A 57671-nucleotide genomic window follows, 5' to 3' on the forward strand; every position below is an offset into this window, starting at 1 on the left:
GCGCAGCGGCGCGATCTTCGCGTAGCCGGCCGCGTCGGTGACGAGCGCAGCCGCCTCGCTGTTCGCGAGCCGGTATTCGAGCGCATCGATGCCGAACAACGTGAACAGCGGCACCGCGATCGCGCCGAGCTTGTACGCGGCGAGGTGCGCGATGGCCGTTTCGGGGCCCTGCGCGAGAAAGATGCCGATGCGATCGCCTCGCCCCAGGCCTGCGCGCACAAAGCTATTCGCGAGCCGGTTAGAGGCGTTCCTCAGGTCGTCGAACGTGAGGCGAAAAACGTCGCCTTGCGCCGTTTCGTGGATCAGTGCGAGGCGTCCGCTGCCGTCTGCCCATTTGTCGCAGACGTCCACGCCAATGTTGTAGTGCGCGGGAATCTCCCACGCGAAGCGGGAGAGCAGGTCGTCATAGCAGTCGGCGGCGGGCAGCATCGAGGTGTCTCCTAGAGGCGAACGTGGTGTCGAGCGAACGGCTTACATCAGGATTTCACGCAGACGAATCCACAATGGCATCTGAAGGTAGGGAATCTTCGTACTCGTCCAATAGCCTCGGCTCAGTGCACGATTCCACAATGACGCATAAGATCACTAAAAAATCAGTGTGTGACCATGGATTTGCTTCTGATAGCTGCGGGGTTCAGCCTGATCGGAATCGGCGTACTGGTAGCGTTTGCTCGCCACGTCGATCCGTTGTCCGGCCGTTTCACCGGACGTCTGCGCAAGCGCTGACATCACCTTTTCCGATTCTCACGCCGACGGCACGCGATGCGCGCCGGCATCGCGTGTCGCCCATCGGGCGCTCAACGTGCCGGCAGGTAGCGTGACGGGTCGATCGATCGGCCGCCGTAGCGCAACTCGAAATGTAACGCGACGCGATCGCTGTCGCTGTTGCCCATCTCGGCGATCGACTGCCCCTGCGTGACCGACTGGCCTTCCTTCACCAGCAGCGCGCGGTTGTGCGCGTAGGCGGTCAGGTAGTCGGCGTTATGCTTGAGGATGATCAGGTTGCCGTAGCCGCGCAACCCGTTACCGGCATAGACCACCACGCCCGGCGCGGCCGCGACCACTGGCGTGCCCGGCGAGTTGGCGATGTCGATGCCCTTCGATTTCGAGCCGTCGAACGTGCGGACTACGTTGCCGGCTGCCGGCCAGACCAGCGCGATGCTCGTGGCCGGCTTGACGGCCGATTCAACCGGTGCGGAAGGCGCAGGGCGGGCACGGCCGGCACTCCCGGTGCCGATGGTCGACGGCGTCGACGCGGTGGTCGTGCCGGGCGGCGGCGCGACGCGCAGCACCTGGCCGACTTCGATCGCATCGGGGTTCGTCATCTGGTTCCAGCGCACGATGTTCGATACCGACGTGCGGTTGTCGCGCGCGATCTTGTAGAGCGTATCGCCGCGCTCGACGCGATAGAACCCGGGGCCGACAGGCGCGGAGCCGCACGCGACGAGCAGGGCGGCGCAGGCGGCTGCGAAGAGTCGCTTCGTTGTTGTTCCGAACATTGAACCTCGCAAAACCCTGCCGCTCGTGACGCGGCAGGTAACACAAAACATCCGATTTTAACGGGTTCGACCCGCGTACCGCAGTTTGGGCCGTCGCCGGGGCTGTCGCGTGCCGGCTTGGCACGCTGTGAATTGATGTCCCAGCCGTCGAATCAGCCGGCGAGCGGGAGGACACGAATCCGCAGGGTGGCCGTTTCGGTCGCGCCCGGCGCGAGCATGCGCAGCCCGAGGCCGTTGTGGATCGCATCCGGGAGGCCGAGCCACGGTTCGACGCAATAGAAGTCCGAATCCGGCTTCTCGGTCCAGGTCGTGACCGCGAACCACGGGATCGAACCCGGCACGTCGAGCGCGATCTCGATCGTGCGGCGGCGGCCCGGCATCACGATGCGCACCGGCGTGGACGGCACGCCGTCGAGGCAGTGGAAGCGGTCGAGGATGTCCGGGTTGTCGAGCTGATAACGGGCTTCGCCCGGTTCGGGCGTGCTGATCGAACCGTCCGCCTGCTGCATGCAACGATGCGTCGGCGGCAGTTCGAGCGTGGTTTCGGCGCGTTCGCCGTGCGGCAGCGCGAAATAGAAATGATGGCCGGCGTAGTAGGGCAGCGGCGTGTCGCCGCGATTGATCGTCGTCAGCGCGACTTCGAGCGTATGGGAGTCGGCCAGCCGGTAGGTCGTTTCGAACCGGAAGTCGAACGGGTAACTGGCACGCAGCGCGTCGGTCGCGTCGAGCGTCATCGACAGCGCGGCGCCGTCGGCCGACGGCTGAGCGGCGAACGGCAGGTCGCGCGCGAAGCCGTGCATCGGCAGGTCGCGCACCACGCCGGCGGCGTCGCGCCAGCGGCCGAGCTCGCCGTCGACGCGGTGACGGCCGAGGAACGGGAACAGCAGCGGGTTGCCGCCGCGCACGCGTGCGAGGTTGCTCCAGTCGGCCGTTTCCGGCCAGAAGATCACCGGTTCGCCGTCGACGTGCCATGACAGCAGGCGGCCGCCGAATTGCGGAGCGACCCGGATGAGCGACGGGCCGGCGTGAAGTTCGTGAATGTCGTGTTGCTGGAAAGTCGGCATGGCGAATCGGCTTGGGCGGGTGGACGGGAACGGCGCGCTCCATTATCGGGCCGTGGCGGCTCGGGGAAAACCCTTCTCGGGAAATCGCGAGTTTTTAAGACTGTCAACGGTCGGGATAATGCCTCTAAACCGGTGACGTTGCCGGGTCATGACACTTCGTGGAGGGGGCCATGGATCTGGCAATGGCAATGGGACTCGCACTGTTCGGCATGTTCACCGGCAGCACGGTATTATTTTTCTATCAGCTCGGCCGCTGACGGCAATTCCTGCCGAAGTCGAAAGGCCCGCCATGCGAATGGCGGGCTTTTTGCTTTCCGAGTGCTTACAAATTGCAAGCGTTTGTGTGCATTGCCGCAATATCCAGCCAAATGCCTTGGCGGAGTAATCCGGGCTCGGCATAATCGGGGCGCGTTTTTTCGGACGCGCATCGCGTCGTCCGCTTCTCTTTCCGCTCAAACTTCACTAAAAGGACCGACGCGTGAGTCTCTGGTTTCTGGTATTCCTGAGCGTCCTGCAGGGCGTCACCGAACTCTTCCCTGTCAGCAGCCTTGGCCATACGCTGCTTGTGCCGGCACTGTTCGGCATGCACATCGACAAGCACGCACCGCAACTTCTGCCGTTCCTCGTCGCGCTGCACCTCGGCACCGCGCTGGCGCTGCTGTGGTATTTCCGCGCGCGCTGGATCGCGCTGATCGGCGGCTTCTTCGCGCAGCTCGGTGGTCGCAGGAACGACGACGGACACCTGATGTGGGCGCTCATCATCGGTACGATCCCGACCGGCATCGTCGGGCTGCTCCTCGAAAAGCGCATCGAGCGCGTGTTCCATGACCTGCGGATCGTCGCGATCGCGCTGATCGTGAACGGCGTGCTGCTGTGGCTCGGCGATCGCATCCAGCGTAGTCGCGTGCATCAGGCGCCTGAGAAGATGACGTTCAAGCAGGCGTTCTTCGTGGGTCTCGCGCAGATCGGCGCGCTGATTCCGGGTTTCTCGCGCAGCGGGCTGACGATGATCGCCGGCAATGCGGCAGGGCTGACGGCGGAGAAGGCCGCGGAATTCTCGTTCCTGCTCGGTACGCCGATCATTTTCGCAGCGGGTGTACTTGAGCTACCGAAGCTGTTCCATGCGCGCGACCAGCTCGCCGATGCGCTGCTCGGCGGCGTGCTGACGGCGATCGCCGCGTACCTGAGCGTGCGGTTCCTGATGCGCTACTTCGAAGGGCGTGGCCGGCTGGCTTCGTTCGGCCTGTATTGCGTGATCGCCGGCGTGTTCTGCCTCGGCTGGTTCATGCTGCATCCGCAGCCGGTTTGATGCTGCGAAGGCTGGTCTCGCGTGATGTGACGCGATGATCGGGTATAATTTCGGGCTCGGCTTCATGCCGGGCCCGTTTTGTTTCGGGGCTTCGGGTTGGGTGGTTGTTGCTGTCGATCGAAGCCTTGCGTCAAATGCGGTCCGGATTGGCCGTGTCTTTTCTCCCCGACCGCCCTTAGCTCAGTTGGATAGAGCAACGGCCTTCTAAGCCGTAGGTCACACGTTCGAATCGTGTAGGGCGGGCCAGTGAAATCAGCGCGTTAGCTGATATTTCAAATTCCCCATTCGCTGTAGACATGCTCGTGTAGGCAGCGTGTAGGTGTTTGCAGTCAATCCGAATCGCAAGCAATCTACGTGCAACTTGCCGCCTTCACTGACACGTTGATGGCGTTGTACGCTGCATGCCGAGCCGGTCGTGCGACAAGGTCGAGGCTCGGTGCTTGGCCGGCTGACCGTTGACGTCTGTCGATGTCACCGCAGATGCCAAGACTCCCAAAGTCTTGGCATTCTTTATGCCGCTTGGGCGTCGGGTCGCGGGGACAGAGCGCGATAAAATCAATTGGAGTGCGGTGGGGGTATGCTCGCCGGAGACTGACTGGATTGAAAGCAAATCGCACAATGGCCAATTTATCTGATGGACAGCCTGCCGCTCGTGGTAATTCCGCGCAGGAGTATCACGCATACCCACGATGGGAGCCATGCCGATGGCTACGCAAAGGTTTGTGCTGTCACCAAGGCTGCCCGCGACATGCAGATCACGGCGAACGTCCTCATCATTTGTACGTACCCACCGCGAACATTGCGACGAGTGCGAGGCCCAGCCCGATCAGCACAAAGTTAGGGGGATCCGAGATAACGGAAACTCCTGAGCGAATTGCGCCGACGCGGAAATGCATCGACGGAGCGGCCATAGCTGGCCGTGTTCAGGAAGGTGATATGTGGCTGAAAGAAATTGGAATCCAGCACAAGTGCGGGATGCTCGCCGATCGTTAAAAATTGGTTGATGTGCCAATTGGCAGTGGTGTATGCGAATTGATCGATCGGATCTGCGGTATCGTACAAAGGCAACGAGTGGATGCTGAAATTTTTTCGTGGGTGTCGCGACATCTGCGCGAAGTAGATCAATTACGCGGAGTAAGGGCATTGTCAGTTGACCCAATTGAAACGAATACGCGAGGCGCTTTTGCCGTACGGATTGAAGCTGCTGAAATCCGATTGGCGAGGATGGAATGCTCAATATCGCTTCCGTTGCAGCAATGGACACGAGGTCAGTCGATCCGGTTCGCATCTGTACTACAACCTCATCGCATGTCCTACCTGCCGTGATGAGGAGTTGCTGCGACAGCTTGATCAACTTGCGCGACAGGCCGGCGGGCGTTGTTTGTCCGCCAAGTATGCCGGTCGTACGGCGCGCTACCGGTTCGTTTGCCGTGAAGGACACACGTTCGAGAAGACGGCTAGCAACTTGCAGAAGGGATCGTGGTGCGTGGTGTGTGCGCGTGCGGAGCATTCAAAGCGGATGTCCGATCCGGATGGGATGAAGCGCCTGCGTGCGGTCGCTCGGAATCGCGGCGGGAAATGCTTGTCTACGACCTATACAAAGCGTTCAGATCGTTATCGCTTTCGATGTGCGGAAGGGCACGAATGGGAGACAGTCGGGTATGAGGTGACGAGAGGCGCGTGGTGCCGTGAATGTGCTAATGCGCGGAAGTCGGTAGCGTACCGTCGTGCTGACGGCTTCCAAGCGATGCAGGCTCATGCGTTGAAACGTGGCGGTATTTGTCTTGCGACCGAGTACATCGGAAACGATGCCTATTACCGGTTTTGTTGCGGGCATGGTCACGAATGGGATGCGCAGGGAGCGAAGATCTTTCGAGGATCGTGGTGCCCGAGATGCCAGAACCAGGGCAACGTATATGACATCTCCGATATGCGCCGTTTAGCGAAAGCACACGGTGGTCGGTGCCTCTCTCGTACCTACAAGAACGCCGCGACGAAACTTGAATGGGCGTGCGCACATGGCCATCGCTGGTCGGCAGTGCCGGCGGCAATCGTTGCGGGGAGGTGGTGCCGTGTGTGTGCGTACGATGGCCGGAAGCTAGGGTTGAAGCTGATGCGAACAATCGCAAGGGAGCGCGGCGGTCGATGCGTCTCGACGGACTATGTGAACTCCAGCACGAGGCTTGAGTGGGAATGCCATATCGGGCATCGTTGGTTCGCGACGCCGAATACGATTCGAAACGGGCACTGGTGTCGACTGTGCGCCTACCTGGAGATGACGACAAATCCCAAGACCATTCGCAAGCGCCGCCACTTGCCGACCAAGGTCTGATAGCTCACCAGGCGGACAGTCTGGCGTCCAGGGGAGGATGTTTTAGAATTTGGCAGGCTGATACGATCAGCATGGAGCACCCGAATAATTGTAATGAATGTAAACGAGGGCGTCATGTTTAAGGGCATCAGTGCCATTGTGATTGGGGTGGGCCTTCTTGTCGCTGCTGCAATCAGTGCACAGTCGACTAGAGAGTTTCTTCGAACGTCGATTGTGGTACCGGGCCTTGTCGTTAAGCTCAATGCTGGCGGGTACCATCCCGAGATTCAATTCACCACCAAGACGGGACAGCAAATTTCGTATCCGCAAGGCGGGATTGTCACGAAGGTGGAGCTCGGTCAGCGAGTCGAGGTGCGATACCAAGCCGACGATCCTGATGGCAGCGCAACGATGAATGTCTTCGCCGCGATCTGGGATTCAACGATTGTTTTTGCCTTCATGGGTGCGGTTGCGATCGTGTGCGGAATAATGAATCTGCCGTCACGGACATAACGAAAAGCAGAAGAGAGAGGGCGTATGTCGTATCTTCGGAAGAGCAAGTGGAAATATGACACTGGCGCGGGCGGTGGGGTGAGCGTTGACATCGTAGTTGCGACGGGTGGAAATATCGTTCTCACTGATCCTCAGAAGCATTCGCAAAGCTTCTACTACGGTGGTGTGGGCATTGGTTACGGTTGGGGCGCGAAGATTCCGAAAATCAAGTTGCCGAGATTCACAATTCCCGAGTTGAAATTGCCGAGTTTCGGTAGCCACGACGCAAGTGCGGCTGGTTCGACGTATGATTTCCCGAGTCATGGAACCGTTTACATGACAAGTGCGTTTAAGGGCAGCGAGCTTACGCGATCGGATTTACAAGGCGGAACCGTCTATCTTGATGGCTACGGCGGGGCAGTTGTCGCGCAGGGGGGGACCGTCATGCTGTTGGGCATCAATCCAGCATTGCTTGCGCTGGGCCTGACGAGCCCAGCCATGTCGATGATTCTGGCAGAGGCCATTGCGGATGCTCCGGCGCTGCTCTTCATGCACGGTCTAACGGCTGGTTTTCAGGCCGGTTTTGGTGGCGGTATTCTGGCTGGCTATCTTCACTGACCTATACCAGCGGTTGTGTCCCAGGGCGTGGAGCGCACCGCAAAAGCTCCTTGCCGCTTTCGGCCGATAACACGACGAGTTGAACGTAGCTGTTTGACTGAGCGTACGGGCCGAAGAACCTGTCCATGACGGCCGAGAACCGATGCAGGGCGACATCTCGTGTCGCAGCCTCGGAGAACGAAAGCAGGATCTCCACACCGCGGACAAATGACGGGAAGTGATTGTCGAGAGACATCCACCTGATCGCCGGTTTGTAGTCGAGGGATACGATCGCGTCGATGCAACGTTGGGCAACCACGCTGGAACGCGGGGCATGGAAACGGAGAAACTCCTTCAGCGCGGGTAGTCCGGTCCGCGTCAGGTCGAGCGGATGTGGCGCCAGTGCCGACAGGACGCGCCAAAGTGCACCGCCACGCGGCAAGGCAGCCGGCAAGGTGGGGCGGGAGAGCAGCATGATCGGGCACGCCAATGCCGAACCCTCGTACAGAAGATCGCTATCCGGGGCACCGATCGGCAACCGGGACGGCATTGCTCCGTTGGTTGCCAGGACATCGACATCGACCTGAGGGTGTCGCGGATGAGCGGTTTGACCCTTTAAGTCGACCAACGCCAGTTGCGATTCCGCCAGCGCGCCGTCCGGCATGGCTTCCGGATCGCGGTAGGCCAGCCAATAGATGGCGGACGAATCTGTGGGCCGCGCGTGACTGAATGCACGATACGGCCACACCTGCGTGCGCGGTGCCGCGTGTGAAGCGATGGCGGCCTTGTCTTTGCCCGACTTCATACGCTCGCCCAGATACACGGCTTCAACCGAGTAGACGCTCAGCGGAATGCCGGTTGCCAACGGGGTCGGCGTGATCGGATAGGTGGCATCATGACTGGTTAGCTGGATAGGCGTTGCCGCGCGTTCGAACAGGTTGACGACCGGCGTGCAAAACAATCGGAACGTGCTGATGTTCAGCGTTGCCAGGATCTGAGCGGCGCCGGAATCATGGGCGGTGCCTTGCACGGCGACGTGAAGCGTCAGTCGTCGAGCTGCTTCGGCGCGCGCGGCGCGACGCATTCGACCCAGGTCGATGTCGACGAAATCAAACTTCTCGGGGAAGGCAAAATACTCGATCAGATGCCGGAACGATTGTGCGCTTGTATCGTCTTTGTTCGGCAACAATCGCTCGCCATCGGCAAAGCCGGCCGGCTCAATGGGGACTTTCGACAAGCGGGTCCAGCATCCGCTTTCGTCCACCTCCAAGTAGGCGGCCGATGCACGAAGCAATAGCGTATCGGAAAGCGCGGCGACGAGCGGCCGCTCTCCGGACAGATGTACCCGCACTGGGGCGGACGGAATGGCGTCATCGAATGCTTGCGACGCGGATTCGCTTGTAAAGGTAATCGAAATGATCCCCGTCACTTCTGCCGGGATACGCGCCGCTGCTGGCGCAAGCGTCGCTGGAGAGTAGCTTGCCGAGTGAATACGCAATGGCGACAACGTGACGTCGTAGACGGTACGGAAGCGGCACGGTGCAGCATTGGCGTCCAGCATCGTGCCGCGCGCTATCGTCAGCGGTTCGGTAAGCTGACCGAACAGAACCGATGGGTCGAACGAGGCAACCGCGCATGACGGGACCGTGCGCAGATACTGCGGATAGGCAATTCCGAGAAGGGCCTCGGTGAATTGCGGGTAATCGTCATCAAGCTTCGCATCGACACGAGCGGCTAGCAGCGCGAACGTCTGTACCATCCGGTCGACGTGCGGATCTTCGACGTGACCGCCAGACATGCCGAGGCGTGCTGCAATCTTCGGAAAGCGTCGAGCAAAGTCCGCAAGACTGTGTGCAAGCAGTCCGACTTCACGTTCGTAATGTGACAGCAGGTGGTCCATTCGCTGAAAATATTCAACAGTCCGCGATAATCAGTCCCCGTTTTACGGAGCCGACATCTAGTCCAAATGGCGCGCAGCCATATTAAAATGGCCGCGCCGACAAAAAACTGCCCCTCCGCTGAGAGATTCCGAGGCTACATATGCAAATGTCCGAAATTGCGAGCTTCTTCCAGCTCCAGAGCAATCGCCTGTTTACGATTGAAACGCCATTGAAAGGTCGATCGGATCTCGTGCTCGTCGATTTCCATTGTACCGAGGGGTTATCTCAGAATTTCGAGATGCACGTCCGGCTCGCGTCGCAGGACAAGAATATCGAGCTGAAGAAGTTGATCGGCCAACCTGTGACAATCACGTTGCAGTTGACCGATGCGCTCGCCAGCTCGGAAGAGCGCTATTTCCACGGTTACGTCGCAGCGTTTTCACATCAGGATACCGATGGCGGCTTTGCGATGTATAGCGCAACGATCCTGCCGTGGCTCTGGATGCTCTCTCGCCGGCAGGACATTCGGATCTTTCAGGAAGAGAATACAGAGGCGATTCTTTCGCGCGTGTTTCGCGAGTACGGCAAGCTCGCGTCGTTCGAGTTCCGGCTCTCGAAGGGAACGCAGAATCGCAGCTATTGCACGCAGTACAGGGAAACCGACCTAGCCTTTGTCGAACGGCTGATGCGAGAGGATGGCCTGTTCTATTACTTCGAGCATGCGAAGGATGGGCACAAGCTGATCATCGCCGATAACTCGGTGACCGCGAAGCCGATCGACGGGCGCAGTCCATCGCTGCAATATAACCAGGGCGAGGCGATGGACAATCTTGCCGTCATCACGTCATTTCAAGCGCAGCGTCAGCTTGCGCCGGACACGGTCGGACTGAAAACTTTCGACTACAAGATTCCTCATGCACGGCGATTCGTGTCGGGTGGAACGGAGGTCAATCAAGGCGACGTACCGTCCTACGAGATTTACGACTACCTCGGCGAGCATGGTTTCGCTGACAGTGATCGGGGTGAAGAGCTCACGCGCTTCCGGACGGAAGCGCTGGCTGCACACAGTAAAACGTTCGTCGGGGTGACGACGGGGCGGCGGATGATGCCGTGCCGATACTTTGAGCTGGACGACCACTACGATCACGCCAGTACCAAACAGGAAGACCGGCAATTCTTGTTGCTGACTGTGTCACACACAGGCACGAACAACTATGAGCCTGGTGAGGGGAGTTCGGCGTACTCGTGCAGCTTCACCTGCATTCGCAAGAAAATTCCGTATCGCCCGGCGTTCGAGGGCGAGCGTCCGACGATCGTCGGGCCGCAAACGGCGATCGTCGTCGGCCCGAAAGGCGAGGAGATTTATACGGATAGTCTCGGTCGTGTGAAGGTGCAGTTCCACTGGGATCGTCTCGGCAAACGCGACCAAGGGAGCTCCTGCTGGGTGCGGGTGAGCCAGCCGTGGGCGGGCAGCGGTTTCGGGATGATTCAGATTCCGCGAATCGGGGATGAGGTGGTCGTGAGCTTCCTGGACGGAAATCCAGACCGTCCTCTGGTGACGTCGCGCGTTTACAACTCGCAGAACATGCCGCCGTGGGCATTGCCGGCTAACGCGACGCAGAGCGGGATTCTGACGCGTTCGACGAAGACCGGTAACGTCAACACAGCCAATGCGATTCGCTTCGAGGACAAGAAGGGCGAGGAAGAGGTCTGGCTGCACGCCGAGAAGGATCAGCGCATCGAGGTCGAGCACGACGAGTCGCATTGGGTAGGTAACGACCGCACCAAGAATATCGATCACGATGAGATGGTGCACGTCGGTCACGATCGTACTGAAACGGTCGACAACAACGAGACTATTCATGTTGGCGTGGATCGCACTGAAACTGTTGGCAACAACGAGACGCTGACAGTGGGCGGCAATCGAAACGAGACGATCCATGGGATGGAGAATCTCCTGATTGCACTGACGTCGACGGAGACCGTGGGGCTTGCGAAGGCGTTGACAGTCGGTGGCGGGTATCAGGTGACCGTGGCCGGTGCGGTGAACACGTCGGCGGGGCTGGCCAGCGCTGAAGAAGTCGGCCTGTCGAAGACTACGATGGTCGGCAAGACGTACACGATCACGGCTGGCGACCGTATCGAGCTCAAGACCGGTAGCTCGGTGCTCATTATGGAGAGCAACGGACACATCACACTGCGCGGCACGCAACTGCTAATCGAGGGCTCAGGGCCGGTGCAGATCAACGGCAAGGATGTTGACGTCAACTGACGGGAGCGGCGATGGAGTTCTCCAATCACACGCCTTTCCCGGCATTGGCGTTCGAGTCGTTTGCGCCGAACGGCGCATCGTTCCATACCGTTGTATTGCGGCAGACTTTTGAGTTGCGCAATGGCTCGTTGGTGCTGGTGCAGGAACAAAGGCCGCTCGCGACATCAGATCGCTTCCACGGCGAGCCGAATCAGTCCAGCGTGGCAGAGGAAAGCGATCTCGCGCCATATAAACCGCTTTGCGATGTACTGATGAACGGGACGGCCTATGCGCCGCAGGGGAGACCGTTGCCGCGCTTCGTGGCGGGGATTCGAATTGTGTCGGCACCCATGCGATCCGACGATGACGCGGGTGTGCCGACAACGAAAGTCTTGCTGGATCGCAGGCTGTCCGTGACCGGCCCAAGGTACTTTGCTCGGCGGTCGATGTTTGGACGAAGCATGAATCGGCTCGTGAAGATCGCCTCGCTCGGCATCGTGCGTCCCGTCGACTGGTGGCTGACGCCGCCAGAGCCAATCGCAGCGCTGCCTATGCGTTACGAATACGCATGGGGCGGGCAGTGTCGGGTCGACGCGCAGGATCCGGCTGCGAAACGTGTGCCGAAGGCATCCCGGCTTGATGACAAACAGCAAGCTGCGCATCCTGATCCAGACAATGTTCCAGTCGGGCATACGGCGTGTGAAGACAATCCGATCGGACTGGGCTTTGCTGAACGCTGGTTTCTTGCCGCGACGAAGCAGCAGAGGATCGCTGCTCCGCAGATCGAAGTCAGCAGTGAACCCATCTCGGTACAGGCGTGGCTCGCGGCTTCGAACGGGCAGGTGCAACCGTCGCTGCGTCCGGCTGGCTTTGGCATTGTCGGGAAAGCGTGGCGATCGAGGCGTGTGCTTGCTGGCACCTACGACGATCAGTGGCTCGCTGAGCGTCATCCGGGCTTGCCCGACGATTTCGAATTCAGATACTGGAACGGCGCACATCCGCTGATGCAGGTGCCGCACCTGAAGGGTAACGAGACGATCGTGCTGACGAATCTTGTTCCCGCCAGCACGCGCGGATCGACCGTCGACGAGCGGGGCAATACGATCCTGCGCATCGCCTTGCCGGGCCATCTGCCGATGGGATGGGTCTATACCGACCAGACGCTCAAGTTCGCGCCGCTGCTCCTCGATACGCTGTCTGTCGACGTATCGGATACGGCGAAGCCCGTGGTGACGTTGGTGTGGCGTGCGACGCTGATGAAGTCCGTGCGCGCGCAGCGTTTCGAGGCAAGGTTTGTGAATCATACCGACCTGGAGCGGCTTGCTGCGGTTTCGCCGGTAACTTCGATCGGATCGACGGGGGCGCAACATGGCTGAACCGTTGGAAATTACCGTTACCGGTGACGCAGGCGATGTTTTCCGTGAGCACTTCAACATCCAGAGTGTCGAGCAGGCCCGTGACGCGGTAAAGAATCTGGATGCGCTATGGAACACACCGAATCCGTGGAGCGACCGTCCCGACCTGCGGGACATCTTTGACGAGGCAGGGAAGTCAGTTCAAAGGCGCTTTGAAACCGGCGTCTATAAGCCACAGGATAAGGCACAACCCTCCGATCACTTCTCCACGGGCAATCGGATTGCGTCGAGACAGGACGGTAGCTTCAAGGCGGTCAGTAGCACGCCTGATGTCTGCAAGACGCCGATGGGCAGTTCGACGCCGCCGGTGCCCTATCAGGTTATCTCGGATCTGAGCGGGTCATCCGGCATCGTGCCGAGCGTGCGATTCAACGGAAAGCCGGCGTACGTGCTCGATCAGAGTGTGGTTCCGACATGTACCGGCGACGAAGCGGGTTCGGCCGATGGAGTACGTTCCGGTACGGTCGGAGGCGAGACCAAGCCGACGAAGGGAAGCACGACGGTTCGCGCGGGTGGTCATCCGGTTATTCGCGATGGTGACCCATGCACGATGAATTCCGGTAACTGTACTGGTACCTACGTAACCGCGCCCGCGCCGGGAAGCTCGGTGGACGCGAGCGGGAACGTCGTGGGGGATGCTAATCCGCCACCCGAGAAGGGTGTGATGCATCAGGTCGGTGGGTTCTTCAAGGGGGCCGGGGGTGCGGTGTGGGATATGGGTAAGGGCTTGGTCGGGTTAGGAGTCGGAGCGGCCAAGTTATCGCCCTTGTCGCAGGCCGCCGAGGGCTTGTCCGATCTGACGGGCCTGTACGACTATCACGGCTACTCGCAAACGCTGGACTCCGCCGGAAAGACGGCACAGGCGATCTACGATCATCCGGGGGCGATCGTCGATGGCATTACCAAGCCATATATGGAGGCGTGGAATAGGGGCGATGTCGGCGAGGCATTCGGCCGTGGCGCGATCGACATCGGTGGGTTGTTTGTCGGCGGTGTCGGTGCTGCCGGCAAAGTCGGCGAAGTGGGGAATGTCGCAGGCAAGGTCGGAGAGGCGGCTAACGCTGCCGGTAAGATTGGTGAGACTGCGAACGTGGCCGGAAAAGTGGGCGAAGCCACGAATGCAGTGGGCAAGATGGGGGAGACGGCTGACGCGGCGGGCGCAGCCGGTCGAACGGGAGACGCTGCGAACGCCGCAAAAGCGGCGGACACTGCGGGTGAGTCGCAATTGGGTCGAGGAGCAGTTGGCGACGATGCGACAACAGCAGGTACGAAGGCGGCGGGTGATGCTGCGGGTACCAAAGCTCCCGTTGTCCCCAAGAGCGAATTCGATAAGTTGGCAGATATTTCCGGAGATGGGATTCGGGTCAAGCCTTCGGGAGGAGCCTGGAAGTATCCGCCAAACTGGAATAGCTGGATCAAGAAGGGAGGGAAAATTGTCACCCACGAAGATGGATCGGTGACATATATCCGCAAGGATGGCGTGCAGGTCACTTACAACAAGGAAGGATTTCCCGATTTCTCGCCGCATGCTACCGAGTCGGTCGAGATTGACGATATGCAGTTTAACCACACAAGCGACTTCAGAAAGGCCAACGAGAAGATAGGACTGACAGGAAGCGATCCGCCCGATGGATTTACGTGGCACCATGTGGAAGACGGCAAGACAATGCAATTGGTACCGCAATCAATTCATAACGTTGCCGAAGGTGGTTTCCCTCATGCCGGCGGTGTGTCTGTCGGTGGCGGCGGGTAAATTATCCACAGAACTGAATATTTGATGGTGAGAGCACATGAGAGAGTTGACGTATTCAACACAAAGCCATTCGTCAGTGCAGTACGACGGTGCTGCCGACGATACGATTGATTCGTTTTTTTCATCACACGACCTGATGTGTCCGGCCGACTACAAGGTTTTCTTGCAGCGGTACAACGGCGGTTGCTTCAACGAGGGTTATCTTCAGGACACCCCGTTGGGTCCATTGTTGGTTTCCTATTTTTCCACTCTTGCGCCCAGCAAGAATCGGCATATTCCTACGCAGATGGAAAATCTGGATGAATATATTCCGGTTGGCTTTGTGCCTATTGCTGATGATCCGGGTGGGAACTTATATCTGTTGGATTGTGATCGAGATTCGGATCGAAATGGGAAAGTGTATTTTTGGAATCATGAGGGTGCCGAGCCGGCGGAGGATCCCGCATTAAGCAATTTCAAAAATGTAACGCTACTCTTTGATTCATTTTCGCAGTTCCTGGATGCATTGCAAAGTAAAGATTTGGCTTGATGGATTGGGTTGTGTTTTTTTAAGGAATGAAGATGGACTATCCTCTGTCTGGCGATGCGGAGGCTGCCGCAGCAGCTCTACTCAATGCTTCTCCGCAGCCTAGGAAGATCGGGGCGAAAACGGTAAATGCGATTGAGCGGGCTGACGGCGCGGTAACGGCTTTTTCCGAAAACGGAAAGGTGTATTCTGTTCGTATAAAGAGTCCATTTTCGGGTGACGTTCGTGGAATCAAGATTGGTTACACGAAAGACGCGGTCATTCGTGTATTGGGGAAGCCGGATAGGTTGTGGCCGGTTCATGATGGTATCGACCGTTGGTTTTATGATGCGAAAGCCTTCATGAGAGTGGATTTTGATCCGGATAGTGATCTGGTCGAGGTTATATATGTTTGAGCGGTATAAATTGGATAAATAATCTGGGGTGGCTGAGGTTGGTGCGGGAATGAAAAATACCAGATGAGAATCTGAGGGACGGTGTCCGAATATTGGCATATTGGCCCCCGAGCGCCTTTTTGATTGTTCGATCGGCTGATTTCTGGATCCGGGGCGGGGCACGAAGGGGGCAAATAAGGTTTGAGCGAAAGAGCTGATCGGGTAACCTGACCCGTTTTAGATGCAGAAAAGGTAGAGAGGCGTGGGACGAAGTGTGACTCGGCGCGAAAGTCGCGCAGGGCTAACGAAAGAGATGCTGTTGCCGTTGTCGACCGAGAAGGTGCGTTCGCTTTCGCTGGAGCATCACATGGCGCTGGCCGTGGTTCGCTCGGGAAACGGAGATTGCGACCAAGTTGTTTCCCTGCTGCGAGCCGTCTATCTGGCCTTCTTTATGCTAAATGAGACTGCATCTGGCTCGGATCTCGATCTCTACCGCCGAGTTGAAGCCGTGTTGGATGCCTGTATTGCACGAGCAGAGCGCGACGAGCCGTGGATGCTTCTTGAAGACGAGATGGCTGATGTGGAGCGCGCGTTGGTTGTGCATGACAAGCAATTGGCAGCGGGGCCGAAGCACCGCTACCTTGCGGCATGGGATCGGTTGCAGCGGTTCGTAGCGGGAACTGGACGATCGCCAATTCCATGTCGGGACAATGCGTAAGGGGCGACGGAGCTGCCAGTTGGCGGGTACAGTATGTGCACCGATGGCGCTCGTCGCCGTTGCCATCGAGGTGTCAAAGTCTGAAGGACTGGATGGCCAGTCAGCGAACTCGAACCGGCCGACTCGCTACCCTTGATCGCGGCAGTGGTTCTGTTCCACAGATTCTGGTGCGAAGACTCCATTTCGCTTCCGGCACAGCTGGGATTTTCGTTCGACCGGCTATCAAAGTGCGGCTGCAGTCAAAGCGACTGAAAGCGATCGACAAACGACACCTCTCAGTCATCAAACGTGGAAGAACGTTCTATTCCTTCTGCGCGCATGAACTTCGCGACTCCGTTTACTGGCAAGCCGACAAAACCGCATCTCTCAGGATTGTTTCTGCTCGACCCGATTGTGCTTCTGAAGCTCAGTGGGCATCAGATGCCGGCGATGCTGAAAAGTGCATTGGGTGAAGCATTGGCAAAGCGTATGGAGCGTGCGCTGCGCGATAACACGGAGATCTCAAGATCTCCTGGACGCACTTTTGGATGCGTTGCCCGACTGGCTTATCGAGATTGCGGCCCAGCTCCGCCGGGCTGCGACTGGGGACAAGGCGGCAGCCGACATGCTTGCCGAACAGGGACCGTGGGAAACCTTCTATGCCGTCCGTACTGAGCCACTGACCTACTGCAGCGACTACCGACTGGCTATAGAGCGCGCGTCGCGACCCGCCGAGGCTGCGGTTAGGCGAGCGACGAAGCGTTCCACTGCACGTTGGTGAAAGAGACGGGGAATGCCGAGATGGTGGTCGTCCACAAGGATGTGACCGACAAGATCCGCATCGTGCGACGGCTCGATTTCACGCAGCAGGCGCGGGTGGACGCGACCTACGCCGAGCACGAGGCCATCGTGCGGGCGGTCCTCGCGCGCCGCGCGGACACGGCGTGCGTTGCTGAAGGTGCATATCGACGCGAGCCGGGCGGTGGTGCGCAGCGCGGGCGGCGCGCCGCGCTGGCTGGCGCAGTCGGCGTGAGCGCGGCTACCTAGGGCGTCATTTCCAGAATTCGGCCTGGTGCCGGTATTTGCCGACCTGGGGATTCTTGCTGACGATCGACGTATTCCACAGGTGCACGCCGACGTCGAGCTGTCCCGCCGTCAACCAGTTCAGCGTATCCGAGTCCGTGGCATAGGTGCGCGGATACTCGTAGCCGAGACATTGACGCATGTCCGGTTCCGATACGTCGCAGAACATTGCATCGAACAGGTGGCCGCGAGGTTCCAGGTCGATGATCAGATGGGTTCGGTCGATGTGGGAGAAGTTGGTGACGGCATGCACGCGCCACGTGTCGAGGATCCAGCAATGGCCGGCGCTCATGTGGAAGTCGGTGCGATCGTCGGCGTTCAACTCGTCGTGCGTTTCCCAGACATGGAAGCGCACATCCTCATGGGTGTCGATCGGGATGTGGACCCGCACCTTGTTGTACCAGTTCGGATGAAGGTCGCGATGTGGCTGGATGATGTCGCCCGCCTTCATCCTGGCGATGCGGACCCGCTGCGGCTGGATGCCGAATGAGTAGATGATGTCGCGGGTGCGGGGCATCTTCTCCAGGAACGTCGTCGGCAGGAACGGCGGGACGAGCGCGTTGTTGCGCGAGCCGTCGGCGTTGAACAGCGCCCCGTTCGTGCTCAGCAACGGAATGACGTCGTGTCCGGTTTCATGAAAGCCGTGGCGTCCCCACGGGGCGTCGAGCTGTTCGATCTCCGCCTTGATCGACTGGACGTCCACGGTGATGTCGAGCCGCTTGAATTTGTAGGGCAGGTGCATGCAGTTCTCGGATGGTGAGGTGAGGGAGTGAACGTGAAGATCGCCGCGACCGTCGGGCTAGCCGTTTCGTCTGTAGGTGATGACCGACAGTGAAGCGAGCATCGTGAAAATGCCGAGCCATTGGTGCGGCAGCAGTTTTTCTTGCAGGAATGCGAAGGCGAGGACGCCCGAGGCGGGGATCGCGAGCAGCGACAGCATGCTGATGATCCAGGCGCGGCCGTATCGGTAGGCTGCCGTCTTCGCGAGGTCGGACAGCGCGCCGAGGCTGCATATCAGCGCGAGCAGCAGCACCTCGCGCGGCGTATAGCGGGTGACGAAGATGGCGGCTCCGCCGAACGCCAGCGCGCCGAGCAATTTCCCCAGGCCGAACCAGAACACCACGGCGTTGGTTCCCACCTTCTGCACGGCGAATCGCACCGAGACGAACGAGATCGCTACGAGCGCGCCCGAGGCCAGTCCGATCGCGACATCCCATGGGCGAATGGCGTCCAGTCCGCCCGCGCGGACCTGATCGGTGGTCAGGTAGATCGACAGGATCGCGAACAGCGCATAGAGCAGGATCTCCTTCCGGACGCGTTCCTTCGTGAACAGCGCCTCGATGAAGATCACGAACACCGGGGTGATGCCGGTCAGCGTCATCGCGATGGGGACGGGCAGCACGGAGATCGTGTAGAAGACCCCGTAGATCCCGAAGAATCCCGCGACGGCCCGGATCACCAGCAGGCGCAGCGCGTCCGACGTGAAGGACGCGTGGATCTGCGCCCGGGCCGATTTCGTGAGCGACGCGCACGCCATGGTCGCCAGCGAGCGGAAGAAGATGATCTGAAGGATCGTCAGCGTCAGGCTCGACGCCTTTACCGCTACGGCGTTCGCCGAAAAGCAGAGCACGTGGATCGCGAGCCAGAGCGCGGCGATGGCGTAGGGCGTGGTCGCCGCGTTGGCGGACGGCGGCGCGGCGAAAGCGTTGGGCTTCGCTCGTGACGCGCGGAACGTCGTCGGGACCGGTCGGCCGGCGGCGGACGCTGCGGATTTATCGCGGGTCTGCATGATGGGCGGCCTGGGTGGGGTGCGGGGTGTGCAGGGCCGGCGCAATGGCGGCCGATTGCGCGTCGTCGCGCATGCGCGTCGCACGACGGCGCGCGCGAACGGCGGACGCGAGGTGTTCGAGCAGCGTGGTTGTCTCGTCCCAGCCGATGCATGCGTCCGTGATGCTCTGGCCATAGACGAGCGCGCGATTGCCACCTACGGTCTGATGGCCGGCGACCAGATTCGATTCGATCATCACACCGGCGAGCTGCGTATCGCCGGTCGCGATCCGGGCCGCGAGCGATGCGCAGACCGGGATCTGGTTCTCGTGCACCCTACTGCTATTGCCGTGGCTGACATCGATGACGACCCGCGGCGTCAACGCGTGGGACGCAAGGAGGGCACAGGCCGCCGTGACGCTCTGGGCGTCGTGGTTCGGCACACGACCGCCTCGCAGGACGAGATGGCCGCCGGGGTTGCCGTGCGTGCGGCGCACGACCACCCGCCCGGCGTCGTTCACGCCGAGAAAGTGATGTGGCCGCTGGGCCGCGCGGATGGCATCGATCGCGATGCCGAGGTTGCCATCCGTGCCGTTCTTGAATCCGATCGGGAAGGGTAGTCCCGAGGCCATCTCGCGATGCAACTGGGATTCCGTGGTGCGCGCGCCGATCGCGCCCCACGCGATGCAATCCGCGAAATAGTGTTGATCGATGGCGCCCAGGAATTCCGTGGCGACCGGCAACGCGTGCGCAGCGATCGCCACCAGCAGTGTGCGGGCGATCCGCAAGCCGGCCTCGATGTCATGCGATTCATCGAGATGCGGATCGTTGATCAGCCCTTTCCAGCCGACGCGCGTGCGGGGTTTCTCGAAGTACGCGCGCATCACGATCTCGAGATCCGGGTCCAGAGTCTGCCTCAGCGTCGAGAGGCGCGCCGCGTAGTCGAGCGCGGCGGCCGGATCATGGATGGAGCACGGACCGACGATCACGAGCAGGCGATCGTCGGTGCCGTCCAGGATCCGGCGAATGGCCGCCCGCGATTCGGCGATGCCGTGCGCGGCGCGGGCGGGCACGGACCACGCGCGCTTCAGGTCCGCCGGGGGCGTCACGTATTGGCCGTCGTAGTGATGGTCGCTCAACGGAATCCTCTCAGATCGTTTTATAGAAAAGCCTTAAACCGCAGTTGAAGCGGAATTTCCGGCGCGCTTGAAGCGCGAGTACAGCCGTGGTCGTCGATGGAGAAATGCCGACGCCGTTTCAATGGACGCCAGCTCGGGCCGCCGGTATTACGGCTATGCCAGATTTTCAGGAGCGGTTTTCAATGCTGCGTAAATAATATTGGCCTAGAAGGCCGGATTAATGCTTAATCGCCTGCGCTGCAGGTTGAAATAAATCGCGCGACCAAGCGCATCGATGCGCGCGGCTCGATCAAGAAGCCGCGTCGGTCGACGCTGCCGTGGCGCAGGCGGCGAACGGGTTCGCCAGCCTGGAAATTCAGGTGTGGCGACGAACCTGACGATTCACGCCGGCCAACGAACAACGCCTGTCATTGGCATGCAAATCATGCTTCGCGAGAAAGAGGCCCGATCGGCGAAATTGACTTATTATTTGGCTCGGCTTCGTGGCGGGTATTTCGCCATGCTGGAGAATACCGATAATTAACTGAAATGAATGTAAATTTCCGAATTGATGTGTGCATCGAGTGGCTGATTCTTTCGTTTATATGACACCGCGTTGCTGTCGATTGGTGAAATTATGGCAGCCAAAGGATATTCGATGAATATAGAAAATGCGATTTCAATCACAACAAACCAGGATGATTGGCGATGAGCTCGCTCGATGTCGATGCGGTACGCGCATTTTTGCTGGTGGCGAAATTCGAGAGCTTCACGAAGGCCGCGCACTACCTGGATACGACCCAGGGCGTGGTGAGCGTGAAGCTGAAACGGCTGGAAGAGCGCCTGGGGTACCGTTTGCTGGATCGCACGCCGCGCCGGGTCGGTCTGTCTCGTGAAGGAACCATCTTCATCGAGGCGGCCAGTGAATTCATTGCGGCGCACGATCGCGCACTGAGCGGGACGGTCGCGCGTCCCGCGCGGCTCGTGCTCGGCGCGAGCCATCTCGTGATCGATCAGGACCTGGCGGGTTTGCTGTCGGCGCTGCACCGTTACGATCCCGGGCTGACGATCGAGCTGCGCGTCGATCACGCACGACAGGTGCTGGACGATCTCGACAGCGGGCGTCTGGGCGCAGCGATCGTTCCACGCGTCGAAGGGCGCGGTGATGGTTATGTGGTGAAACGCGAGCGCTTCGGCTGGTACGCCGCGCCTGAATGGGACGAGACGCCCGGTAGCCCGCTGCGCCTCGTGTCGTGGCCCGCTTCCAGCGACACGCGGGCGATGGTGCTGCGTTCGCTCGACGACGTGCCGATTCCGTGGCGTGAGGTATTCGTCGGCGAGACCGCGAGCGCGGTGTCCGCCGCCGTGTCCGCGGGACTCGGGGTGGCAGCGATGATGTGCGGAACCGCCCCCGCCGGGGCCGTTGAAGTCAGCGGCCGCTACGGCCTGCCGCGTTTGCCGGAGATGGAGGTGAGGTTGTATCCGGGCTGCGTCGACGAGCGCGTCGCGCGCGCGTTGGGCGCGGCTGCCGGGATGTGTCGCGGCAAGGTGGAGGGCGCGCACGCGTCCATCTGACCGACGCCGCGACAGGGGCGTGACGTCAGGCCGTCAGGTCCACGCGTCGTCGTGGATCTCGCCCAGTACGCGGGATTTCCACTGGCATTCGCGCCATTCGAGATCGGGCTCGGAGTCGAACACGATGCCGCCGCCGACGCCGTAGACGCCCGAGCCGTCGCGACCTAGGACGAGGGTACGGATCGCGACGTTCAACGAGAAGTCGCCGTTGGGCGCGAGCCAGCCGAGGCTGCCGCAATAGAGGCCGCGGTCGTCGACTTCGCGTTCCCGGATGCAGCGCATTGCGGCGAGCTTGGGCGCACCGACCACCGATCCGCACGGAAAGAGCGCGCGCAGGATCTCGAGCAAGGTCGTGGTGTCGCCCACTTCCGCCTGGATCGTGGAGGTCAGGGTCCAGATTGACGGATAGCGCTCGAGGTCGAACAGGCGAGGGACGCTGACCGAACCGGTCCGCGCGATCTTCCCCAGGTCATTGCGCAGCAGGTCGACGATCATCGCGTTCTCGGCCCGGTCTTTGTCGCTCGCGAGGAGCGCGTCGGCGGCGCGCTTGTCCTGCTCCGGGTCCGCATGCCTGGGCGCTGTGCCCTTCATCGGGCGGCTGGTCAGCATGCCGTCGGCGTGCGCCACGAACAGCTCCGGCGAAATGGACAACGTGTACGATTCGCCGTCGTCGATATAGGCTGCGTGCGACACCGGATGCCGGTGGATCAATTGCCGGTACAGCGACGCCGGGTCGCCCTCCATCTCGACGTCGACCGGCAGTGTAAAGTTGACCTGGTACACGTCGCCGTTTTCGATCTGCTGCTTGATGGCGAGGATGTGCCGCGCGTACTCCGCGAAGCGGATGCGCGGACGGGCGCTGACGATCCTGGCGGGCGCGTCGTCCGCGCGCGGTTGCCACGTCGACTCGCGAACCGCGTCCTCGAAGACCAACGCGATCAGGCGCGGCGCGCCGCCCGAGGCCGCGGTGCGCCGGTCTTTCAGCCACGCGGGGTCGAGCCATTCGCCGAGCGCATAGGACAGCTTGAGGCCGATCCAGTATCCTGCCCGCTGCGCGCGCTGGATGTCGGCGAGCGCGGCGGGCAGGTCGTCGAAGACGCTTACCGTGATCTTTCGGATGAATCCGCGCAGCTCGAGTGCCTGATCCTGGACGGCATCTTCAAAGCGGCAAATGGGCATTCGATACTCCGAGCTGCCGGGTCACGGGCTTCAGGAAACAGGAAGAGGAGGAGATCCGGGCAGGCTGCCGCAGGGGCACGGGACGCGGATCGAGGTCCGCGCGACGGGGGCGGTCGACGCTGCGCGAGGCCGCGGCGCGCGAGGAGACGGAGGCGCGTGTCGTCTGCTGTTGATAGGTCGGGCAGCAGGAGCGAAAGAAACCGGGACGCATGTTTCCTGAGCGTGAATTGTGTCGGAGAAGTCGGCCCAGGCGCGCGGCAAGATGTCAAGGTCGCGCTTCCCGATAGTGGTCTATCTATTGGCGCCAGTCACGCGACACGCGGATTCTCTCACAACCGAAGCGCGTTTTGGCATGCGCGGCCAGGCCGCGCGCGGCGTGCGGACGTTCAGGGGCAGGTGTCGACGAATGCGGGATGCCGCGCGAGCGCGTCGACCACGGCTGCCGGCGTCGGCGCGCGGGACGGCAACGCGAGATCGGGATGGGTGGCGTGCGCGTAATCGGACGCGACGACCGCGCTTAACGTCGCGATGCCGAACGCGTTCGCGCCGATCTTGCCGCTCGTGCGCGCAGCCTGCTCCAGTGTGCCGCGAAGCCGCCGAGCCGCTGGGCGCTGTAGCGCTCGATCAGCACGGACTGGATGCGGCCGTCCGGCCAACCCCCTCACTCCACCGTCACCGATTTCGCCAGATTCCTCGGCTTGTCGATATCCGCGCCGCGCAAACACGCCGCGTGATACGCGAGCAGCTGCAACGGCACGACATGCAGGATCGGCGACAACAACCCGTAGTAATCCGGCATCCGCAGCACCGACACGCCTTCGCTGTTGTCGATCCGCGTATCGGCATCGGCGAACACGTAAAGCTGCCCGCCGCGCGCGCGCACTTCCTGCATGTTCGACTTCAGCTTCTCGAGCAGCGCATCGTTCGGCGCGATCGTCGCGACGGGCATCGTGTGGGTCACGAGCGCGAGCGGACCGTGCTTCAACTCACCCGCGGGATACGCCTCCGCGTGGATATACGAAATCTCCTTCAGCTTCAGCGCACCTTCGAGCGCGATCGGGTAGTGCAGCCCACGCCCGAGAAACAGTGCATTCTCATGCTGCGAGAATTCCACCGCCCAGCGCTCGATCTGCGGTTCGAGCCCGAGCACATCTTCCAGCGCGCCGGGCAGCCGCCGCAGTTGCATCGTGTAGCGCGCGAGCTGCGCATCGTCGACGTAGCCGCGCAGCCGGCCGAGCGTGACGGCGAGAATGAACAGCGCGACGAGCTGCGTCGTGAACGCCTTGGTCGACGCGACACCGATTTCCGGGCCGGCCCGCGTCAGGAAGCGCAGGCCGGTCTGCCGCATCATCGCGCTGGTCGGCACGTTGCAGATCGCCAGCGTGTCGATATGGCCGAGCGCCTGCGCGTACTTCAACGCGGCGAGCGTGTCGGCGGTCTCGCCGGATTGCGACACGCTCACCACCAGCGTATTCGGCGTCGCGAGCGCGTCGCTGTAACGGTATTCGCTCGCGATCTCGACCTGCGCGGGCACGCGCGCGATCGTTTCGAGCCAGCGGCGCGCGGTCAGGCCGGAATAGTGACTCGTGCCGCACGCGAGAATCAGCACGTTGTCGATCTGCGCGAACGCCCGCGCGGCGTCCGGGCCGAATACGGCAGGATCGAACAGCCCCGCATCCGGGATGGTCGCGGCCACGGCCTGCGGTTGCTCGAAAATCTCCTTCTGCATGAAATGCCGGTACGGCCCGAGTTCGACCGCGGCCTGCGCGGAGGAAATGGTTTGTACCGCGCGCTCGACGGGGGCGCCGCCGCGATCGAGCACGCGCACGCCGCCCGGCGTCAGCTCGACGATGTCGCCTTCCTCGAGAAAGATGAAACGGTCGGTGATGCCGGCGAGCGCAAGCGCGTCGGAGGCGAGAAAGCATTCGCCGTCCTTCACGCCGACGACGAGCGGCGATCCGGCCTTTGCGCCGATCAACCGTTGTGGCTCGTGCTTGCTGAACACGGCGATCGCGTAGGCGCCGTGAAGCTGTGAAGTCGCTGCGCGTACGGCAGCGAGCAGGTCGCCGCGGTACTTGCTGTGGATCAGGTGCGCGACGACCTCGGTGTCGGTCTGGCCATCGAATTCGTAGTGCGCGTCGGAAAGTTGCTTGCGCAGCGTCTCGTGGTTTTCAATGATGCCGTTGTGCACGAGCGCGATTTCATCGCGCGAGAAGATCGGATGGGCATTGCAGGTTGCCGGTGCGCCGTGCGTCGCCCAGCGCGTGTGCGCGATGCCGGTGCTGCCGGTCAGGCCGGCGGTGCGCACGTGCGCATCGAGATCGGCAACGCGCGACACGCTGCGTTCGCGACGCGCCTGGCCGTTCACGACCGTCGCCACGCCGCATGAGTCGTAGCCGCGGTATTCGAGACGACGCAAACCTTCAATCAGAATCGGGACGATGTCCCGTTGCGCGACCGCGCCGACGATGCCACACATGACACGTCACCTCCCTGTTAGTCATCGTGGACCGCACGCACCGTTGCGTCAGCGCGATGCGGTTGCCGTTGCCGCCGCCGTCGTGAATCCGCATCGAGCGGGTATGACGGGGTCGGCCATCCGGCTTTCGAATGCCAGATAAAGCGACTCCTCCAGTACGTTCCAGTGCGCGCCGTGCCGATATGGGCCCGACCGTGCTTTCCAGCAGGCAACCGTGCCCCAATCGTTCATCTTGAGCGCGACCAGCGCGATCAAGCTCCACGGATAGTCCGTGTCGGCGAGTTGCGGCCAGCTCTTGCCGTACTTTCGCATCCACTGCGCATAGATCGTCTCGCTGGATTGTTCGGGTACCTGAATACCGGACAGGAGCGGGAGGATCTGCGCGATCTTCGCCGGATAGAAACTCGTATCGCTGACCTGCTGCGTGCTGGCGCGAAAGCCGGATTCGGTGCCGCGCCAGAAGACCTTCAGGATCGCGGATGCCAGCCGGTCGGCGCGCTGGCTCCACGATCCCGCATGCGTGTAGTCGGCGTGGCGGACGTAGTACGACGCGAGGGCCTGGAACGCGCTGTGTACTTCGACGTTGTCCATCAGCAATGCGACGTGCAGCGACGACGAGATCTGATAGACGCCGGAGGGCTTGTCGAGCAGCGTGTCCAGGTGCACGCCGGCGCGGTTCAGGCTGAGTTCCCACGCGGCTGGCAAGCCGTCGGGCGGCGCGAAGCGGGCGAGCAGTTCGATCCAGGTCGCCGTCATCGCGTCGTCGGTTTCCGCGCCGGCGCATGCGCGGTAGCGGCCGTTGTTCGCGCAGTAGCGATCGAAGCCGCCATCCGGGCGCTGGCGCGGCAGCAACCAAGCGATCCACGCGCGTGCAGCCTGACGGGCGTCGAGTTGTGCGTCGGACGCGGCGAGCAGCGCCTTCGCCGCGAAATACGGGTCGATGCCGACGCCGTTCAGGCGCACGGTGATCGCACCGTCGGCACGTTGGTACAGGCCGTTGAGGCGGAGTTCGGCCGCGCTCGCGTGCAGCGCGAAACCGCACGCAGCGATGCAGCAGGCGACGTGCCACCGGCGACACAGCGCGACGGTGGCCGCGACGCGCGAGCGTACGGTCGGGCAAAGCGCGGGCCGGTTCATGGTCTTGGGCTCCTGCGCGGCGGTCCTGTGCAATTGTCGCGGGGCGCGGCGTTGGCCGCGTCGCACCCGGCGAGCGTGTCGACGTTGCGGCTCGGTTCACCGTGGCGCGGTTGAACCCGAGGCTGGTAACGCTATTGGCGTTCACGGGCCGGTTCTTGACTGCGGAGCCGGAACCAGGCTCGTGGATCGCGCGTACTTCAACAGGGCACGTCGGCGCGCAGGAGCGCTTGTCTTTCGCTCCAGGCGGACGCGTCGCGTTTCCTTCCGGCTTCGTTGCCCGGGCGTCCCGTTCGTCCGCTGTCGGACGAGTGCTTCGGGGCACCCCTGACTGTCATTAAGCAAGGCATGAGCCATCGGCCGCGATGCCGCGCGCAGCAAGGGGCGAGGGTGGAGGGCGGGCGCGTGGTGCGAACGAAGGTGGTGAATTTTGATTCACCGAAGAATCAGCGCGCGCAGGTCGAACGCCCGCACGCGTCGTGCGTCGAGCGAATTGTCTGCCGAACCGGTGCCGCCTTGGCAGCGCGACTCTGCGCCGTGATGCGCACCGCGTCGTTCGTTGCGAGTGCATCGGCCGGAATGCAGGTGCGTTCCGTGAGGGCGTGTGTGTTGCATGGGCCGGACTCCGATGCAACAGCTCCGTTCCGCACCTGCGTTACACATTCGCAACATTTCCCGCCCCGTTGATTCGTGCGACGTGAATGACGTTGCGTGGCGGGTTAATCCGTCGTGCATGACCGTGGCCAGGCGCTCGACCGCGCCGCCGGCTGCACAGACAAAAGTGGCTGATCAAGGACGCGCAACGCGCGTCGACAGATGCGGGAGATCCGATGCGCAATGGACGCTCGACATGAGTTCGGGATTCGTCGGACGACGTCGTCGAAGAGATCGCGCGACTGTCCCGATGTTTGCCTGTGTCGCGCTTGACCCGCGCTGCGACACGCGTAGCAGTTGTGAAACATTCCGTCGCGCACCGCGTGTGCGCGGTGCATGCAGTGCGAACCGGACACGGTCACGGGGGCGGCTGGTTTGAATATTGCTGTAGAGGAAGAGGCGTGACGAAAGGACGTGACGCGTGGCCAAGCGAGGAACGACTCATGACGTGACTGACCAAGCGTAACAGGACGCCGGTAGTACGACGATTCGCGCAGCGTAGATCGCGCGAACCGGGCGGCGCGCTCGCTGCGCGACACCGCAACGTGTCGATCGTGTGCGAGCACAGGAGGCGCCGCCTGGATACATGCTTCGCGCAACGAGCAGGGTCATTCAGCGCGAAATGGCTCAACGAGGATAACGATGAAAAAGATTTTGCTTGTGTTCGGGACTCGGCCGGAGGCCATCAAGATGGCACCGCTGGTGCGTGCATTGAAGGCACAAGCGGATGTCGACGCCAGGGTATGCGTGACCGCGCAGCACCGTGAAATGCTCGATCAGGTGCTGACGCTGTTCGACATCAAGCCCGATTACGATCTCAACGTGATGCGCCAAAGTCAGACGCTGACCGACGTGACGACCGGCATTCTGCAGGCAATCGGCATCGTCTTCGACGAATTGCGTCCGGACGTCGTGCTGGTACACGGCGATACGACAACCACGCTCGCGGTCAGTCTCGCGGCGTTCTACCGTTATCTGCCGGTTGGGCACGTGGAGGCCGGCTTGCGCAGCGGTGACATCTGGTCGCCCTGGCCGGAGGAATTGAACCGCCGCGTGACCGACGCGGTGTCGTCGTGGCATTTCGCGCCGACCGGGCAGGCACGCGACAACCTGCTCAGCGAGGGCGTGCCAGGCGGGGCGGTCGTGCTGACCGGCAATACCGTGATCGATGCGCTGCACGAGGTCAAGCGCATGCTGGACAGCACCGCGGCGCTGTCGGAGAAGGTCGCCGGACAGTTTCCGTTTCTCGAGCCGTCGCGGCGCGTGGTGCTGATCACCGGGCATCGTCGCGAAAGTTTCGGCGAGCCGTTCCAGAATTTCTGCAACGCGCTATGCACGCTCGCGAACCGCTATCCCGATGCGCAGTTCGTCTATCCGCTGCACATGAATCCGAACGTGCGGGAGCCGGCGCGCGCACGGCTCGGCCACGTGCCGAACATCTACCTGATCGAGCCGCAAGAATACCTGTCGTTCGTATTCCTGATGTCGCGCGCGCATTTCATCATCACCGATTCCGGCGGCATTCAGGAAGAAGGGCCGGCGCTGGGCAAGCCGGTTCTGGTGACGCGTGAGACGACGGAGCGGCCCGAAGCGATCCAGGCCGGTACCGCACGGCTCGTCGGCACCGATCAGGAGCGGATCGTGTGGGAGGCGTCGCGGCTGTTCGACAGCGAGAGCGCGTACGGGGAAATGGCGCGTGCGAGCAATCCATACGGAGACGGTCACGCGAGCGAGAGGATCGTGCATGCGCTGATGCGCAATCCGGGGGTGCCCACGAAGGCGACGAGCTTTTCGATGGGGGCGTCGGAGATGCCGTTCAACGCGCTCACGCTGGGGTTGCAGGCGTTGAGATCGCCGTGAGCGTGGCGCGCCACCCGCATGCCGTGCGAGCGGGATGCCCGGCGCTCGATTCGCACGGCGGCCTGAAGCAGGCCACGAACACGATCGGTCGCGTCAAGGGCTACAAGAAGGCCGGTGTGGACGTGGTCTCGATGTAACGAAGCACTGCAGCGAACCGTCGGCGCGTTGGTCCGCGCCAGTGTCGCGCCGTCATCGCTCGCCCGGACCGGCGCGTCGGTCGGTCCCACTCGCATGACAGACGTCGTGCGTCCTCGATTCCCTTTCAACCTCTCCCCGGTTTGCCTCGCCCATACCGCTATGCACCGGCGGCGCAAAACTGCCGCACATCAGGTAGAGTTGGAGCCCGGGCCATTCCGCATACGATTCCGGTTCCCCTGAGCCGTGTCGAAGCCGCCGGGGCCGAACCTGGCACGCAGGCGCCGCGATCCGAGTCGCCGTTTCTGGCAGTCCCGACATGATCGCGTTGCCTGAATGACGGTTTGCACGGAGCAGAATCCGGGCTGGTGCGTGTCCGCTATCGATCCGGATCGCATGCCCGATAGCCTCCCCAGCCAGCCGCACCGATAACCGCGCATTGACCGCTGGTCCTGCCGGCGGAGCAGTCGACAAGACGGCACGGGCCGGCGCATCAGAACGCACCCGCTGCCGTTCGAATCCCCACCCGGCACCCGTGGTGCGACGCGGGCGCCTCGACCAGGAGGTGAACGATGATCACGCTAACCGTCAACGGTAGCGAGCAGCACTTCGACGGCAATCCCGATATGCCGTTGCTCTGGTATCTGCGCGATGTCCTCGGCCACACCGGCACCAAGTTCGGCTGCGGCATGGCACTGTGCGGTGCATGCACCGTGCACCTCGACGGCGTTGCGATCCGGTCGTGCATCACGCCGGTCGCCGCGGCTTCCGGCAAGCGCGTGACGACGATCGAGGGACTGTCGACGGCCCTCGATCATCCGCTGCAGCAGGCCTGGCAGGAACTGAACGTCGCGCAGTGCGGCTACTGCCAGTCCGGGCAGATCATGCAGGCCGCGTCGCTGCTGAAAACGAATCCCCATCCGACCGACGCCGACATCGACGATGCGATGTCCGGGAACATCTGCCGCTGCGGCACCTACACGCGCATTCGCGCGGCGATCCGCCTGGCCGTTCGGCGCGGAGGTGCCGCATGAGTGCGTCCGAACTCTCCGTCCATAACGAAAGCCGCCGTGCGCTGCTGCTCGGCTTCGCATCCGGCGGGCTGCTGCTCGCGTTCGGCGTGCCGTCGCTCGCGCGCGCAGCCGTGCCGGTGCAGCCGCCCGTCAGCGCGAATCCGCAGTATGGCGGCGCGGGGATGCCGCACGGGTTGCGCGACGATCCGCACCTGTTCGTCGCGATCGCGCCGGACGGCACGGTCACCGTGACCTGTATCCGCTCCGAGATGGGGCAGGGCGTGCGCACGAGCGTCGCGCTCGTGGTGGCGGACGAACTGGGCGCGGACTGGGCGCGCGTGAAGGTCGCGCAGGCCGTCGGCGACGAGCCGCGCTATGGCAACCAGAACACCGACGGATCGCGCAGCCTGCGCCAGAGCTTCGCCGCGCTGCGCCGCGCGGGCGCGGCTGCGCGCACGATGCTCGAACAGGCGGCTGCCGCCGTGTGGGGCGTCGATACGCGTCAGGTCAAGGCGATGGTGCATGAGGTCGTCGACACGAAGAGCGGGCGCACGCTCGGCTTCGGCGAACTGGCGGCGAAAGCGGCCGCGCTGCCGGCGCCGGATCCGGCAACGGTGGTGCTGAAGGCGCCGGCCGAATTCCGCTATATCGGCAAGGGCGAAACGGCGCTGATCGACGGGCGCGACATCGTCGGCGGTCGCGCGCACTACGGGATCGACACGCGGCTCGACGGCATGCTGTATGCGGTCGTCGCGCGACCGCCGGCCTACGGTGACACGGTCGCGTCGTTCGACGCATCGGCGGCGGAGCAGCTGCCGGGCGTGGTCAAGGTCGTGCCGCTCGCGCCGACACCGCTGCCGTCCGGTTTCCAGCCGCTCGGCGGCGTGGCCGTCGTCGCCCGCGATACGTGGACGGCGATCCAGGCGCGCGCGCAACTGAAGATCGACTGGAAGCGCGGTCCCCACGCGAACTACGATTCGGCCGAGTATCGCAAGACGCTCGAAGCGGCCGCCGCGCAACCGGGCGACGTGATCCGCAACGACGGCGACGCGGCGGCCGCGCTGGCCGGCGCCGCGAAGCGCGTGCGTGCGACGTACTACATCCCGCATCTCGCGCACGCGACGATGGAGCCGCCCGCGGCCGTCGCGCGCGTGGCCGACGGGCGCTGCGAAGTGTGGACCTGCACGCAGGCGCCCCAGACCACGCGCGACGAGGTCGCGAAAGCGCTCGGGTTGCCGACGGAGCGCGTGACGGTCAACGTGACGCTGCTCGGCGGCGGTTTCGGCCGCAAGTCGAAGCCCGACTACGTGGTGGAGGCGGCGCTGCTGTCGAGGGCGGCCGGCGCGCCCGTCAAGCTGACGTTCACGCGCGAGGACGATATCGCGCACGACTATTTCCACGCGGTGTCGCTCGAGGCGTTCGATGGTGGGCTCGATGCGTCGGGGAACGTGGTCGCGTGGCAGCATCGCACGGTCGCGCCGTCGATCCAGTCGACGTTCCGGGCCGGCGTCGTACACGAGCAGCCGGGCGAGCTCGCGCAGGGGATTGCCGACCTGCCGTTCGCGATTCCGAACGTGCGGATCGAGAATCCGGCCGCGCAGGCGCATACGCGAATCGGCTGGTTCCGTTCGGTCTACAACATCCCGCATGCGTTCGGCATCCAGAGCTTCGTGTCGGAGCTGGCGCATGCGGCCGGTCGCGACCCGAAGGATTTCCTGCTCGAATTGATCGGTCCCGCGCGGCGATTCGAGCCGCACATCGCGGTGAAGAACGTGAACTACGGCGAGGATCCGGCGCTGTATCCGGTCGATACCGGGCGGCTGCGGCGCGTGGTCGAGACGGTCGCGCGCGGAGCCGGCTGGGGCCGCAAGCTGCCGAAGGGGCACGGGCTCGGAATCGCCGCGCATCGCAGCTTCGTGTCGTACACGGCGGCGGTGTGCGAGGTGCAGGTCGATGCCGACGGCAAGATCACGGTGCCGCGGGTCGACATCGCGATCGACTGCGGGCCGCAGGTCAATCCGGAGCGGGTACGCTCGCAGCTCGAGGGTGCGGTGGTGATGGGGCTCGGGATCGCGCTGCACGGGGAGATCACCTTCAAGGACGGCCATCCGGAGCAGAGCAACTTCAACGGCTTCCAGGTGCTGAGAATGAACGAAGCGCCGCGCGAAATCCGCGTGCATCTCGTCGCGCCGGACGATTATGCGACGCCGCTCGGCGGCGTGGGCGAGCCGGGTTTGCCGCCCGTCGCGCCGGCGCTGACCAATGCGATCTTCGCGGCCACCGGCACGCGCATCCGCAGCCTGCCGGTCGCCGATCAGCTCGCGAAGCGCCGGGCGGGGTGACACCATCCCCACGCCGGGCCGCATCGTGCGGCCCGGTACGCATCCATCCTTGAACAAGGAGTGTCGACGTGGCCTCATCCGATGTCAGCGTGAAGCAGGCGGTTTCCCCCACCGAATGGGATGCGCGAGTCAACCTGGCGGCGGCGTATCGGCTCACCGCGCTGTTCGGCTGGGACGATCTCGTGTTCACCCATATTTCCGCGCGCGTCCCCGGTCCGGAGCACCACTTCCTGATCAACCCGTACGGCATGATGTTCGACGAGATCACCGCATCGTCGCTGGTCAAGGTGGATCTCGACGGACGCAAGGTGTCCGAATCGCCCTACGAGATCAACCCGGCCGGCTTCACCATCCACAGCGCGGTGCATGCGGCTCGCGACGACGCGCTGTGCGTGATGCATACGCATTCGATCAACGGCGTCGCCGTGTCGGCGCAGGAAGGGGGCCTGCTGCCGCTGTCGCAGCAGTCGCTCGGCGTGCTGGCGTCGCTCGGTTATCACGACTACGAGGGCATTGCGCTCGACGAGGGCGAGAAGGCGCGCCTCGTGCACGACCTCGGCGCCAACACGAACCTGATGTTGCGCAACCACGGCCTGCTGACCGTTGGCGCGACGCCGGCAGACGCGTTCGTCGCGATGTACTTCTTCGAAGCGGCCTGCATGATCCAGGTCCGTGCGCAGGCGGGCGGCTCGGCGCTGTTGCCGATCGCGCAACCGATTCTCGACGGCATCAAGCAGCAGATCGCCGCGGTGACGCGCGGGATGGGCGCCGGGGCGCTCGTCTGGCCAGGCTTGCTGCGCCGGCTCGATCGACGCAATCCCGGTTACGCGAACTAGCGCATCCGTCGTTGTCGGTTTAGAACGACCGTGCTAAATTCCCGGCAGCACCTGCAGTCACGGAACCCTTCATTCGGCTGACGAAGCCGGCCCCGGGAGGCAGCACGATGAGCTTGTTGATGTCGCGACGCGATCTCGCGTTCCTGCTGTATGACTGGCTCGACGCGGAAGCGCTCGTCGCGCTGCCGCATTACGCCGAGCACAGTCGCGAGACGTTCGACGCGGTGCTCGACACCAGCGAGCGGATTGCCGAAGACCTGTTCGCGCCGCATGCGGCGCGTGGCGATCGCGAGGAGCCGCACTTCGACGGCGAGCGCGTGACGCTGATCCCGGACGTCGAACCGGCCGTGCGCGCCTTTGCGGACGCCGGGCTGATCGCCGCGGGCCATGACGAAGCGCTCGGCGGCATGCGCTTGCCGAAGCTGGTCGAAGCCGCGTCGTTCCTGTACTTCCAGGCGGCGAACATCGCGACGGCCGCCTATCCGTTCCTGACCGTCGCCAATGCGAACCTGCTCGTCGCGCACGGCAGCCCCGCGCAGATCGACGCGTTCGCGCGCCCGGAACTGGAAGGGCGCTACCTCGGCACCATGTGCCTGTCCGAGCCGCAAGCCGGTTCGTCGCTGTCCGACATCGCGACGCGTGCGGATTTCGAGGGCGATTCGCCGCTCGGCCCGCGCTACCGGTTGACCGGCAACAAGATGTGGATCTCGGGCGGCGAGCACGAGCTGACGGAGAACATCGTTCATCTCGTGCTCGCGAAGATTCCCGACGAACATGGCCGGCTGCTGCCCGGCACGCGCGGCATCTCGCTGTTCATCGTGCCCAAGTACCTGCCGGGCAGCGACGGCGCGGCGCAGGGCGAGCACAACGACGTGGTGCTCGCCGGGCTGAACCACAAGATGGGCTACCGCGGCACCACCAACTGCCTGCTGAACTTCGGCGAAGGCACGCGCTATCGCCCGGAAGGGCGGGCAGGTGCGATCGGCTATCTGGTCGGCCAGCCGAACCACGGTCTGGCGTACATGTTCCACATGATGAACGAGGCGCGCATCGGTGTCGGCGCGGGCGCGGTGGCGCTCGGCTACACGGGTTACCTGCACGCGCTCGACTATGCGCGCAACCGGCCGCAAGGGCGCCCGCTCGGGCCGGTGGGCAAGGATGCCGCCGCGCCGCAGGCGCCGATCGTCGGGCATCCGGACGTGCGGCGCATGCTGCTCGCGCAGAAGGCTTATGTCGAAGGCGGTCTCGCGCTGATCCTGTACTGCGCGAAGCTAGTCGATGAAGCACGCGCGCACGACGACGCGGACGTGCGCGCCGATGCCGCGCGCCTGCTCGACATCCTGACGCCGATCGCGAAAAGCTGGCCGTCGCAGTGGTGTCTTGCGGCGAACGACCTCGCGATCCAGGTGCACGGCGGCTATGGCTACACGCGCGATTACGCGGTCGAGCGGCTCTATCGCGACAATCGGCTCAACCCGATTCACGAAGGCACGCACGGGATCCAGGCGCTCGACCTGCTGGGCCGCAAGGTCGCGCAGGACGATGGCGCACTGCTGCGCGCACTGGATGCGCGGATCGGCGCGACCATCGAACGTGCGCGCACGCTCGATGCCGGCCTGCGCGAGCAGGCCGACGCGCTGGCGCGGCGCTGGGCGCGGCTGGTCGAGGTCACGCGGCAACTCGGCGCGATCGGCGATCCGCCGGTGCGGCTCGCGAATGCGAGCGTCTATCTGGAAGCGTTCGGCCATCTCGTCGTCGCATGGCTGTGGCTCGACGTGACGCTCGCCGCGCACGGGCAAGCCGACGATTTCCACGACGGCAAGCGTGCGGCCGCCCGTTACTTCTACAAATGGGAATTGCCGAAAGTGGATGCGCAGCTCGATCTGCTCGCGAGCGTCGATACGACGACGCTCGACATGCGCGACGCGTGGTTCTGATCGTTGCTTCATCGACATTCCGGAATGCAGACGATGTCGCGGATGCCGATTCCGTCGGCTGTCGCGTATGCGTCGTGAACCGGCCGTGCGGGCGTGCCCCGCAGGCTGACCCAATGCGCGGCCACGCCGCACAAGGAGAGAGAAGCGCATGAAAGCCCTGTTGTGTACCGCATTCGGCCCGATCGACGGCTTGCGCATCGAGGACGTGGCGACTCCCGAGCCAGCCGCAGGCCAGGTCCGGGTTCAGGTGAAGGCCGCATCGCTCAATTTCCCCGACGCGCTGATCGTCCAGGGGTTGTACCAGGTGAAGCCGGCGCTGCCGTTTTCGCCGGGCGCGGAATTCGCCGGCGTGATCGACGCGGTGGGTGAAGGCGTGACCGCGTGGCGGCCGGGCGATTCGGTGGTTGCGTTCACCGGGCACGGCGGGTTCGCGCAGCAGTGCGTGGCCGACGTGCACCAGATTGCCGCGCTGCCGCCCGGCATGACGTTCGAGCAGGGCGCGGCGCTCGTGCTCGCGTATGGCACGTCGCTGCACGCATTGCAGCAGCGCGCGCGGCTGCAGCAGGGCGAGACCTTGCTGGTGCTGGGCGCGGCGGGCGGGGTCGGGCTCGCCGCGATCGAGATCGCGAAGGCGCTCGGCGCGCGCGTGATCGCGGCGGCGTCGAGTGCGGACAAGCTGGCGTTGTGTCGTGAGGCGGGCGCCGACGAGACGATCGACTACGCGACCGAAGACCTGCGCCGCCGTGTGGACGAACTGACCGGCGGGCGCGGTGCGGACGTCGTCTACGATCCGGTGGGCGGCGCCTACAGCGAGGCGGCGTTGCGCGCGACCGCCTGGCGCGGCCGGTTCCTCGTGGTCGGTTTCGCGGCCGGCGAGATACCGAAGATCGCGCTGAACCTGGCGCTGCTCAAGGAGCGCGACATTCTGGGCGTGTTCTGGGGCGATGCCGTGCGCCGCGATCCGAAGCAGCATGTCGCGAACATGCGCCTGCTTGCCGAGTGGTTCGCGGCCGGCAAGGTGCGACCCGCGATCACCGAGCGTGTGCCACTGGCAGGTGCGGCCGATGCGATCGCGCGGATGGCGAACCGGCAGGTGAAGGGCAAGGTGGTGATTCTGCCGGACGCGTGACGGCTTTTCGCACGCGGCGTGCCGGTGGACGCCGCGTGGTTGTGGCGCAGTGCTCGCGCGCGTCAGGCAACCCTTCTTCAATGACCCGCCGGCACGCGGGTCCAGCGCTCTTCGCGCGCAAACCGCTCGAGTATGCCGGCACGCGTCATCGGGCCTGTGCCGTGCGTGTTCGAATCGCCGTGGCAGAGCACGGTTTTCTGCGTCATCGTCCTTTCCTCCGTCAGCCGGTCAGTCTTTCGGCGAGCGCAGCACGTCGAGCGCCTGCTGCGAGAACTCGACCCAGAACCGCTCGTTCGCGATGCCGGCCTGCAGTACCAGGTGCTGAAGGCGCTTCGTGCGCGAATCAGTGTCTTCCGGGAAATCGTGCGCCTCGATCTGCAGATACAGGTCGAGCTTCTCCTGGTGCAGCGCGATGCGCCGCCTGATTTCGTCATCGAGGCCGGCCGGGCCGAGCACCGCTTCCGCGCGCAGACGCACCATCAGCGCTTCGCGCAGCGGCGTCGGATCCTCCTGTTCGGCGATCCAGCGCCGCAACTCCTTCTTGCCGGCCGGCAGGATCCGGTACGTGCGCTTGCGGCCGCGCCCCGATTCGGCCGGCAGCGATTCGATCCAGCCCGTTTCTTCGAGGCGCCCCAGCTCGCGATAGATCTGCTGGTGCGTCGCCTGCCAGAAATAGCCGATCGAGCGATCGAAGCGGTCGGCGAGTTCGGAGCCCGAACCGGGGCGTTCGGCGAGGGCGGTGAGGAGTGCGTGGGGCAGGGACATGTCGGGTTGGAGGAGGCCGCGGAATGAACCGCATCTTGCCATATCGGGGTCACGGTACAAGATGATGGATGCGTTTATGCAACGGGTTGCATAAACAAAAGCGGTCGACTAACATCTGTGCAACTTGTTGCATAAAAATGGGAGACCCCCGATGACACAGCGCTATCCGCATCTGACGACCCCGCTCGAGCTCGGCTTCACGTCGCTCAGGAACCGTGTACTGATGGGGTCGATGCACGTGGGCCTCGAGGAAGCGCCGAATGGCTTCGAGCGGATGGCGGCGTTCTATGCGGAGCGCGCGCGCGGCGAGGCCGGCCTGATCGTGACGGGCGGATTCGCCCCGAACGAACGGGGCCGTCCGGCGCCCGGCGGCGCGATGCTGACGACCGAAGCGGAGGCCGAGCGCCATCGTGTCGTGACGCGCGCGGTGCACGCGGGGGGCGGCAAGATCGCGCTGCAGGTCCTGCACTTCGGGCGCTATGCGTATCACCCGGCGCTCGCCGCACCGAGCGCGCTGAAGGCGCCGATCAACCCGTTCACGCCACACGCGCTGAGCAGCGATGAAGTCGACGAGACGATCGCCGATTTCGTGCGATGCGCGGCGCTCGCGCAGCATGCGGGTTACGACGGCGTCGAGATCATGGGGTCGGAGGGCTACCTGATCAACGAATTCATCGCCGCTCGCACGAACCATCGCGACGATGCATGGGGAGGCGCCTACGAGAACCGTATCCGTTTCCCGGTCGAGATCGTGCGGCGCGTGCGCGAGCGGGTCGGCACGAACTTCATCCTGATCTACCGGCTGTCGATGCTCGATCTCGTCGAAGGCGGCTCGACGCTCGACGAAGTGATCCGGCTCGCGCAGGCGATCGAGGCGGCCGGTGCAACGATCATCAATACGGGTATCGGCTGGCACGAGGCGCGCATTCCGACCATCGCGACGAAGGTGCCGCGCGCCGCATATGCCTGGGTCACGCGGCAGTTGATGGGCAAGGTCGGCATCCCGCTCGTCGCGACCAACCGGATCAACACGCCGGAAGTCGCGGAGCAGCTGCTGTCCGACGGTTATTGCGACATGGTGTCGATGGCGCGGCCGTTTCTCGCCGATGCCGAGTTTGTCCGCAAGGCGCGGGAAGGGCGCGCGGACGAAATCAACACGTGCATCGGCTGCAACCAGGCCTGCCTCGACCATACGTTCAGCGGCAGGATCACGTCGTGCCTCGTGAATCCGCGCGCGTGCCATGAAACCGAGCTCGTGATTCGCCCCGCGCGGCAGCGCAAGCGGATCGCCGTGGTCGGCGCCGGGCCGGCGGGCCTCGGCTTCGCGGTGACCGCGGCCGAGCGCGGTCATGCGGTGACGCTGTACGAAGCCGGCGCCGAGATCGGCGGCCAGTTCAACATCGCGAAGAAGGTGCCCGGCAAGGAAGAGTTCAACGAGACGCTGCGCTATTTCCGCCGCCAGATCGAAATGCGTGGCGTGACGCTCCACGTTAATACGCGGGCGACCGCCGAGATGCTGCTGCAAGGCGAATTCGACGAAATCGTGATCGCGACGGGCATCGTGCCGCGCACGCCGCCGATCGATGGCGTCGGGCATGCGAAGACGCTCGGCTACCTCGACGTGTTGCGCGACGACAAGGCCGTGGGTCGCAGCGTCGCGATCGTCGGCGCCGGCGGCATCGGCTTCGACGTTGCGGAATATCTCGTTCATCGCGAAGACGGTGAACAGGGCGGCCCGGACCGCTTCTTCGCCGAGTGGGGTGTCGATCCGTCGTATGCGAACGCAGGCGGCTTGCGCCGTGCGCAGCCCGAACCGGCGGCGCGACACATCCATCTGCTGCAGCGCAAGGCGTCGAAGGTCGGCGACGGGCTCGGCAAGACCACCGGATGGATCCACCGCACGGCGCTGAAGGCGCGCGGTGTCGGCATGTCGTCGGCGGTGACCTACGGACGGATCGACGACGAGGGATTCCACGTGACGATCGACGGCGTCGAACAGACGCTGCCGGTGGACAACGTCGTGATCTGCGCGGGACAGGAACCGTTGCGCGAACTGGCGGCGCAACTGGAGGCGGCCGGGCGCAAGGTGCACGTGATCGGCGGCGCGTACGAAGCGGCCGAACTCGATGCGAAGCGCGCGATTCACCAGGGTACGACGCTTGCCGCCACCCTCTGAGGTTCGAGACTGATTCGCTTTTTTCCGCCCGACGATACTGGAGTCTTCGATGACGAACGCACCGCTGCATCTTCAACCCGCTGTCGCGCAATCGCTCGACAAGTGGCATGCGATGATCGAACGCAAGGATTTTGGCGCACTGGAATCGATCGTCCATCCGGACGCCGTGTTCCGTTCGCCGATGGCGTTCAAGCCCTACGGGCCGGCGCCCGCGCTGTTGCTGGCGCTGCGCACGGTCATCACGATCCTCGAGGATTTCGCCTATCACCGGCAGTTCGTTACCGGCGACGGCAAGAGCGTGGTGCTGGAGTTCAGCGCGGCTGTCGGCGACAAGGCGCTGACGGGGATCGACATGATCCGCTTCGACGACGAAGGGCGAATCGTCGAATTCGAGGTCATGATCCGGCCGTTCAACGCGCTGCAGGCGCTGGGCGCGGAAATGGGCGCGCGGCTCGGGCAGCAGTTGCCGACGTTCAAGATCGGCGGCTGAGCGTCGCATCGCCGGACGGCACGTCGACGCGTTCGATGCGCTTGCCGGACCGGCGCGCGAGACCGTGCGATGCGTCGACGAGCACGCGCATGGCGCGCGTGCTTGCGCGGATCGTCCTCGTTGACGACCTGCCCGAGACGTGGCGGATCATGCGGCGCGCGCCGCAGGATTGAGCACGAAGTCGTAGTCGAGCGTGTAGAACGGCGTGTCCATGCGCGATCCGTCCGGCGCGATGCCGGGCGCGTGCCGGACCCAGTCGGCAATGAGCGTCGACCGTACGCCGAACACCGCATCGGAGTCGAGATAGCGGTCGCCGTCGCGGAACACGTGCGTGATCAGCGTTTCGTAGCCGCGCGCCTCGATCATGAAGTGCAGGTGCGCGGGGCGCCACGGATGACGGCCGAGTGCGTCGAGCATCGCGCCGACGGGGCCGTCGTGCGGAATCGGATACGGCTCGGCGAGGATCGAGCGGAATGCGTAACGGCCGTCGGCGCCGGTGCGCAGCCGGCCGCGCGCGCGGTGCGTGACCGAGCCGTCGTCGGCCGGCAGCTGCACGTCGTAGTGCCCGTCCTCGTCGGCTTGCCAGACTTCCAGCGACGCGTGCGCGATCGGCATGCCGTCGATGCCGCGCACGTGGCCCGACACGAAACAGGGTTCGCCGCACGCGCCGTTCGCGATGTCGTCGAACATACCGAAGTCGCGGCTGCCTTCGACGTAGAACGGGCCGAATACGGTCGCTTCGGTACAGCCAGCCGGCTTCGCATGATTCTGCGCGGTGACGAGGGTCGACAGCCCGAGCACGTCGGAAAGCAGGATGAACTCCTGACGCTTGTCGTCGGTGATGTGGCCGACGGCGGTCAGGAAGCCGATCGCGGCTTGCCATTCGGCCTCGGTGAGCTTCGTCTCCCGCGCAAACGAATGCAGGTGCTGGACGAGACTGGTCATGACCGTGCGCAACCGCTCGTCGCGACATCCGGCGAGCGACGCGATCACCGCCTGCGTAATGGTGTCTTCGTCGAGATTGCGCATAGGGGGTGTCTCCTGATGTCGTTGGATGGTGCGCAGACGTAACATTAATTCTTCCTTGAATCGTAAAAAAGAGGGTGGGGAGGAGTTTTGTTCTCCGCCAGGTGGAAGAATCGAACCCATGGACAAGTGGACCCAGATCGAATTTTTCGTGCAGGTCGCCGAGCTGGGCAGCCTGTCGAAGGCCGCCGAGCGGCTCGGGATGTCGAGCGCGGCGGCGAGCCGCTGCCTGAACGCGCTGGAGGAACGGCTGGGTGCGCGGCTCGTCGAACGCACCACGCGGCGCCTGTGGCTGACCGACGCCGGGCATGAATATCACCGGCGCTGCGTCGCGATCCTGATGGAGCTGTCGGAGGCCGATGCGGCGGTCAACGAAGCGAGCGTCAACCCGGCCGGCACGCTGCGTGTGACCGCGTCGGTATCGTTCGCGTCGATCTATATCGCCCCCGCATTGCCGGAGTTTCACCGGCGCTACCCGAACCTGAACGTGCAGATCGTCGCGGCGAACCGCTATCCGGATTTCATCGAGGCCGGCATCGACGTGGCGATCCGCACACGCGAGCATGAAGCGGATTCCGGCATCACCGTGCGCAAGCTCGCCGAGACGCGGCGCGTGCTGGCCGCGTCGCCCGGGTATCTGGCGAAGCACGGCGCGCCGGAGACGCCCGATGCGCTGGGCGACCACCGGCTGCTGGTCTACAACCTCGCGAACGACCCGTATGTCCTGCATTTCCGCCACGGCGCGAAGAAGCGGTCGGTCACGATCAAGAGCGTGCTCGATGCGAACGAAGGGCAGGTGATCCGCGCCGCGGCGCTTGCCGGGCTCGGCATCCTGATCCAGCCGCTCTACATCATTCACGACGATATCGTCGCGGGGAAGCTGGTGCCGGTGCTCACCGACTGGCAACTGCCGCTGCTCACCGTCAACATCGCGTACCAGAGCCGCCGTCACCAGCCGGCGAAGATCCGCGTCTTCACCGAGTTCCTGATCGAGCGTTTCGAACGTCTCGGGCTCGCGCGCAAATGGAAGGAAGTCGGCCGCTGAGCGCAGGCAGGTGCTGCACCGTTGTGCATTTCTCCGTGTCACGAAGAACGGATTCCCCGAGCGTCGTCTGTTTCGCCGCTGTCGTGCACGTTACATGGCATTTTCCCTGGCCGGCGATGACACGATAACGATCCGGTCAGGAGACGACATGAAATTCGCATTGCGACGGATGTCATTGGCATTCCTGATCGCCTGGGACATTCAGGTTCCGGCGTCGGCCACGGAGAACGGACAGATCCGCTGTTCGTTCGGCGTCGACACGGTGCCGAACGGGCTGCTTTCGCCGCACGGCAACACGCAGTACTTCAACTACGCGCGGTACTCGGCGTCGACCGGCTTGCCGGGCCGGATGGCGGTAGCGCGGCGCGCGACACCCGTCGGCAGGGCGGTTGGCTCACCCTGACAAATTCCCGACGAATCGGGTTGATATTTTGTATCATCTGACGTTTTGCGTTGCCGGCCGCCCGGGCTACCCGGTGCGGCCGCGCGCGGCGACTTCATCCAAAGACCGATACGACGTGACGAACACCAGATTCAACCCGGCGCGCGGGGAGCGGCACGCTGCCGCGCCGCGCCGGCAGGCTCGCGCGTGGCGCGCACGCAGCTGCACGACCCTGCTGGGTTGCGCGATGGCGACCTCCGGCGCGATGGCCGGCGAAGCGGCCGCACCCGCACCGGACGAGCGGCATGCGCTGCCGGCGATCAACGTCAGCGCGCAAGCCGCACCGGCCGACCCGCTGACGCAGCCGCTCGAGACGGGCTCGCGGCTCGGGCTCGCGAGCCTCGACACGCCCGCGAGCGTCGAGACGGTCACGGCCGCCACGATCGACGCGCGCGGCGATCGCACGGTGCTCGACGCGGTGACGCGCACTGCGGGGTTCTCGAGCGCGATGGCGCCCGGCAATGGCGGCACCGCATTGAGCGTGCGAGGCTTCAGCGGGCAGGAATCGGTGATGACGCTGCTGGACGGCGTGCGGCTGATGCCGGCTGCCGGCACGATCACGTTCCCGTTCGATACGTGGTCGGTCGAGCGTATCGAGGTGCTGCGCGGCCCGGCGTCGGTGCTGTACGGCGAAGGGGCGATCGGCGGTGTCGTCAACGTGGTGCCGAAGCGGCCGCAGCGCATGCGCGAGACCACGCTGCAGGTCGGTGTGGACCTCGACGGCGCGAAGCGCGTCGCGTTTGATACGACGGGTGCGCTCGGCTCGCAGCTGTCGTATCGCTTCTATGCGAGCGATGCGCGCGCGAACGGTCTCGCCGAGCGGGCCGATACGCATACGACGGCCGTTGGCGGCGCGCTGAAGTTCGACGTGAGCCCGAAGCTCACGCTGACGCTCGATTTCGACTACGGCCGCCAGATGCCGGCGACCTACTATGGCGTGCCGGCGCCGAACGGCGTGCTCGATCCGTCGCTGCGCAAGCTCAACTACAACGTCGCCGATGCGACGATGTCCTACTACGACCAGTGGACGCGCCTGTCGGCCCGCTACCGGCCGACGGCCGGCGTGACGATCGACAACCAGCTTTACTACCTGACGTCGAATCGCCACTGGCGCAACGCCGAATCGTATGCGCTCGATGCCGCGACGGGTCTCGTCACGCGGGGCGACTATCTCGACATCGGCCACCATCAGCGGCAGATCGGCGACCGGCTGAGCGCACGCTTCGACGGCACGCTGTTCGGCCGTGCGAACCGCTTCGTCGTCGGCACGGAATTCAGCCAGATCACGTTCAGCGGCACCAACAATTCGCCGTATGGCGGTGAATCCACGGTGCCCGCGCACGGCTTCGATCCCGGCGTGTTCACGAGCCCCGACCCGACGGTGCTGCAGTTCAGCACGCGGGCGCGGCAGGCCGCGGTGTTCGCCGAGAACCGGCTCGAAGTGCTGCCGCGGCTCGCGTGGGTGAGCGGCCTGCGCTACGACCATATCGCGTTCAGTCGCGAGCAGGCCGCGACCGGAGAGGGCTTCGACAAGCGTTTCGCGAATGTCGGCTGGCGCACGGGCTTCGTGTTCGACGTTGCGCCGACGCTCAGCGCGTATGCGCAGTACACGACGGGCGCGGAGGGCCTCGGCTCGCTCGTGACGCTGTCCGCGTCGCAGGCAAGCTACCGGCTCGCGACCGGCGAGCAGTGGGAGGCCGGGCTCAAGCAGACGCTGCTCGACGGACGCGCATACTGGACGTTCGCCGTGTACGACATCACGAAGCGCAACCTGCTGAGTACCGATCCGTTCAATCCCGCGCTGCGCCAGCAGGTCGGCCGGCAATCGTCGCGCGGCATCGAGCTGACCGGTGGCGCGCGGCTGCCGCACGGCTGGACGGTCGATGCGAACGTCGCGCTGCTGCGTGCACGCTACGACGCGTTCAACCAGACGACCGGCGGCGCAACGGTGTCGCGGGCCGGCAACGTGCCGTCGAACGTGCCGCAGCAGACCGCGAACCTCTGGCTCGGCTGGGCGTTTGCCGAGCGCTGGCAGGCGAATGCGGGCGTGCGTTACGTCGGCGCGACGTACGGCGACGACGCGAACCGCGTGCAGGTGCCGTCCTATACGGTGTTCGATGCGTCGCTGCGCTGGCAACCGACGTCGCGCACCGAGCTGGCGTTGTACCTGCGCAATCTCGCGAACCGCACGTATGCGGTGACGACGTCGAACGGCGGCGAGCAATGGCTGCTCGGCCCGTCGCGGTCGGCGGAGCTCGTCGCGACGATGCGCTTCTGATGCGGCGCGACGAGCCTCCCGTGGCGCACATGCTCGATATCGAGCGCGTGAACTGGTCTCCCGGCGGCGCGGTCACCGTGCTCGATTCGGTGACGCTGAGCGTGGCCGAAGGCGAGTTCGTCGGGCTGGTCGGCCCGAACGGCAGCGGCAAGACGAGCCTGCTGCGCTGCGTGTTCCGTTACGCGCGGCCCGATGCCGGCCGCGTCGCGCTCGATGCGCAGGACGTGTGGCGCATGCGGCCGCGCGCGGTCGCGCAGCGCATCGCGGTGCTGCAGCAGGAGACGCCGGACGAATTCGGGCTGACGGTCGACGAACTGGTCGGCATGGGGCGCACGCCGCACCTGCGGCCGTTCGATGCGGAGACGGCGGACGATTGCCGGATCGTCGAATCCGCATTGCGCGACGTCGGCCTCGTCGAGCGCCGTGCGCAACGCTTCGCGTCGCTGTCGGGCGGCGAGAAGCAGCGCGCGCTGCTGGCCCGCGCGCTCGCGCAGCAGCCTGAATTGCTGCTGCTCGACGAGCCGACCAACCATCTCGACCTGCGCCATCAGCTCGAACTGCTCGCGCGCGTGCGACGCCTCGGCATCGCGACGCTCGCCACGATTCACGACCTCAATCTCGCGGCCGCGTATTGCGACCGGCTCCACGTGCTCGCGCACGGCAGGGTCGTCGCATCGGGCGTGCCGGCCGACGTGCTGACCGAAGCGCTGCTGCGCGACGTGTTCGGCGTCGCCGTGCTCGTCGATCGCCATCCCGTCACGGGCCGGCCGCGCATCACGCCGCTTCATCCGGAATGACCGCCATGCCGTTTCCTGTCTTGTCCTCCGCTTTGTCATCCCTGTCCCGTCGGCTGGTTGCCGCGACCATGCTCGGCTGCGCGGCCGCTCATGCGGGGGCCTATCCCGTCACCGTGCGCAGTTGCGATCGCGACGTGACGTTCGAGCGCGCGCCGACGCGTGCGGTGAGCAACGACGTGAACCTGACCGAGATGATGCTCGTGCTCGGCCTGAAGGACCGGCTCGTCGGCTACACCGGGATCGGCGGCTGGAAGACGGGCACCGCGCGCGTGCGCGATGCGCTGCGCGGCGTGCCTGAACTCGCAAGCCAGTATCCGTCGCTCGAGGTGCTGGCGGCCGCGCGCGCCGACTTCTATCTCGCGGGCTGGAACTACGGGATGCATGTCGGCGGCCCGGTGACGCCCGCGACGCTCGCGCCATTCGGCATCCGTACCTACGAGCTGACCGAATCGTGCTCGCACGTGATGAAACAGTCGGCGGCCTCGTTCGACGACGTGTTCCGCGACTTGACCAATCTCGGCCGGATCTTCGGTGTCGACGCGCGCGCCGCGCAGGTCGTCGCCGCGATGCGTGCGCGTCTCGCGGAGGTGTCGCGTACGATCGGGCGCCCGCAGCCGCTGCGCGTGTTCGTGTACGACAGCGGCACCGACAAGCCGATGACGGCCGGCGCTCTCGCGATGCCGACCGCGCTGCTGGCCGCGGCGGGCGCGCGCAACGTGATGGACGACGTGCCGCGCAGCTGGACGCAGGTGAGCTGGGAAAGCGTGGTCGCGCGCGATCCGCAAGTGATCGTGATCGTCGACTATTCGGCCGTGACGGCCGCGCAGAAGCAGCAGTTCCTGCTGAGCCAGCCGTCGCTCGCTCGCGTGGCGGCGATCCGCGACCGGCGCTTCGTCGCGATTCCTTACGACGCGGCGACGCCGGGCCCCGAGAACGTCGCGGCCGTCGAGACGCTGGCGCGCGCGTTGTATCCGGCCGCGTTCGCCGGGCCGGCGCGATGAGCGTGCGCGTGCCTGCATCGCGGCCCCACATGCGCGTGGTGCTGCCGGCGCTGGCGCTGCTGCTGGTCGTGTCGATCGTCGCGTCGGCCGCGTTCGGCCCGGCGCCGATTGCGATGCCGGCTGCGGTGCGGATCGTCGCCACGCACATCGTGTCGGCGTTCGGCGAGACCGGCGCGTTCGCGGCGGGGGCGGGCGACGACAGCATCGTCTGGCTGATCCGGATGCCGCGCGCGCTGCTGGCCGCGATCGTCGGCGCGACGCTGGCAGCGGTCGGCGTGGCGCTGCAGGCCGCGACCGCGAACCGCCTGGCCGATCCGCACCTGCTCGGCGTGAGCGCGGGCGCGATGCTCGGCGCCGTCGCGGTCACCGTGATGGCCGGTGCGGCATTCGGCCCGTTTACGCTGTCGGCTGCCGCGTTCGCGGGCGCGCTCGCGGCGACCGCTTGCGTCGTTGCGCTCGCTTACCGGCATGGCCGGCTCGAATCGGACCGGCTGCTGCTCGCCGGCGTATCGGTGTCGTTCATGATGGCGGCGTTCGGCAACCTGCTGCTGTATCTCGGCGACCAGCGCGCAGCGTCGTCGGTGCTGTTCTGGATGCTCGGCGGCGTCGGGCTCGCGCGCTGGGATCTGTTGCCGGTGCCGGCCGTATGCGCGGCGCTTGCCGGCGGCGCGTTGTACGCGCGCCGGCGCGAACTGAATGCGCTGATGTCGGGCGATGTTGCCGCGGCTGCGCTCGGCGTGCCAAGCGCGCGGATGCGGCGCGAGGTCTTCGTCGTCGCGTCGTTCGCGACCGGCGCGATGGTGGCGGTGAGCGGGGCGATCGGCTTCGTCGGGCTCGTGACGCCGCATCTGTGCCGTCGCGTCGTCGGCGCCGAGCACGGCAGGCTGCTGCCGGTGGCCGCGCTGACCGGTGCGATTCTGCTCGTATGGGCCGATGTGGCCGCTCGTACGCTCGCGGCGCCGGAGGATCTGCCGATCGGAATCGTGACCGCGATGTTCGGCAGCCTGTTCTTCGTCGCGCTGCTGCGCCGCCGCTGAGCGGCGCGCGCGCCCCGGCGGCGGCGGTCAGGCGAAGGCGGCCGGGGCGCCTGCCGCGCGCTTCATTGCCGCGGAACGGCCATGCCGGCGTTGCCGCCGAACGCGTCGGTGCGCGCGAGGGTGTCCGGCAAATCGAGCAGATTGTCCGGCAGCGTCAGCGCGGGCAGGGTGATCACGAAGCGTGCGCCGCCAAGCGGCGAATCCTCGAGCCGCACGTCGCCCCCATGCACCAGCGCGACGCGCCGCACGATCGCGAGCCCGAGCCCGAAGCCGCCGGTCTGCCGGTCGCGGCTGGAGTCGAGTCGCTGGAACGGCTCGAATACGCGGGCGCGTTCGGTGGCCGGAATACCGGGGCCATCGTCGTCGACGCTCAGCACGAGCGCGCCGGATGCGTTGCGCTCGGCGGCGAGCAGCACGGTGCGCGACGCGTAGCGCGCGCCGTTGCGGATCAGGTTCAGCAACGCGCGGGCGACCAGCTTCGGGTCGCACACGTGGGTCGCGGGTGCGCCGAGCGCCGACACGTCGAGCGTGATGTCGCGATCGACGATGTCGTTCGCGACGTTGCCGGCGACGCTGTCGAGCAGCGCGTCGACGACGACTTCCATCGGCGCGAGCTGGCTCGCGCCTTGTTCGAGCCGGCCGATCGTCAGCAGCTCGGTCACGAGTTCGTCGAGCTCGCGCACGTCGCGCCGCAGCGCGTCGCGGCGTTCGCGCATGCGGCCCGTCTCGTCGGGTTCCGCGAGCAGCGCGAGCCCGAATTCGAGCCGCGCGAGCGGCGTCTTCAGTTCGTGCGAGATGCCGTGCATCATTTCGCGCTGCTGCTTGATCGACGCTTCGATGCGCTCGGCCATGTCGTTGAACTGCTGCGACAGCTCGTAGATGTTCGACCGGCCCGACAGCTTCACGCGCGTCGACAGGTTGCCCGCGCCGAACGCACGCGCGGCCTCCTGCAGCCGGCGCAGGTCGCGCCAGTGATACGAGGTCCACAGCGCGACGGCGAACAGCGCCGCGAACGCGATCACCAGGTACGCATAGATCTTGATGTCGAGGTCGGCGGGCTCGATCGGGCGCGCATGGAGCACGGAGCCGTCCGCGAGCGGCATGTAGTAGTTCCTGCCGTCGTAGCTGATCGCGATCTTGCCGGCGTCGAGGTCGCGCAGCGGCGCGCCGCTCAGTTGCGCACGGGCGTCGGCCATCGTCACGAAACCGAATCGTTCGTTGCCGTGTTGCGCGAGTTCGCGCAGCGCGAGCATGCGCTGCGCGCCCGGATGGCGTTCGAGGTAGTCGTTCAGCACGAACGCGTAGGTGGTCAGCGAATCGCGCTGCGCCTGTGCCGCGCGCTCGTAGAAAATCCTGTCGAACGAGAGTTGGATGAACACGATCGAGGCGGCGCCGCACAGGATCACGATGAGGTACAGCTTGATCAGCGGGCGCAGCATTTACTCGTCCCAGGCGGAAGGGCTGAACAGGTAGCCGCGGCCCCAGATCGTCTTGATCCGGTGCGGCTCCGACGAAACGTCCTCGAAGCGGCGGCGCAGCTTCGAGATGCCCGAGTCGACCGAGCGGTCGAGCCCGTCGAACTCGATCCCGCGCAGCTGCTTCAGGATGTCGTCGCGGCTCAGCACGGTGCCGGCCGCGCGCGCGAGGATCAGCAGCAGGTTGAATTCGGTGGTCTTCAGGTCGACCGGCTCGCCGCGCCACGTGACCGTCCGGTTCGGCGGCGAAATCGTCAGCTCGCCGAACACGAGGGCTTGGGGCTCGGCGGCGGCCGGTTCCGGCGCGGTGGGCTGCGCGCGGCGCAACAGCGCGCGGGCGCGCGCGACCAGCACGCGCGGCTCGATCGGCTTCGTCACGTAGTCGTCGGCGCCGGTCTCGAGGCCCGCGACCTGGTCGTAGACATCGGCGCGCGCGGTGAGAATCAGCACCGGGATGTTGGTGAACGCGCGAATGCGCCGGCAGACTTCCATCCCGTCGAGATTCGGCAGCATCAGGTCGAGTATCACCAGTGCCGGCCGGTGCTCGCGTACCGCGGCGACGGCGAGATCGCCACGCCGCACGACCGTCACCGCGAATTCGTAGCCGTCGAGGTATTCGCGCACGAGCTGCGCGAGGCGGTCGTCGTCCTCGATCAGCAGCACACGGTATTTGAGCGGATTGTCGTTCTTCATGGTCTCCTCGGAATGCGCGCGTCGTCTTCCACTTCTGCACGCGGGCGCGCGGCACGCGAATTCTATCCGGCGTTCCGACGGCCGGGGCGGCCGTACGACAATCAGGAACAATCGAACACATTTGCGCACAGATTCACCGCAGATTCCGGACAGTCCCGGCGCGCGGCGATCCCTAGACTGCGGGCTCCGTCACTCTTATTTCAATATTGTGCGCCCCTCTCTTCGCTCCTTCCGCTATTGCATGCCGCTTGCCGGCCTGACCCTTGCCGCCGTCGCCCACGCCGAAAACCAGTATGCGATATCGCTCGGCGGCGGATTCGCCCCGCGCTACCAGGGGAGCAACCAGTATCGCGGCGTGGTCGCGCCGTCGTTTTCCGCGATGTTCGGCAATGGCTTCTTCATTGACGGCACGCAGGGCGCCGGCTACCGGCTGGACTTGCCGCACGGCGCGTTCGTGTCGGCGGCGTTGGGCTACGACGCGGGCCGCGCCGACGAAAACCGCTTCGACCTGCCGGGTTCGAACCACCTGAAGGGGATGGGGCGGGTGCCGGGCTCGGTGCTCGTCGGCTTGCGTGCCGGCGTGAAGCTGCTGGACGGCGGTGAACTGACCGTCACGATCGACGCGCCGGTCACGCATGCGTCGCGCGGCCTGTCCGGGCATGTCGACCTCGCGGTGCCGGTGTTTACGGCCGCGCGGCACACGGTCGTCGTGACGGGCAGCGTGCATGCCGGCACGGGCCGCTACATGCAGACGTTCTACGGCGTGACCGACGCGCAGTCGATGACGAGCGGGTTCCGGCCATATTCGACGAGCGGCGGGGTCGACAGCGCGACGCTGTCGCTTGCGTGGAACTGGGATCTGTCACGGCACTGGGCGGTGCACGCGACCGGCGGCATGACGCGGCTGCTGGGGCGCTATGGGGACAGCCCGATCGTCCAGACGCGCAGCAACTACTACGGCATGGCCGGCGTGACGTACAAGTTCTGAGCCGGTTGTCGACGGCGGGCCCGAGCGCCGCGTTGCATCGGCATGCATGGGGCGGCGCGATTGAGCCGCGGCGCTGCGCGATGCATGGGCGCCGCGCCGTGGCGGCCGACCGCCTGCGGTAACATGCAGGCGGCTTTGGCTTTGGCTTTGGCTTCGGGCCGGCCCCGAGGCTCCGCTAGCCGAACCGGCGCGGCCAAAGCGCGCGAGGTCGCGGTTGGCCGGCCGGCATCCGCCGGAACACGGCTGGCGATGCGCGCAAACCAATCATGTATGCAACGCCATGCGGGCGAGACGCGCCGCACCTGTTTCGCCGGGCGCGCAAGGGAGAAACCGATGAAGAAGACGATCGCGATGATGATGGCGCTGGTTGCGGGCGCAACGTTTGCGGGATGCACGGACATGAAAACGAAGAATGCGACCGCGGGCGGCATGATGATGAACGGCGAGCCGGCAGTCACGTCGCAGGCATGCAAGGCGGACGCGGGGCCGGACGACGCGCTGGTCGGCAAGACCGAGGCCGATGCGGCCGCGCTGCTCGATGGTTGCCCGTGGCGCGTGCTCGAGCGCGACGGCAAATCGTTGCCGGGCACGATGGATTACCGGGAGGAACGCCGCAATCTCGGCATTCGCGACGGCAAGGTGATCTGGGTGCGGCGCGGGTGACGGATTCGGCCGCCGCCGACGATCGGTCGTGGGCGACGGCGCTTGCGCTTGCGCACGCGGGAAATTGGAGGCGTGCACGGCGTGCAAGGCCGATCGAGCGGCGGCACGCGTTGCAATTCGCCGCCGCGGGGCAGCGGCATCGGTAGCCGCGCCGCTCATGCGCTTCGATACCAGTGTAGACGGACGCGTGCACGCGTCATGACGCACCCGCCGGCGCGTCCGCTCATGCGGCGACCGTTCCGGATTGCGGCGCCGCCGCCGCGGTGTCGACCGTCATCGCCGGCGTGACGAGCATGACCCCGCGGACGAGCGGATCGCTGACCGATGCCGCAAATACCGCTTGCCCTCCCTCTGTCGCGCGATCGGCGGCGACGGCCAGCGCGGCGAGTGCGAGCGCCGCGCCGCTTGTTCCGTTTGCAAGCCCGAGGTGGCGGCTGCGCTCGGCGGCAGTGTTGCCCCAGAGCTGCTCGCCGACCGTCACGACTTCGGTGCGGCGACTGCTGCGTTGATCGGCGTCGGTGACGAAACCGGATGCCGACAGATCGGGACGCAACGTCGACAGTCGAGTATTGACCGCCGCGAGCAACTGTCCGAGCGTTGTCGATTCGGCCTTGCCGTGATCGGCGGAGCCCGCGCGGCGCGCGGACGCGAGCCGATGGACCGACGGCACGGGCGTCGCATGCGGCGCGTCGGGATGACCGAGCAGCAATGCACATGCGCCTTCGCCGGGGGGCATGCCGTTCGGCCGATCGCGGCCGTAGAGCCGGCCTGCGCGATCCAGCGCGTCGACCGCGTCCCGGCTCGCGGTGGAGTCGAACGCGAGGACGAGGTGCAGATCGCCGGACGGTTGCAGGTGCAATGCCTGGATCAGTTCGTCGACGACCGCCCAAGCTTGTACGGGATCGGCGACCGTGCGCAGTTGCGCGCGCGCGATGCCCGGTGCGACGGCTTCGCGCGCGGCGTGCGCATCGAGCCATGCGGCGAGCGTGGCGGCGACCGGTTGCCAGCGCTCCGGCATCAGCAGGTGGAGCCTGATCGGTGGCGCGTCGGCGCCCGCGCAGGACAACACGGCATGACGTTCGCGCAATTCGTCAAGCGCATCGGCGGCGAGCAGCAGCCCGCGCCAGTGCTCGTCCTGCAGCGCTTCCCGCGCGTCGGGCGCGAGCAGGCTTGCATCGAATCGGTCGAGCGATACCGAGTCGACGGTGCTCGCGAATACGCCGGTTCCGTCCGGGCGTCGCAGTTCGGGATGAAGCGCGACGGAACGTTCTTCCCGGGCCGCCGCATCGATGTCCGCGGTCGTCGCCCCCGTCGGCAGCCTGACGCTGCTGTCGAGCAGCAGGGCCGCCCAGGTGTGCGACGCGGGGTCCTGCGCGGCAGAGGCGTCGGTCGATGCCGGTGCGCTCGGCGGTACGGCGGCCGCGAGCGCCGGACGCTGGCCGAGCCCCCGGCGCAGCCATGCCGCGCAGACGGCGAGCGCCGCCGGCAGTACGAGCCCGCACAGCAGTAACTCCTTGGTGGTCGGTGCATGCCGGCTCGTTTTCCACCAAGCGAACACGGCGACCCACACCGCGACGAACAGCGCGGCGACAAATGCCGTCTTGCGCAACCCCGTGATCATTTCCCTCGATTCTCCCGTGACTTGCGGCGGCGCGTGTCAGTTGCCGTCGCTGCCGGCCGTCCGGCTCGCGATCAGTGCGGCGCCGCAGGCCGTCTTGTAGCCGTCGCGCGCGACGCCTTCGCCCTGCACGATCATCGTGTCGTCGCCTTCGACGATGTGATTCGGGCCGTGGATCGGACACGTCACCGTGTCGTTGCGGCGTGCGATGCCGCGGCCGTCGACCGACGACTGCGTGGACGCACTGGTCACGGTGCCGCCATGGCTATGCTTGTCCCCGAGGACGATGAAGGGTTGAGTCATCCGGATGGGCCTCCTGGCTGGATCGTCGGCGATGCATCGGGCTTTCGCCGCCGGGTGCGGGCGGCGTCGCGACTGCGATCGGCAACGTTTTTCGAATCGATTCCGGCCGAATCAGGTATTTATTACCTTTCGGGAATAATTGCCTGATTCGATTGGATCGTAATGTATCTTTCGAACTGAAGGCAGTCATTATCGTGCGTGAAGACCGCGCGTCAAGGGATGAATTTTTAAATCTAGGCTGTTTGCCTATGGCGAATGCTGACGGTGTAATTTAAAATAGCTTACTTAAAATGGGGGCGCATCACTCGGCCCAACTGGCGCGAGTTCAGCGCGCCGACGAGTGGTGTTGCGGGGAATCCCGCGCGTTTCCTGCCGGTTCGGCGTGGCGATCGCGATGCCGGCAATCGTGCATCGTCCCGTGTTGGTCGCAGCAATATGCATTTAAAAACGTCAAATCCTGAGAGAGCGGGAACCGCATGAGCGTCATCACGGAATTTGCGTCTCTTTTCGGCGCATTCAATCGCCTGTATTCGCTGGACGGCTCCGGTGCGCTCGCCGCATTTCAAATCGAGCGCTGGGCCGGCCGCGAATCGCTCTCCGATCTCTTCGAATGGAACGTCGATGCGTTGTCGACGGATCCCGCACTGGATCTCGACGCGATGCTCGGGCAGCGTGCCGCCATTCGCACCACGCTCGCGAACGGCACGACGACGCTGCGCAGCGGCCTCGTCGCCGAGGCCGAGTGCATGGGTTACGACGCAGGCCTCGCCCGCTACCATCTCCGGATCGTGCCGTGGCTCGCGGCACTCACGCATGCCCGCGACGAGCGGACCTTCGTGAACCAGACGCTTGCGGACGTGCTCGACACGGTGTTCGCGCCGTACGCGGGGATCGCGCGGTGGCGCCTCACGCCGGATGCGGGTCGGCGTCTCGACGCGGTGGGGCCGGCCGCATATCGCGTGCAGTACCGAACCCATACGCACTACGAATTCGTGCAGCATCTGCTGGCCGAGGCCGGGCTCGGGTTCTGTTTCGTCGAGGACGAGGACGCGCCTGCCGGGCACACGATGCTGGTGTTCGACGACAGCGCGCAACTGGCCGAGGACGATACGTCCGCGCGGCGCGGCGGGGTGCCGCGCCGCTCGAGCGGCGCGGCGACCGGCGCCGACGACGTGATCCTCGGGATCGGGCAGTCGCTGTCGCTCATGGCCGATCGCATCACGCTGATCAGCAGCGACTACCGCGTGAACCGGGCGACCACCGCGAGCACGACGCTCGGCAGGCCGGACGGCGTGCGCGAGCTCTACGACGACGTCGGGCCGGAGGCGTTCGACAACTTGCGCGAAGCGGAAGACACGGTACGGCGCCAGGCCGATGCGATCGTGTCGCGCGCCAGTGTCTGGACCGGCTACGGCACGCTGCGCACGGCGCGCACCGGACGCGCGCTGAAACTCGTCGATGCCGGCTGGCAGGCGGTGCGCGGCGCCGCGGCGCCTGAGGATTTTCTGCTGACGCGCGTCGAGCACGTCGGGATCAACAACCTTCCGGCGACCGTCATGGAAGCCATCGAACGGCGGCTCGGACCGTTGCCGGCGGCGGCGCTGGATCCGCGCGTGCTTCGGCAAGCGAAGACCGGCGGCTACGCGAACCGGTTCGACGCGGTGCCGCGAACGCAGGTCTGGCGGCCCACGCTGGCCGACGGAACCGGGCAGCGGCTCAATCCGGCGCCGACGGCGCTGGGCGCGCAGACGGCGATCGTCGTCGGTCCGACCGGTAGCGCGCAGGCGGGTTCGACGGGGCCGGTGCACACCGATGCGCAGGGCCGCCTGCGCGTGCGGTTTCACTGGCAGGCGCAGGACGATGCGGGCACCTATCCGACGCGCGCCATACAACGGCTTGCGAGCGACGGGCACGGCCTTCAGCAGGTGCCGCGCATCGGCCATGAAGTGCTTGTGCAGTTTCACCACGGGCTGATCCACCGGCCCATCGTGCTCGGCGGCCTGTTCAACGGCCGCGGCGAAGGCGGCGAGCCGCCTTCGCCGGGCGGTGCGGCCGGCAAGCCGCTCGACGCGTCGATCTACACGCAGGCGGGCGATCATGCGCCGAGCGCGCAGGGCAATCTCGCGGGCGGAATGAGCCCCGCGTGGCACGGCGCCGGCGGCGGCACGGATCGCCACAATCACGCCGGCGCGCTGTCGGGTTTCAAGAGCCAGGGCTTCGACGGGCAAGGCCACAACCAGCTCGTCGCGGACGATTCCGACGGCATGGGACGCCTGCAGATGGCGACCACGCACGCGGCGACGCAACTGAACCTCGGTCACCTGCGTCATCAGGCGGACAACTATCTCGGCAGTTTTCGCGGCCAGGGCGTCGAATTGCGCACGGACGCATACGGTGCGATGCGTGCGACGCGCGGCCTGCTCGTGTCGAGCTATGCGCCCGCCGGCGCCGTGCAGCCGGCGGGCGATGCATCCGCGCTGCAGGCGCTGCTCGCGCGGCATGCGGCACTCGTCGGCCGGTTCGACAAGACTGCCGATACGCACGGAACGCTGCCGTTCGCCGCGCAGCGCGGCGTCGAGCAGGCGGGCCAGTCGTCGCTCAACGGCAGTGCCGCGCCGCTCGACGCGCTCGCGCAGAGCTTCGCGACGACGGTCGGCGCGAACGGCTACACGCAGGCGTCGGCCGACGCCGCACAGCGATCGGCCGGCAACGCACTGCCGCATACGGGCGACCCCGTGCTCGGCATCGAGGCGCGGGGCGGCTACGGGATGGTCGCCGGGCAGGCGCTGCAATGGGCGGCCGGCGAAACGCTGTCGCTCGGCTGCGGTGGCGACTTCAATCTCGCCGTCGCGCAGCAGTTGCGCGTTCATAGTGGGCAGGGCATCGGCTGGCTGGCCGGTGCGAGCCATGCGGACGGCGTCGGCATCAGCATGATCGCCGGCAAGGACGGACTGACGCTGCAGGCGCAGCGCGATGTGCTGGGCCTGCGCGCGCGCGACGATCTGAAGCTCGCGTCCGCGAGCGCGGACGTCGAGATCGCCGCGAAGAAGACCGTGCATCTCGCGGTGAGCGGCGGTGCGCACGTGACGATCGAGGGCGGCGACGTCACGTTCGGCTGCCCGGGTAAATTCGTCGTGTATGCCGCGCAGCATGCATTCGTGGGCCCCGATCAACTGAATACGCCGTTGCCGCAGTTTCCCGAAAAGGTCTGCGTCGAATGCCTGCTGCACGCGATGCAGTCCGGCAGCGCGCTCGCGGGCAAGGCGATCTGAACATGACGATCGACGCGACCGACTGGATCGACCGCTATCCCGACGACACGCCGGACCGGCTGAATGCGCTTGTCGAGCGCGCGCCGGCGGGCGGCCGCTGGCATCTGCTGCTCGACATGGGCTTCGCGCCAGCGCTGCGTGAGCGGATGCACGCAGTTGCGCGCAATGATGCCGTCATCGCGTTGTACGAAGGCATGTACGACGGCGACGACCTGCTGGCGATTTCGCCGTGCGTCGTGCCGTTGCCGGCCGACGCGGCGGCGCGCGGGGCGATACTGGAGATCGTGCTGCGCGAGACGTCGGGACGGCCGATGGTGAGCCTGCTGCACGGCGCGCGCGAGACGGTCGCGCTTGCCGCGCATCTGCGCGGACAGATGGAGGCGATTGCGGCGGCCGACGACGAAGCGTTTCTGGTGCGTCTCGCCGATACGCGTTGCCTGCCCGCATGGCTCGCGGCGCTGACGCCCGCCCAGCGCCGCCGCTTCACGGACGGCATCGATGCGTGGCACGTGTTCGACCGCACCGGGGCGCTCGTCGCGCTCGATTTCGACACTGCGGGCGAGGCGGCTGACGGTGAGGCGGACGCAGGGCGCAGCGGCGAGCCATATGTGCTCGACGGCGAACAGATCGAACGGCTTCGGCAGGCAGCGAAGATCGACACGCTGATTTTTCATGTTCGCCAGCGTCCGGAGAGTTTCGGCCGTCTGGTGGCCACGCCGTCGCAAGTCCATGCGTGCGTGAGCACGGCGTGGGCGCGGCACGACGGGCCGCCCGCGGCGGCGTCGCGGGCCGCGCTCGATGCGCTCGCGGCGGCCGGGTATCTGGTGACGGAACTGGCACCGGCGACGTCGTCCGCATAGAACGATACGGGTTGGCGTGCAGGCGACGACACGGACGTGTCGGCAATGCATGCGACGGGGTACGCAATGGATAGTGATTCGCGCCGGACGGCGTCGGACAAGAGGATGACAAGATGAGTTTGAATGCCGGTTCCACGATGTTTGCCGCTCGGCTGCTGATGTGCGCGGCCATCCTGCTCGGCACGGCCGGATGCTCGCGCGCGAGCGACGTGTCGCCTGCTGCGTCGAATGCGGCCGGGGCGGCGAGCGGTGTGTCGGGCGTCGCAAGCGCGGCGGCCGAATCCGGCGCGATGGGGCTGAAGCTGAATGCGCTCAACTACACCGACGTTCCGA

Annotated in this window: 50 protein-coding genes, 1 tRNA gene, 1 pseudogene and 1 riboswitch (2 of these 53 running past the window's edge); of the genes and pseudogenes, 33 read left to right on the top strand and 19 right to left on the bottom strand. The window is 65.0% G+C overall.

The window, feature by feature from the left end:
• The 3 genes from LGN17_RS17905 to LGN17_RS17915 all read right to left on the bottom strand — a co-directional run.
• Window positions 1–429 carry the 5' end (the start) of an acyl-CoA synthetase gene (locus tag LGN17_RS17905; protein ID WP_226197969.1) on the bottom strand. The gene continues 1191 nt to the left of window position 1, outside the view, so the window shows 429 of its 1620 coding nt (coding positions 1–429); it begins with the start codon at window positions 427–429; the stop codon falls past the left edge of the window.
• A 368-nt stretch (window positions 430–797) separates the two neighbouring features.
• The gene (locus LGN17_RS17910; protein WP_226197970.1) at window positions 798–1499 is read right to left on the bottom strand and encodes a peptidoglycan DD-metalloendopeptidase family protein; all 702 of its coding nucleotides are present in this window, start codon (window positions 1497–1499) and stop codon (window positions 798–800) included.
• 152 nt (window positions 1500–1651) lie between these two features.
• Entirely contained in the window at window positions 1652–2563 is a 912-nt protein-coding gene (locus tag LGN17_RS17915) for an aldose epimerase (RefSeq protein ID WP_226197971.1), read from the bottom strand.
• Window positions 2564–3041: 478 nt separating this feature from the next.
• Between LGN17_RS17915 and LGN17_RS17920 the strand changes: the two genes are divergently transcribed.
• A complete protein-coding gene (locus tag LGN17_RS17920; RefSeq protein WP_226197972.1) occupies window positions 3042–3872 on the top strand; it encodes an undecaprenyl-diphosphate phosphatase in 831 nt (276 codons plus the stop codon).
• A 169-nt stretch (window positions 3873–4041) separates the two neighbouring features.
• A tRNA-Arg gene (locus LGN17_RS17925) sits at window positions 4042–4118 on the top strand.
• A gap of 591 nt (window positions 4119–4709) precedes the next feature.
• Here the strand turns inward: LGN17_RS17925 and LGN17_RS17930 are convergent.
• Entirely contained in the window at window positions 4710–4940 is a 231-nt protein-coding gene (locus LGN17_RS17930) for a hypothetical protein (RefSeq protein ID WP_226197973.1), read from the bottom strand.
• Between the two features lie 1378 nt (window positions 4941–6318).
• Here LGN17_RS17930 and LGN17_RS17935 point away from each other — a divergent pair.
• Both LGN17_RS17935 and LGN17_RS17940 read left to right on the top strand, forming a co-directional pair.
• Window positions 6319–6696, top strand: a complete 378-nt coding sequence (locus LGN17_RS17935) for a DUF3592 domain-containing protein (RefSeq protein WP_012492498.1) — start codon at window positions 6319–6321, stop codon at window positions 6694–6696.
• Window positions 6697–6720: 24 nt separating this feature from the next.
• Entirely contained in the window at window positions 6721–7293 is a 573-nt protein-coding gene (locus tag LGN17_RS17940) for a hypothetical protein (protein WP_048025840.1), read from the top strand.
• A gap of 1 nt (window position 7294) precedes the next feature.
• Here the strand turns inward: LGN17_RS17940 and tssF are convergent, their stop codons facing one another.
• Window positions 7295–9172: a type VI secretion system baseplate subunit TssF gene (gene tssF / locus LGN17_RS17945; protein WP_226197974.1), complete on the bottom strand. Its 1878-nt coding sequence runs from the start codon at window positions 9170–9172 to the stop codon at window positions 7295–7297.
• Window positions 9173–9312: 140 nt separating this feature from the next.
• On the opposite strand from tssF, the gene LGN17_RS17950 reads away from it, so the two are divergent.
• From LGN17_RS17950 to LGN17_RS17980, 7 genes are all read left to right on the top strand, one after another.
• A complete protein-coding gene (locus tag LGN17_RS17950) occupies window positions 9313–11424 on the top strand; it encodes a type VI secretion system Vgr family protein (RefSeq protein WP_226197975.1) in 2112 nt (703 codons plus the stop codon).
• Window positions 11425–11435: 11 nt separating this feature from the next.
• Window positions 11436–12779: a DUF2169 domain-containing protein gene (locus LGN17_RS17955; RefSeq protein WP_226197976.1), complete on the top strand. Its 1344-nt coding sequence runs from the start codon at window positions 11436–11438 to the stop codon at window positions 12777–12779.
• The gene (locus tag LGN17_RS17960) at window positions 12772–14571 is read left to right on the top strand and encodes a PAAR-like domain-containing protein (protein ID WP_226197977.1); all 1800 of its coding nucleotides are present in this window, start codon (window positions 12772–12774) and stop codon (window positions 14569–14571) included. The genes LGN17_RS17955 and LGN17_RS17960 overlap by 8 nt, the downstream gene beginning before the upstream one ends.
• Window positions 14572–14608: 37 nt before the next feature.
• On the top strand, window positions 14609–15100 hold the full coding sequence (locus LGN17_RS17965; RefSeq protein ID WP_226197978.1) for an SMI1/KNR4 family protein: 492 nt from the start codon (window positions 14609–14611) through the stop codon (window positions 15098–15100).
• A 32-nt stretch (window positions 15101–15132) separates the two neighbouring features.
• A complete protein-coding gene (locus tag LGN17_RS17970) occupies window positions 15133–15492 on the top strand; it encodes a hypothetical protein (RefSeq protein ID WP_226197979.1) in 360 nt (119 codons plus the stop codon).
• A gap of 292 nt (window positions 15493–15784) precedes the next feature.
• Entirely contained in the window at window positions 15785–16189 is a 405-nt protein-coding gene (locus tag LGN17_RS17975) for a hypothetical protein (RefSeq protein ID WP_226197980.1), read from the top strand.
• A gap of 780 nt (window positions 16190–16969) precedes the next feature.
• Window positions 16970–17215, top strand: coding sequence for a hypothetical protein (locus tag LGN17_RS17980; protein WP_319000839.1), 246 nt, complete (start codon window positions 16970–16972; stop codon window positions 17213–17215).
• A gap of 4 nt (window positions 17216–17219) precedes the next feature.
• Here LGN17_RS17980 and LGN17_RS17985 read toward each other — a convergent pair whose 3' ends face one another.
• The 3 genes and pseudogenes from LGN17_RS17985 to LGN17_RS17995 form a co-directional block, all read right to left on the bottom strand.
• Complete coding sequence (locus tag LGN17_RS17985; RefSeq protein WP_226197981.1) at window positions 17220–17993, bottom strand: aspartyl/asparaginyl beta-hydroxylase domain-containing protein; 774 nt, start codon at window positions 17991–17993, stop codon at window positions 17220–17222.
• Between the two features lie 57 nt (window positions 17994–18050).
• Window positions 18051–19040 (bottom strand): DMT family transporter, encoded by a 990-nt coding sequence (locus LGN17_RS17990; RefSeq protein WP_226197982.1) that lies wholly within the window; start codon window positions 19038–19040, stop codon window positions 18051–18053.
• A 79-nt stretch (window positions 19041–19119) separates the two neighbouring features.
• Window positions 19120–20163, bottom strand: a pseudogene (locus LGN17_RS17995) (3-deoxy-7-phosphoheptulonate synthase); the annotation flags it as partial.
• A 355-nt stretch (window positions 20164–20518) separates the two neighbouring features.
• Here LGN17_RS17995 and LGN17_RS18000 point away from each other — a divergent pair.
• Together LGN17_RS18000 and LGN17_RS18005 are read left to right on the top strand one after the other, a co-directional pair.
• Entirely contained in the window at window positions 20519–20680 is a 162-nt protein-coding gene (locus tag LGN17_RS18000; RefSeq protein WP_226197983.1) for a hypothetical protein, read from the top strand.
• A gap of 164 nt (window positions 20681–20844) precedes the next feature.
• Window positions 20845–21711, top strand: a complete 867-nt coding sequence (locus LGN17_RS18005) for a LysR family transcriptional regulator (RefSeq protein ID WP_226197984.1) — start codon at window positions 20845–20847, stop codon at window positions 21709–21711.
• A gap of 33 nt (window positions 21712–21744) precedes the next feature.
• On the opposite strand, the gene LGN17_RS18010 is transcribed toward LGN17_RS18005, so the two are convergent.
• From LGN17_RS18010 to LGN17_RS18025, 4 genes are all read right to left on the bottom strand, one after another.
• Window positions 21745–22890: an aminodeoxychorismate synthase component I gene (locus LGN17_RS18010; RefSeq protein WP_226197985.1), complete on the bottom strand. Its 1146-nt coding sequence runs from the start codon at window positions 22888–22890 to the stop codon at window positions 21745–21747.
• A 237-nt stretch (window positions 22891–23127) separates the two neighbouring features.
• Window positions 23128–23212: riboswitch (ZMP/ZTP riboswitch) on the bottom strand.
• 64 nt (window positions 23213–23276) lie between these two features.
• The gene (locus LGN17_RS18015) at window positions 23277–23546 is read right to left on the bottom strand and encodes a hypothetical protein (RefSeq protein ID WP_226197986.1); all 270 of its coding nucleotides are present in this window, start codon (window positions 23544–23546) and stop codon (window positions 23277–23279) included.
• A gap of 5 nt (window positions 23547–23551) precedes the next feature.
• Window positions 23552–25369 carry a glutamine--fructose-6-phosphate transaminase (isomerizing) gene (glmS, locus tag LGN17_RS18020; RefSeq protein WP_226197987.1) on the bottom strand — a complete coding sequence of 606 codons (1818 nt, stop codon included), beginning with the start codon at window positions 25367–25369 and terminating at the stop codon, window positions 23552–23554.
• Window positions 25370–25417: 48 nt separating this feature from the next.
• Complete coding sequence (locus LGN17_RS18025; protein ID WP_226197988.1) at window positions 25418–26506, bottom strand: hypothetical protein; 1089 nt, start codon at window positions 26504–26506, stop codon at window positions 25418–25420.
• A gap of 1293 nt (window positions 26507–27799) precedes the next feature.
• On the opposite strand from LGN17_RS18025, the gene wecB reads away from it, so the two are divergent.
• The 7 genes from wecB to LGN17_RS18060 all read left to right on the top strand — a co-directional run bounded on the left by wecB (window position 27800) and on the right by LGN17_RS18060 (window position 36409).
• Window positions 27800–29017, top strand: a complete 1218-nt coding sequence (gene wecB, locus LGN17_RS18030; RefSeq protein WP_226197989.1) for a non-hydrolyzing UDP-N-acetylglucosamine 2-epimerase — start codon at window positions 27800–27802, stop codon at window positions 29015–29017.
• Window positions 29014–29154 carry a hypothetical protein gene (locus LGN17_RS18035; RefSeq protein ID WP_226197990.1) on the top strand — a complete coding sequence of 47 codons (141 nt, stop codon included), beginning with the start codon at window positions 29014–29016 and terminating at the stop codon, window positions 29152–29154. Before wecB ends, LGN17_RS18035 begins: the two co-directional genes overlap by 4 nt.
• Window positions 29155–29724: 570 nt before the next feature.
• On the top strand, window positions 29725–30186 hold the full coding sequence (locus LGN17_RS18040; protein ID WP_226197991.1) for a (2Fe-2S)-binding protein: 462 nt from the start codon (window positions 29725–29727) through the stop codon (window positions 30184–30186).
• Window positions 30183–32507, top strand: a complete 2325-nt coding sequence (locus LGN17_RS18045) for a xanthine dehydrogenase family protein molybdopterin-binding subunit (RefSeq protein ID WP_226197992.1) — start codon at window positions 30183–30185, stop codon at window positions 32505–32507. The genes LGN17_RS18040 and LGN17_RS18045 overlap by 4 nt, the downstream gene beginning before the upstream one ends.
• A gap of 68 nt (window positions 32508–32575) precedes the next feature.
• On the top strand, window positions 32576–33343 hold the full coding sequence (locus tag LGN17_RS18050; protein WP_226197993.1) for a class II aldolase/adducin family protein: 768 nt from the start codon (window positions 32576–32578) through the stop codon (window positions 33341–33343).
• A 107-nt stretch (window positions 33344–33450) separates the two neighbouring features.
• Window positions 33451–35280, top strand: a complete 1830-nt coding sequence (locus tag LGN17_RS18055; RefSeq protein WP_226197994.1) for an acyl-CoA dehydrogenase — start codon at window positions 33451–33453, stop codon at window positions 35278–35280.
• Window positions 35281–35428: 148 nt separating this feature from the next.
• Window positions 35429–36409, top strand: coding sequence for an NADPH:quinone oxidoreductase family protein (locus LGN17_RS18060; RefSeq protein WP_226197995.1), 981 nt, complete (start codon window positions 35429–35431; stop codon window positions 36407–36409).
• Between the two features lie 77 nt (window positions 36410–36486).
• Here the strand turns inward: LGN17_RS18060 and LGN17_RS36525 are convergent, their stop codons facing one another.
• Entirely contained in the window at window positions 36487–36615 is a 129-nt protein-coding gene (locus tag LGN17_RS36525; protein ID WP_264165985.1) for a hypothetical protein, read from the bottom strand.
• A gap of 22 nt (window positions 36616–36637) precedes the next feature.
• Window positions 36638–37174: a PadR family transcriptional regulator gene (locus LGN17_RS18065; RefSeq protein WP_226197996.1), complete on the bottom strand. Its 537-nt coding sequence runs from the start codon at window positions 37172–37174 to the stop codon at window positions 36638–36640.
• A 151-nt stretch (window positions 37175–37325) separates the two neighbouring features.
• On the opposite strand from LGN17_RS18065, the gene LGN17_RS18070 reads away from it, so the two are divergent.
• Together LGN17_RS18070 and LGN17_RS18075 are read left to right on the top strand one after the other, a co-directional pair.
• A complete protein-coding gene (locus tag LGN17_RS18070; protein ID WP_226197997.1) occupies window positions 37326–39350 on the top strand; it encodes an NADPH-dependent 2,4-dienoyl-CoA reductase in 2025 nt (674 codons plus the stop codon).
• A 49-nt stretch (window positions 39351–39399) separates the two neighbouring features.
• Window positions 39400–39840, top strand: a complete 441-nt coding sequence (locus LGN17_RS18075) for a nuclear transport factor 2 family protein (RefSeq protein WP_226197998.1) — start codon at window positions 39400–39402, stop codon at window positions 39838–39840.
• A gap of 147 nt (window positions 39841–39987) precedes the next feature.
• Here the strand turns inward: LGN17_RS18075 and LGN17_RS18080 are convergent, their stop codons facing one another.
• Complete coding sequence (locus LGN17_RS18080) at window positions 39988–40869, bottom strand: intradiol ring-cleavage dioxygenase (RefSeq protein ID WP_175953078.1); 882 nt, start codon at window positions 40867–40869, stop codon at window positions 39988–39990.
• 118 nt (window positions 40870–40987) lie between these two features.
• On the opposite strand from LGN17_RS18080, the gene LGN17_RS18085 reads away from it, so the two are divergent.
• From LGN17_RS18085 to LGN17_RS18110, 6 genes are all read left to right on the top strand, one after another.
• Window positions 40988–41911, top strand: coding sequence for a LysR family transcriptional regulator (locus LGN17_RS18085; RefSeq protein WP_226197999.1), 924 nt, complete (start codon window positions 40988–40990; stop codon window positions 41909–41911).
• Window positions 41912–42059: 148 nt separating this feature from the next.
• The gene (locus LGN17_RS18090; RefSeq protein ID WP_226198000.1) at window positions 42060–42314 is read left to right on the top strand and encodes a hypothetical protein; all 255 of its coding nucleotides are present in this window, start codon (window positions 42060–42062) and stop codon (window positions 42312–42314) included.
• 226 nt (window positions 42315–42540) lie between these two features.
• The gene (locus tag LGN17_RS18095; RefSeq protein WP_319000841.1) at window positions 42541–44631 is read left to right on the top strand and encodes a TonB-dependent receptor; all 2091 of its coding nucleotides are present in this window, start codon (window positions 42541–42543) and stop codon (window positions 44629–44631) included.
• Window positions 44631–45428 (top strand): ABC transporter ATP-binding protein, encoded by a 798-nt coding sequence (locus LGN17_RS18100; RefSeq protein ID WP_226198150.1) that lies wholly within the window; start codon window positions 44631–44633, stop codon window positions 45426–45428. The genes LGN17_RS18095 and LGN17_RS18100 overlap by 1 nt, the downstream gene beginning before the upstream one ends.
• Entirely contained in the window at window positions 45425–46429 is a 1005-nt protein-coding gene (locus LGN17_RS18105) for an ABC transporter substrate-binding protein (protein ID WP_226198002.1), read from the top strand. The genes LGN17_RS18100 and LGN17_RS18105 overlap by 4 nt, the downstream gene beginning before the upstream one ends.
• The gene (locus tag LGN17_RS18110) at window positions 46426–47466 is read left to right on the top strand and encodes a FecCD family ABC transporter permease (protein ID WP_226198003.1); all 1041 of its coding nucleotides are present in this window, start codon (window positions 46426–46428) and stop codon (window positions 47464–47466) included. The genes LGN17_RS18105 and LGN17_RS18110 overlap by 4 nt, the downstream gene beginning before the upstream one ends.
• Window positions 47467–47528: 62 nt before the next feature.
• Here LGN17_RS18110 and LGN17_RS18115 read toward each other — a convergent pair whose 3' ends face one another.
• Together LGN17_RS18115 and LGN17_RS18120 are read right to left on the bottom strand one after the other, a co-directional pair.
• Complete coding sequence (locus LGN17_RS18115) at window positions 47529–48905, bottom strand: ATP-binding protein (protein ID WP_226198004.1); 1377 nt, start codon at window positions 48903–48905, stop codon at window positions 47529–47531.
• Window positions 48906–49634, bottom strand: a complete 729-nt coding sequence (locus LGN17_RS18120) for a response regulator (protein WP_226198005.1) — start codon at window positions 49632–49634, stop codon at window positions 48906–48908.
• A gap of 241 nt (window positions 49635–49875) precedes the next feature.
• On the opposite strand from LGN17_RS18120, the gene LGN17_RS18125 reads away from it, so the two are divergent.
• Complete coding sequence (locus LGN17_RS18125) at window positions 49876–50622, top strand: MipA/OmpV family protein (RefSeq protein ID WP_226198006.1); 747 nt, start codon at window positions 49876–49878, stop codon at window positions 50620–50622.
• A 333-nt stretch (window positions 50623–50955) separates the two neighbouring features.
• Complete coding sequence (locus LGN17_RS18130; RefSeq protein ID WP_226198151.1) at window positions 50956–51285, top strand: hypothetical protein; 330 nt, start codon at window positions 50956–50958, stop codon at window positions 51283–51285.
• A 223-nt stretch (window positions 51286–51508) separates the two neighbouring features.
• Here LGN17_RS18130 and LGN17_RS18135 read toward each other — a convergent pair whose 3' ends face one another.
• Together LGN17_RS18135 and LGN17_RS18140 are read right to left on the bottom strand one after the other, a co-directional pair.
• On the bottom strand, window positions 51509–52906 hold the full coding sequence (locus tag LGN17_RS18135; RefSeq protein WP_226198007.1) for a hypothetical protein: 1398 nt from the start codon (window positions 52904–52906) through the stop codon (window positions 51509–51511).
• A 36-nt stretch (window positions 52907–52942) separates the two neighbouring features.
• Complete coding sequence (locus tag LGN17_RS18140) at window positions 52943–53206, bottom strand: PAAR domain-containing protein (protein ID WP_226198008.1); 264 nt, start codon at window positions 53204–53206, stop codon at window positions 52943–52945.
• Between the two features lie 476 nt (window positions 53207–53682).
• Between LGN17_RS18140 and LGN17_RS18145 the strand changes: the two genes are divergently transcribed.
• From LGN17_RS18145 to LGN17_RS18155, 3 genes are all read left to right on the top strand, one after another.
• Window positions 53683–56478, top strand: a complete 2796-nt coding sequence (locus LGN17_RS18145; RefSeq protein ID WP_226198009.1) for a type VI secretion system Vgr family protein — start codon at window positions 53683–53685, stop codon at window positions 56476–56478.
• A gap of 2 nt (window positions 56479–56480) precedes the next feature.
• Window positions 56481–57338 (top strand): DUF4123 domain-containing protein, encoded by an 858-nt coding sequence (locus tag LGN17_RS18150; protein WP_226198010.1) that lies wholly within the window; start codon window positions 56481–56483, stop codon window positions 57336–57338.
• A 113-nt stretch (window positions 57339–57451) separates the two neighbouring features.
• Window positions 57452–57671, top strand: partial view of a DUF3304 domain-containing protein gene (locus tag LGN17_RS18155; RefSeq protein WP_226198011.1) — the start only. Its footprint extends 401 nt past the window's final position; only the first 220 of its 621 coding nucleotides appear in the window; it begins with the start codon at window positions 57452–57454; its stop codon lies off the right edge, out of view.

The organism is Burkholderia sp. AU30280, assembly GCF_020420125.1.
Taxonomy (GTDB): domain Bacteria; phylum Pseudomonadota; class Gammaproteobacteria; order Burkholderiales; family Burkholderiaceae; genus Burkholderia.

Bases quoted from the DNA above. Each gene is read 5' to 3' on its own strand.
- LGN17_RS17950 (WP_226197975.1), top strand. From the start codon at position 9,313: ATGCAAATGTCCGAAATTGCGAGCTTCTTCCAGCTCCAGAGCAATCGC.
- LGN17_RS18130 (WP_226198151.1), top strand. From the start codon at position 50,956: ATGAAGAAGACGATCGCGATGATGATGGCGCTGGTTGCGGGCGCAACG.
- tssF (WP_226197974.1), bottom strand. From the start codon at position 9,172: ATGGACCACCTGCTGTCACATTACGAACGTGAAGTCGGACTGCTTGCA.
- LGN17_RS17975 (WP_226197980.1), top strand. From the start codon at position 15,785: ATGCTGTTGCCGTTGTCGACCGAGAAGGTGCGTTCGCTTTCGCTGGAG.
- LGN17_RS17990 (WP_226197982.1), bottom strand. From the start codon at position 19,040: ATGCAGACCCGCGATAAATCCGCAGCGTCCGCCGCCGGCCGACCGGTC.
- LGN17_RS18080 (WP_175953078.1), bottom strand. From the start codon at position 40,869: ATGCGCAATCTCGACGAAGACACCATTACGCAGGCGGTGATCGCGTCG.
- LGN17_RS17980 (WP_319000839.1), top strand. From the start codon at position 16,970: ATGGTGGTCGTCCACAAGGATGTGACCGACAAGATCCGCATCGTGCGA.
- LGN17_RS18095 (WP_319000841.1), top strand. From the start codon at position 42,541: ATGGCGACCTCCGGCGCGATGGCCGGCGAAGCGGCCGCACCCGCACCG.
- LGN17_RS18045 (WP_226197992.1), top strand. From the start codon at position 30,183: ATGAGTGCGTCCGAACTCTCCGTCCATAACGAAAGCCGCCGTGCGCTG.
- LGN17_RS18040 (WP_226197991.1), top strand. From the start codon at position 29,725: ATGATCACGCTAACCGTCAACGGTAGCGAGCAGCACTTCGACGGCAAT.
- glmS (WP_226197987.1), bottom strand. From the start codon at position 25,369: ATGTGTGGCATCGTCGGCGCGGTCGCGCAACGGGACATCGTCCCGATT.
- LGN17_RS18120 (WP_226198005.1), bottom strand. From the start codon at position 49,634: ATGAAGAACGACAATCCGCTCAAATACCGTGTGCTGCTGATCGAGGAC.
- LGN17_RS17955 (WP_226197976.1), top strand. From the start codon at position 11,436: ATGGAGTTCTCCAATCACACGCCTTTCCCGGCATTGGCGTTCGAGTCG.
- LGN17_RS18055 (WP_226197994.1), top strand. From the start codon at position 33,451: ATGAGCTTGTTGATGTCGCGACGCGATCTCGCGTTCCTGCTGTATGAC.
- LGN17_RS17960 (WP_226197977.1), top strand. From the start codon at position 12,772: ATGGCTGAACCGTTGGAAATTACCGTTACCGGTGACGCAGGCGATGTT.
- LGN17_RS18125 (WP_226198006.1), top strand. From the start codon at position 49,876: ATGCCGCTTGCCGGCCTGACCCTTGCCGCCGTCGCCCACGCCGAAAAC.
- LGN17_RS18150 (WP_226198010.1), top strand. From the start codon at position 56,481: ATGACGATCGACGCGACCGACTGGATCGACCGCTATCCCGACGACACG.
- LGN17_RS18060 (WP_226197995.1), top strand. From the start codon at position 35,429: ATGAAAGCCCTGTTGTGTACCGCATTCGGCCCGATCGACGGCTTGCGC.
- LGN17_RS17940 (WP_048025840.1), top strand. From the start codon at position 6,721: ATGTCGTATCTTCGGAAGAGCAAGTGGAAATATGACACTGGCGCGGGC.
- LGN17_RS17935 (WP_012492498.1), top strand. From the start codon at position 6,319: ATGTTTAAGGGCATCAGTGCCATTGTGATTGGGGTGGGCCTTCTTGTC.
- LGN17_RS18115 (WP_226198004.1), bottom strand. From the start codon at position 48,905: ATGCTGCGCCCGCTGATCAAGCTGTACCTCATCGTGATCCTGTGCGGC.
- LGN17_RS18090 (WP_226198000.1), top strand. From the start codon at position 42,060: ATGAAATTCGCATTGCGACGGATGTCATTGGCATTCCTGATCGCCTGG.
- LGN17_RS18005 (WP_226197984.1), top strand. From the start codon at position 20,845: ATGAGCTCGCTCGATGTCGATGCGGTACGCGCATTTTTGCTGGTGGCG.
- LGN17_RS18010 (WP_226197985.1), bottom strand. From the start codon at position 22,890: ATGCCCATTTGCCGCTTTGAAGATGCCGTCCAGGATCAGGCACTCGAG.
- LGN17_RS18075 (WP_226197998.1), top strand. From the start codon at position 39,400: ATGACGAACGCACCGCTGCATCTTCAACCCGCTGTCGCGCAATCGCTC.
- LGN17_RS18105 (WP_226198002.1), top strand. From the start codon at position 45,425: ATGACCGCCATGCCGTTTCCTGTCTTGTCCTCCGCTTTGTCATCCCTG.
- LGN17_RS18135 (WP_226198007.1), bottom strand. From the start codon at position 52,906: ATGATCACGGGGTTGCGCAAGACGGCATTTGTCGCCGCGCTGTTCGTC.
- LGN17_RS18085 (WP_226197999.1), top strand. From the start codon at position 40,988: ATGGACAAGTGGACCCAGATCGAATTTTTCGTGCAGGTCGCCGAGCTG.
- LGN17_RS17965 (WP_226197978.1), top strand. From the start codon at position 14,609: ATGAGAGAGTTGACGTATTCAACACAAAGCCATTCGTCAGTGCAGTAC.
- LGN17_RS18070 (WP_226197997.1), top strand. From the start codon at position 37,326: ATGACACAGCGCTATCCGCATCTGACGACCCCGCTCGAGCTCGGCTTC.
- LGN17_RS18025 (WP_226197988.1), bottom strand. From the start codon at position 26,506: ATGAACCGGCCCGCGCTTTGCCCGACCGTACGCTCGCGCGTCGCGGCC.
- LGN17_RS18145 (WP_226198009.1), top strand. From the start codon at position 53,683: ATGAGCGTCATCACGGAATTTGCGTCTCTTTTCGGCGCATTCAATCGC.
- LGN17_RS18140 (WP_226198008.1), bottom strand. From the start codon at position 53,206: ATGACTCAACCCTTCATCGTCCTCGGGGACAAGCATAGCCATGGCGGC.
- wecB (WP_226197989.1), top strand. From the start codon at position 27,800: ATGAAAAAGATTTTGCTTGTGTTCGGGACTCGGCCGGAGGCCATCAAG.
- LGN17_RS17915 (WP_226197971.1), bottom strand. From the start codon at position 2,563: ATGCCGACTTTCCAGCAACACGACATTCACGAACTTCACGCCGGCCCG.
- LGN17_RS36525 (WP_264165985.1), bottom strand. From the start codon at position 36,615: ATGACGCAGAAAACCGTGCTCTGCCACGGCGATTCGAACACGCACGGC.
- LGN17_RS18110 (WP_226198003.1), top strand. From the start codon at position 46,426: ATGAGCGTGCGCGTGCCTGCATCGCGGCCCCACATGCGCGTGGTGCTG.
- LGN17_RS17910 (WP_226197970.1), bottom strand. From the start codon at position 1,499: ATGTTCGGAACAACAACGAAGCGACTCTTCGCAGCCGCCTGCGCCGCC.
- LGN17_RS17985 (WP_226197981.1), bottom strand. From the start codon at position 17,993: ATGCACCTGCCCTACAAATTCAAGCGGCTCGACATCACCGTGGACGTC.
- LGN17_RS18065 (WP_226197996.1), bottom strand. From the start codon at position 37,174: ATGTCCCTGCCCCACGCACTCCTCACCGCCCTCGCCGAACGCCCCGGT.
- LGN17_RS17970 (WP_226197979.1), top strand. From the start codon at position 15,133: ATGGACTATCCTCTGTCTGGCGATGCGGAGGCTGCCGCAGCAGCTCTA.
- LGN17_RS18100 (WP_226198150.1), top strand. From the start codon at position 44,631: ATGCGGCGCGACGAGCCTCCCGTGGCGCACATGCTCGATATCGAGCGC.